The organism is Litoreibacter sp. GN1-5 (genome assembly GCF_055693805.1).
Genome location: NZ_JBVFUP010000002.1, coordinates 115,344 through 168,463, shown reverse-complemented (window position 1 = coordinate 168,463; position 53,120 = coordinate 115,344). Strand labels below are relative to the sequence as shown.

Sequence of the window (53,120 nt, the reverse complement as noted above, 5' to 3'; positions counted from 1 at the left end):
GCGCCAGAAGACCTCGCCCTCCTGGCCACCGCCGGTCGTCAGATCCTCGGCTTCGACATGGGCCATGATGACAATGTGCTGCGCTACGATCAGGACTACTACACGCTCAAGGGGACCGACAGGCCAATGGCCTTGTTGCCATCCTCGGAAGGCGCCCTCTTCCACAATCTCAACACCGGTGGCGACGGTGTGTTGTCGTCACTGGCCTACATCGCCCCGTATGAAGTGGCCGCGCTCTACAGCGCGTCTCGTGATGGCCGGTTCCATGAGGCACAGGCCATCCACAATCAGCTTGCACCCTTGATCGCGATCATGAACGGCCATGATATCAACACCCGTGAGATGCTCTGCCGCCAGGCGGCCCATCTCCGCGGTCTGCTGGCCTCGCCCGATGCCCGTGGTCTGGACACACCGCTCTGTCCTCACCTTACCGCCAGTCTACAGAGCACCCTCGATGACATCGCACTCAAGCCGATCAGCTGGGTCTGATCGCCGAATACGCGACCCACAGCATGTTCCGTCTTATCGTTCGATCCCGCGATATTGGCCCTTGCCGCGATCCGGTGTGCGATCCAGCCTTTGTATCTGCTCGCGCATTTGGCTCATAACCGGGATTGCATGAGCGACCCCATCAGCCCGCTCCTGTATGAGCTTGCGCTCTGACGCTGATCGGGACTTCAGGGCCGGGTCCTGCTCGATCCCTTTCCGGATGGCCTCGTCCCCCTTGCCGTATCGTTCGGCAAGGCCTTGACGGAACCGCACGACTTCCTGCGCCGATGCTTTATCCGTCATCAAGAGCCGCGTCTGATCATCCTTCTCCTGTCCGGACGGCATCTGATGCACCTGCGCCATCCGCGCCATGTAAGCGTGCGCTTCTGGTGACAAATCAGGGATCGGTTTACGCATCGCAACGCGCTTTATCTCATGTCGGTCGACGATTTTGAGTTTGATCCTGTCGAGCTCAGTCAGATGCTCCTCCACCTTGCGGGCCATTGTGGGCGTCAGCTCTAAGGCTGTGCGGCGCTCTCCATTGGCGATCCCAAGCCGTGTCTTGCCCTGCATCTCACCGAAGGTTTCCGGGGACCGTTCGATCTCGGAGACCAAGGCTTTGCGGTCTCCCTGCTCGGTGTACTGCGCGACCATCCGGTCCACGGCCTGGTCGGGTTCAACGTAAATCCGGTAGGCCGCATCCTGCGCCAGGGCCAGGCTCGGCCGCGCGGTGATATCTTCGGCAGCGCGTGTGCGGATTTCGCGGTCTTCCAAAACCGGCAGGTCCGGAACAGCATCGATCAGTGGTTTTTCTGGCGGCATGTTGGACCTCACTTTGTCTGGTGTTTGGTCGGCAGAACGGTCAGGGGTTTGGGTCGGCGTGCGATCCGGTCCTTCCGTGAAGGCCGTTGCCCGCGCGAGATCCCACGGCCGCAACCGGTCGGTCAGCGGCTGTAGGGTCGCCTGGGTCTCAGCCCATTGCGCGGCAAAGACCTGCTCCCAATTCTCGCGGGCGAAAGATTTCCAATCATCGGGCAAATCACCCAACACCGGTGCATCCTCGTTCGGTTGATGGGATCCATGGGTCAGGATTGCGTCTCTTGGAAAGACCAACCGAAGATCGGCGTTGAACGATCTCAGCTCGTCCGCCGACAGCGCAAGGTTGAGCTCATAATGCGCCGAGCGTGCGAACCCCCGCGCCTTGCGACCACGCATGGTTTCTGAAGCCAGATTGTGAGACAGGCGGTTGACGGCGTGCTGCAAGTGGACGGACATCTCAGGCGGGCGCAGTGCCGGCGGCACGCGCCGCGCAGGCTCTTTACCCCCTTCCTTTTCCGGCACCAGGATCGGTTCATGATCCGGTGCGGGATGACGCAACCGTCCAAACCGTTCCGCCAACCTGTCGAACCGCTCACGTAGATATTGCACATTGGCTTTGACGAAGTCGGTGATGACGCGCGTCGTCGAGAAGCCGCGCCGTTCGGCAAAGCCACGCACGACATCTTTATAATCGACTCGGTCGCGATAGAGCGCGGTCGAGTCCTGCAGCCGATCACGGCACATCAGCTCGACAAGCTCGCCCTTGCTGCGATAATCCTCGTGGGACGCGTAGAGAGAGACGTCATCGCGGTGTCGAGTCAGTGCTACATAAGAGAGCTGCGCATCCATCGTTGGCGACAGATAGACAAAGGCGCGGTCGACCGTGTTGCCCTGTTCCTTGTGGATCGTGCGCGCATAGCCATAGTCGACATGGTTGTACTCATTGGCCCGGAGGGTAATCGGATCAACCTGGCCCTCCACGAGAACTCTGAGCCGGTTCCGGTCTGCCTCGACCACCTGCCCCGTCGATCCGTTGAACACGCCGAGACTGCGCTCGTTCTTCAGGAACAGGATTTGATCACCGGACGCGAACGGCTTGTCCCCACGCTCGGATGCAAAGATGTTTTCCTCGCCAAGCGCACCCTTTGACTTCAGCATCTCCCGCGCTTCGACGTTCAATGCGATCACATCCTTATTGCGGTGTGCCATGATCGTGACATCCGCTGACGCTTGGTGGTAGGGCATCCAGTCCGCAATTAAAGCAGCCCTGGCGTCCTCGTTGTTCTCAGACCAACCGAGCTTATCGTGATCCAGATAGGCCGAGACACCCTCGCTCGCCCTGCCCGATCCGAACGCGATCGCGGCCTCACGCATCCACGGCTCATGCTGCCGGACGACAGAATCGAGTTCGCTATATCCCGTCACATCGACAAAGGCCCGGAAGGCGGCACCGGCCTGAATGGGCTGCAACTGCCGCGCATCGCCCAGCACGATCATCCGCGCACCGGCCTCGTTCAAGGTGCGTGTGATGCTCTCCATCTGGCGCGACGACACCATCCCGGCCTCGTCCATCACAAAGACGGTTTTAGCGTTCGGGAGCATGTCGCCCTTCGCCCATTGATACTCCCAGGAGGCCAATGTGCGGCTTTCAATGCCCGCTTCCGAGCGCAGATTGTCGGCGGCGATGCCGGCCAGTGCCCCGCCAACGACCGTGTAGGCTTGAGCCTCAAACGCGATCCGTGTGGCCTCAGTTGCGGTGGATTTACCCGCACCCGCATAGCCCACGAGTGCTGCCGCACCTGTCTCCCGTGTTAGATGACGAACAACCATTTTTTGTTGATCCGTCAGATCGAAACCGCGCTTTAATTCAAACGCCGCATAGGCTTTCTCGAGGTCCTTGTCCGCAATGGGTGCCGACTGCCGTCGCGCCAACCCGTCGATGTTCTGCAGCATCTGATGTTCCAGCGCGACCATGGTTCGGGTCGAGAACATCGCCTCGCTTGTGGCATCCCCGGTGAACGGATCGAAGGCGGGTGCGGCGACCGGCACCAGCTCTTCATGCGCCCCCACATGGTAGAAGAGTGCCTGGAACTCGGCAGGTGTACATTCGGTCCGATGGATCTCCCGCGCGATGTCATGACGGGTAAACACAGCCTTCTGTGTCGTGATCTTCTTGAGGATCAGTGCCGGGTCATTTGCATAGCGCAGATAGTTTTCCCGTGCGGCCAGCTTGGCCTTCTCGGCCAGTTCCGACACCTCCCCGCGTGCATCCATATTGTCCGACGCAGGACCCCGATGCTTGCTTGGCACCGCATCAATCCCAAGCTCTTCGAACGAGCGGTGATCGACCCGAATGTCATGCCCGTGTTTGGCCAGATGATGGTTCTGCGTCTCGGCCCAAGCCGCGCGCATTTCGCGCAGCCGCTCCTGACTGCCTGAGAATTGCTCATAGCGGATCTTGCCATCCGAGCCGCGCAGAGCCTCTCCATCGTCGCCCAGAACCGGCACACGCTTGGCCCCAAACCCGTCGTCCATGAGCGGCCGCAGCGACGTCATCAAATGCACATGCGGGTTGTCGGCCATGTCATGATAGGCCCAGTCCGCGACGATCCCATGCGCCGAAAGCTCACGTGAGACGAAGTCCCGGACCAGTTCGATGTTCTGCTCTGTGGTCAGCTCAACCGGTAAGGCGAGAACGATCTCTCGCATCAACTGTGCGTCTCTACGCCCCTCATTGGCTTCCACCGCGTTCCAGAAAAACGCACTTGTCTCCGGCGCAATATGCTCCTCGGCAAATGCGGCGATCCAGTTCGGCGCGTTCTTCGGCAGCGCAAATTCCGAATGCGCATTGCCGCCTTTGCGGGAATAATCGATCTCTTCGGCGGTCTCTTCGCGCTCCATCTTGGCGCAATGCCGATAGGCAGCCGCGGCAACGGCGGACCGTCCGCCCCCTTGCCAATGATCTGCGCAGAAAGATGGTAGATCGCCAAACCCCGTCTCCTTTCCGGCCCGCCTGCGGTTGCTGTTATTCACTTCCAGGCGACTAAGACCGCCTCAGTCGCTCCACCGTCGCCTCACACGTCTCATCGTGCGGCCCTCAGCGGCCGCACCTGTCGCTTGCGACGTATAAGTGCGCCGTTGTCCTCTTTTTTTCTATCGCATATTTACCGTTATGTCTATCGTTATATATAGCGATATTATTTGAAATGCTGTATCGTCGGCTCAAAGTCCCTCAATGCCCAAAGACAGGAGACCAAACCCATGGCCAGAAAACCCAAATCAGTCGTCGACATCGACAAGGAGATCGAAGCCCTCAAGGCGCAACGTGTTGCCGCCCTTGAGGGCCGTGCCGACCAGATCGGGAAGATCGCTGCCAAAGCTGATCTGACCACTTTGGAAATTACTGACGCGGAACTGCTGAAGGAGTTTCAGGCGATTGCGGACCGATTTCGCCGCAAGGCCTCTGCGTCCACTCCTGCGAACACTTGATGCCAAAATTGCCAAGGGAGACCAACAGATGCAACGCGCCAAACACGCAGACCGGAAGCAAGAGACGCGCAGGAAAATCCTTATCGGTGAGGCTGCGATGCGCGCCGGCGCGTCTCACATGCCGGTCGACGAGCTCGAAGCGGTTTTCGCCTACTATGTCAAAACAGGTGGCAGCAAAGAGCTCCAGGCGTTTGTCGCTGGATATAGCACCTTAGCCAAAGGCGGAAGCGAAGCGACCCGCCGAGGCGATGTCGAGCTTGAACCGATGGTGCGTTCTGAAAGCGTGCTGCAATGATCTACAAGCCAGAGGTTGCGCCCTATCGCTGGCTCATTATTGGCACTGTCGTTTGTGCTCTGTGTGCGGGATTGGTGTATTGGATTTTCTTTCAATACACCGCATATCGCACAGCGGACGGTGCATCGATCCCGATCAAGTGGGACTATGTGAAAGCCTGCCTACACCCATTCGACCAAGCCTATTGCGGTCAGATCAAAACGGCGATGTCGCCAGACTCGGAGCGACAGTTCTATCTTGGCACAACCACGTTTGCCGCCTTTGTCGTCATGGCAGTGGGCTGCATCGGATACCTGGTTTGGGAATGGGGGCTGCGAGTCAAACCGCTGATCATCAAAGCCGGACTGACCATCGCCGGTCCCAAAGAACTCGTCGCTGCATCCAACAAGGAGATCAAACGCGACGCAAAAGGTCTGCACTGGTTTGGTGATTTCTTCGTCAGCCGTTTGCGCGAAGTGAATCACTTTCTGGTCTTCGGCGCGATTGGTGGTGGTAAGACACAGACGATCCTGCCGCTGCTCCGATCGGTCATGGAACGCGGCGACAAGGTCGTCGTGTTCGACTTCAAAGGCGATTACACCCGCATGGCGTTCTCAAAGCCCACGGGCGCGAAAGAGCCGCAAGCACCACTGCTGCTCGCACCCCATGATGACCGCTCGGTGATCTGGGACATCGCCAACGATCTCATCGTCGAAGAGGATGCGATCGAGGTGGCGAACCGGATCATCCCAGAAACCAAGGATCGGTTTTTCTCAGACTCCTCGCGGACCGTTTTGGCGCTCTGCATCATCACACTGATGAAGACCAAGCCGCAAAAATGGACATGGTGGGAGTTGATGGAAACCACGCAGCTGCCGCTAGAGCAGTTGCAGACCTTCGCCAAAAAATATCATCGTGACGCGATGATCTATCTCAATGCGGACTACCGTCAGGTGTCCGCGACGATCTCGACCATGGCCGCAGGCCTGGGTGCGGTACGCATGCTCGCCTATGGATGGCGCTCGAGCGAAGGCAAGCGAAAAACCTTCTCTCTGCGCAAATGGTTGCTCGATGAAGAGACGAAGGATCGCACGCTTGTGCTGCAACGTTCGGGTCGATTCCAGGATCAGTCCGAGGGATGGATATCCGCCTTTCTGACAGTGATGTCGTCCAATGTGTCCGACGTCTCGTTCGGAGACAGCACAGACCGCAGGGTGTGGCTGTTCGTCGATGAGTTCGCACAACTGCCCAAGGTGCATCGGTTTGAGGCGATGCTTGAAACCGGACGCTCCAAGGGTCTTGCTGTGGTGCTGGGTATCCAGGGTGTGGAGCAGCTGGTGGCCAAATATTCTCAACAAGTTGCAGACCAGATCGAGTCTTTAATCGGCACGAAAGTGATCGCCAAGATCAATGTGGGCCAGACTGCACGACGGCTCGAGGAGCAGTTCGGCAATACAATCATGATCACCCATAGGCGAGATACGGATGGCGGCGGACGGCTCAAATGGATGCGTGAAGAAAAGCGCGAACCGGTCGTGCATCGTACCGACTTCCAGACCGAGCTTGGACCGCTTCTGCACAAGAGGGGTGTCTATGTGCTGGTCAGCGGGATCGGCAAACACATCTACCGTGTGCTGGTGCCCTACTCGAAATCCATCGACATGCGCGAGGCTGAAAAGCCCGCGTCATGGACGATGAAGCTGCGTGAGATTTTCGAAGACGAAGCGGAGGTCGCTAGGCAGAATGACATCACCGCACAAGAGGAGATGCGGTTTGGTGAGAGAGATCGCGACGATCCAGGATATGATTTGTCACGGGAGTAGCAATGGGATGGCGGACTATGAACATAGAAATCTTTTGCAAACACGAAGACCGTGTCGCAAAGATTTGCGATGACACTAGACCTTTTCACACCAACTGTCGCGCAATCCTCTCTGCATCCAAATTTTGTTCGGCTCATCAAAGAAGAAGACGATGCCCTGCGAAACGTACTCAATGATTGGGCGGCTGGATTCATTGACCGCGACGGAAAGTTTGTTGTTGAGTTCCAGAGGACGTTCAACTCGAGCTGGTGGGAACTCTATCTGTTTGCTGTATTGAAGAGCCTCAATCATGCAGTCGACTTTTCTCATCATGCGCCCGATTTCGTGATGCCCGATTCCGGGTTTGCGGTCGAAGCGACCATCTCTGCCCATGCACAAGATGCAACCCCTGAGTGGATGAAGACGATGGCGGATATCACCAACCATGATGATATCGAGGGTCGCTACATCGAAACCATGGCGAGACTGTCGAACTCTATTAGCTCGAAGTTCAGAAAGTATCAGAAGAGCTATTCCAGCCTGCCGCACATGGCAGAGCAAAGCTATGTGATTGCGATTCAAAATTTTGGAACGCCCGATGCGCATCAGTTGGGTGACGTGGCGATGCAGCGTCTTCTCTATGACGTCAGACATGAGAAGGCGTTCATGAAGGACGGCAAGGTGTCGTTACCAACGGGTCTGTTTGCCAATGAAGAGATGTCAGATGTGAGCGCGATTATCTACAGCACTGTCGCAACATTCGGGAAAGCTCGGGCGCTAAGTGCGAGCAAAGGTGACTTCGTGTTTCAAGCTGTCCGGATCAGGAACAATCACGAGTTGATCCAAGTTGGCGGTACGATTGACACATACAAAGAGAGCCTAAGAGATGGCATGCGGGTGTTTCATAATCCATTTGCGAGACGACCATTGTCGTTTGATCACCTAGCTGCAGAGGATGTCCGGCAGTTTCGCTTCAGAAAAGGGGAACTGGAAACAACCTGCCATCCAAAGGGAGATTTGTGTATGCGGCACGTCATTCATCAGGTGACCAGATCAAAGTGATGAGTGCGATAGGGGCCAATGTCGGCATGGCCCGACAGCCCTAAAATTTGAACACAGCCTTTCGCTCATTGGCCGGTTTGATGATGTCGCCCTTGGCGTCTAACCGGATCGCCACTTTCGGATCGACAGAGTAGAGCCCGTTGCGGTTCTGTCTCTTGAGCAATCCCGCATCAGCAAAGCGGGAGCGCCAGCGTTGGATCGTCACGGTTGTTGTAGAGAGTCGCTCGGCACTGTCATCCATGCGGCCGATAAAGCCTGTTTCCTGAATGTCCTGACAAATGTCTGCCAGCACCCGACAGGCGATGTTCTCTTTGGCCTTGTTGTAGTGCTCTTTGACCTGTCGAAAGAGGTCGATATTCACGCCTAGATGGTCAGGAGTCAGGTCTTTGCTTTGTGGTGGTCCCTCGAAGAACTTCACATTTTTGGCTTCAAATAGTGTCTCTTCGTCACTCACAGTACACCCGTGCATTTGACATGTCCCAACCCCTGTTTCCCCTATGTGTCTCCCTTTTTGCCCATCAAGCGTGGTGACATCGGAGGAATCATTAACGGAATTGAATGTTTTTGTCATCTCCAAGTGCCTGAACCTTTTGTGTGACGTGTACGCCGTCAATCGGCCCCGATGGTGGGAGGTCCACCGGGGCCGATCCTGTCAGGTTAGGCTGCCTGCTGGTTGCTGGTGGCCTGGGGTTCGCGTGCGGACCAGAGCATCAGGTGGGTGACGTTGTCATCACCGATCTCGTCGAGCGCGATGACGTTGGCGTAGATCGCCATGGCGCCGAGCTCGGGGGCGGCCATTTTCACCGACAGGTAGTCATTGCCGGTGGTCTCGGAGGTCTTCTTCCAGGCGGCGCCGATTTCGTAGGTGCCATTGGCGAAGACGCGGTAGTCGGGCTGATCGCTGTGGGCCTTTGCGTTGGGGACGATCGTGATCTTGGAGCGAACGGCCATTGTGGCGAGTGTGCCGGTGAAGATGTCTTTTTCGTTTTTGGTGAGAGATGCGAGTTTGTTGCTCATGGTATTTTCCTCTTAAGTTGTCAGGAACCATTTCCTGATGACACTGGACCAGCATGGGTGAAGCCGAGAAAACGCACCGAGAAAAACCGAGTGGTGCGGCTCGCAGCCGGGCAAGCGCAGCGCAGACCGGCGAGAACTCGGTCGGGCTTTTCGACATTGCGTTTTGGAGCGCCCATGCCCAGTGGCGGTCAATCAGGAACTGGTCCCTGACGGCCGATTTGAGTGAGGAAATTTTTTGAGCAATTTGCACCTTCCCCAAAAACAGAACGAAAACGTCAGGCACCCCCCTCGCCCCTTTGGCCACCCCGCACAACATCCCGGCCCCGGACAAAGGCCCATAGTGATCAGACCTGCATCACATTCGCCCTATGGTATCCAATCGCATTGCCGCTGGAGGCAAACGTTCCGCCGGTCATAATCGATCTTGCGAAAATGGCATCTTCGAGCTGGCACAGGTCATCAACTCAGGTGATTGCGCGTCGCCGTCGGTGACATGCTTTTGTCCACCGCTCTGGCCTGCCCCGAAGTCTGGCTGCGACCGGAAGGCTCTGATGACGAGATCTGCTCCGGATTTCCCCGCCACCGGGGTCGCTTGACGACCTGCTCAGTGGTCGGTCGGGCCGTCGATATGTTTGTGCAAGAGATCGAAACGTGTGATGACGAGATCCACCGCGCGCCGTTTGGCATCGGCATCATCGGTGAACGTGGTGGTGCGCGCATAGCCTTCAAAATGGACCAGGTCGCCCGGTGCAAGCTGATCTGTAAGCTCAGACCGCAGGCGGTCCTTAAAGCAGATGATGGTATTCCATGCGGGCCGCGCCGCCGACCTAGTGTCTGTTCTGTAGCCATCGAGTTCGTGATAGACAGTAATGACGAGCGCTTTTTCATAGGGCTTGATGGTGCCGATGCGCACGATGGCGTCCCATGTGAAAGAACCGCTCAAGCGTCCTGCTCCAGAAATTGCGTTTCAGAACACTCAATCATCATCCGCACCATGGTGGCGGTCTGCGCCGCAGGAAAGGTTCTGCCAGACTGGCGGCCAGCATGGCAGGGCCGACTTCGCCTTCTGTCACCCAGAGCCGCGCAAGCGCGCGACCGTATCGGTCTTCACCGTTGAATTCGATTTTGCGCAGTCCGGTATTGAGCAACGTCGCGAGGTATCGGCTGGCTTGGGCAGCAATCTGTCGCTCGGCGGCGCAGCGTCCTTCGACTTCGGGCGTATCGATTCCAACAAGACGTATCTTGGTGCCTTGATACCAGAGTGTGTCGCCATCAACGACGCATGTGACGCGGCGCTCTTCCGGCTGGCAGACATGCCATGTCAGATCTTGGGCAAACGGCTGACTTGCAGCGGCTGCGCAAAGGACAAGTACAGTTGCGAGCGCTGTATGTTTCAGGCGTCTCTGCGACATTCCGGGCGAAACTCATGCAGGTGTTGGAAATCGAGAAACATACCGTTCAGATGGTAGGCTCCAAACATGTCAGAAGTGTCGCCGTAATAGCTGCTGAGTGAGACGACATATTCCTGAATGCGTGCGCGGTAATCCGGATCTTTGACGGTGTAGGGAAACAGTTCTGCCCCCGCGATCCGGCAGTTCTGGACAGCAATGATGTGCCAGCCATTGTCACGGATGTCGAAATTGTCGATCTCGGTCTGGGTCAACCGGTTGGTGCACAGGGGCTGACAGAGGTCTTTGTTGACGGGGAGCGCGGCACGGGCGTGTTTGCTGATCACAAGCTGCCGGCTGCGCAAACGGTTGGCAATCATCAGGACCAGATCGTCATGGCGATCCTCATCCAGTGCCAGCATCAAGCTCTCCCTGAATGTGTCGTCGAGCTGTTTCAAATCACTGCTCCTTATACAAAAAACCGTCTATATCGTAATATATAACGATAACTATCTATACTATATATTGCGCGATTTGGAAGCCGCCAGTTCCATCACAACGTGTATATCTCCGTTACAAACAAGCAAACTTAAGTGACGACGACTTGGTGTAAAGGTCACAGGTTTGCTGCAGCGCGGCAGAAAAGAAACAGGTTTTTGTCTTCACGTGCGAATTGAGCAAATTCGTGCCGAATGCAATCAAGAGCAGATCACGCACTTAAATGGTGTCAAAGATATGACCCCTGCCCTTAAGGCAGGCAAACAGCTCACGCTCGAGGTAGAGGCGGAACAGCTCATCAGACAGAGTGATCTTGTTACGGGTCAGATAATCGGCCAACAAAGTGAACGCCCCTTGGGCATCGCCGCGATCCAGAGCGCGCGCGATCGCATCGTGTTCGTCGGGATTTGTGAATGTCGATTGCGTCAATAGTTCGCCTCCTCAGTTCGAGGCCACGACCCAAAGCCGGGTGTTAGAAACCTTCTGTAACAAAGGCGCGCCGCTTTTGGGCGCGAGCGCCTTGGACATGGCAGCGCCACCCGGCCCGAAAGCCGTTTGGGGCTGTTACAGAGAGGTTTCTAAGCCTCACCCTCCGTGTGCGGAGCGCGTCTGTGTTATGCTGCGTTCGCGCAATATTTGCAATGAAAACAATAGAAGATGGTGCGTTTGATGATCTGCACGAACAGGTCTTCCGTCACAATCATATCGTTATATATATCGGTGTATATTTCCACATTTGACGATTTTGCGTTAGGAACATGTGATGCGCGAGCGATCGTCACCGGCTGGCGAAGACCGCAAAGCGGGCTTCGGGAACGCAGCGAGTAGAGCGCGGCCGGCCCGGCGCGCCCAAACCAACGACAGACGACATGGATCAAATCTTGGAAGAAGACAGCAAAACGATCTCGATTAACCCTGATGACCTCGTCGCTCGATTGCGACAAGTCGAGAGTATCGCTGAAGGCAATATCGCCCGCGTGATCGAACTGCTTCTTGTCGAAAACCATGTCCTGAAGCGGCGACAATCAACGGGATTGTCTCGTGGGGTGGGTGTTCGCTATGACACCTATCCACGGTTTTTGAGGTTTGAGACCGGTGCCGATGATGATGCCGAACAGGACAAAAGCTCGGCAAAAGGTGTAGAGCGAACCTGAACCGGCGGGTCGCGTTTATGCTGTCGACATTTAGATTCGCTATATGACATGCAATTACTATGAATTTGAATGCCCGCTCCGAGGGACCTCGTTGTCGTTGTGCATTTCTGAGACCGCGGAAAACGCCTGACGCGCCAACGCACTCCCAAGGTTAGAATATTTTATCATCGTGGATGAATGCGAGTGAACTGCGTCCTCAAGTGCGATTGCAACAACCGATGCTGCTTCATCTGGCTTTTGCAGACAGGCCGCCTCACTCTCGAACTCAAGCCTCATTCCTATCGAAGCCCGTGCTCATGCCCTTTATGCTACGCCAAACACCCATCTTCTTGAGTTTCTGGATATGGCAGGTTCCCTGCTTGAAACGCCATACCAAGTAAAGGATGGAACGTTGAAACCCCGTGGTCCAGGTCTTGGTATAAGCTGGAATGTAGACGCGGTAGGAAAAGCCTTGGCGTAAGACCTGGCATTTATTCCAATCTATCTGTTCTGCGTTGAAGACCGACGCCTTTTGCGACTTCGTACTGTTTGCGCGAACTTCTCTTGGGGAAACGATGCCTTTTCAGGTCGGTAACGACGGTTTGTTCTTTCACTTCGCTCACCCTTATGCCAAAAATATGCAAGCTGACAACGATCGATCCATGAGGTATGTTCTCTTTTTGTTCGCTTCAAACTGCGGCGATTTGATTGGGAGTTATACCGCAACATGGCAAAACCTTATGCATCAGAAATGGCCCAGTTGGGCACGACTTTGGACTGGATATGTCAATCTGATATAACTGGTCTGAAGAACTCACTGAGAACGGCATCTAGTCTGCCAATGGTGGCAATCGGATCGGGCGGCTCCCTCTCTGCTGCACACGGCCTAGCAAGCAATCACCGACAGTTTTCACAGAAAATTTCCGTTGTATCTACGCCTTTGGAAATCACTCGGGAGCCGATAGAGAAGCAATCAACCAATTGGTTACTGAGCGCCGGCGGACGAAACGTAGATGTGCTCGCTGCAGTGAGTGCTTTGATCGCGCGTGAACCATCGCATCTTGTGGTCATGACCGGCCGCGATGACACCAAACTGACCGAGATATGCAGAGCACATCCGTTCGTTGACCTTCATATTTTTCCGCCACCCGCTGGAAAAGACGGCTTTCTGGCGACAAATTCGCTTTTTGGTTTCAGCGGATTGATACAGCGTGCCTATACGTTGCTCTTTCAAAACGAAAAGACTTGGAACGATACCGCCGATGCAATTCGGCGCACCATAGGTGCGAGCGTAGATGGCCCGGGTCGTATGAAGGTTATGGCCGAGCCGCTATGGCAGCGTTCGACGACCGTTGTGCTGTATGGACCCACAACGAGCCTTGGTGCGATCGATCTCGAATCCAAGTTTACTGAAGCTGCATTGGGGTCCATTCAACTTGCCGATTTTCGCAACTTCGCTCACGGGCGCCATCATTGGCTTGCGAAACGCGGCAACGATTCAGGTGTGATTGCTCTGGTAGCTCCTGAGGATAGGAAGCTGGCCGAAAAAACTCTAGCGCTTCTTCCCGATGATATTCCCCAAGTCGTGATCGATTTGCCTGGTGGTGGATCGGCAGGTCTGGCTTCGTTGTTGGCAGCATTTGAACTCACTGGTCTTGCTGGAATCGCGCAGGGCATCGATCCTGGTCGACCAGGAGTCCCAATGTTTGGACGCCATTTGTATCGGTTGAAGCCACCTCGGGAAAAAGCGGTAAAGCCGCGCCATGGCCTGTCGCAACGCGATGTGGTGGCAATTGAACGAAAGTCTGCGAACTCAATCGAATGCTTGGAAAAGGCTGGAAAGATAAGTTTTTGGGAACAGAATCTGAACCAGTTTCGTGATGCTATTTTGTCCGAACATTTCGGCGCTATCGTTCTTGATTATGATGGCACCGTAGTCGAGACGCGCGCTCGGAAGGCACCTCCCAACAAACGGCTTACACAGAAACTGGTAGAGTGTCTCAAGGCCGATATCTGGGTCTGTTTCGCGACAGGAAGAGGTAAGTCGGTCAGAACGGCTCTGCAAGACGTGATTCCAGAGCAGTATTGGGAGAAGGTTTTGATTGGCTACTACAATGGCGCTGAAATCGGGTCACTCAAAGACGATCTTATCCCGGATGGTAACCCACAGGCGGGCGACGCTCTTCATAAGGTCGCCGAACTCCTGAGGACCGACGAAGAATTTACCGGAATCTGCGAGCAGGAAGATCGAACCTATCAGATAACGGTGAGCTGTAAGAATAATGTTGATTCCACGTATCTTTTTCATCGCGTGACTGAATTACTAGCCCGGGAGGACTGTAATGACGTATCTGTCGTCCGTTCTGGTCACTCTATCGATGTCTTGTCCCCGATGGTTTCTAAAAACAACGTTGCACAAGCACTGAGAAAAAATAACTCGTCTGTATCCATACTGTCTATTGGCGATAGCGGAGGGTTGAACGGCAACGATCACGATCTTTTGGCTGGGCCGTTTTCACTTAGCGTCGACAAGATCAGCTCCAATCCTGCAACATGTTGGAACCTCGGCTCCAGAGGGCAACGTGGCCCCGAAATTCTTGCCGAATATCTAGACGCGATTGAATGCGACGACGGCACCTTCAGATTTCGCAAAGGGGCTTTGAAGTGAACCAAGACCTCGCGTTGAAAGTCATGGGCGAAATCATGCGTTGGGACGATGATGAAGCTCGCAAGGAGTTTCGTTGGCTGAAGCTGATGGCGCGGCTCAAATATGATGGATACCGAGATTTTCAAGCTGGTATGCGATTCATTGAGAGCTTGGCAACGTGGCTGCAACAGTTCGACCAAGATGAACGCAAAGTAGCTTATACATTTGTTAAAGAGCGAATGGTCTATGTTGGTCCTGGTGAAGTCCGCCGGCTGGTCGAGCAGTTTTTTCCGAACACTATTCGACAACGAATTGTTCGGACCGTCGCAGCTGACCTCGGGATCAAGCCCTATACTGTTTTGATTGATCCCCAGGCAATAGCAGCGATTGAACGCTTACGGCGCCAAACACTTGTTTTGGGTCTCAGTGATGGCGCGAGAATGGACATTGTCCGGCATTCAAATGTCGGCCGTCTGAGCAATGAGCAGCTCGTTCTTGCACCACAGATCGATACTGAAAAATGGAAAGATCTCTTGGAGAGTTTGCGCGAGGATTTGAAAGATAAAGATGCGCTTTTCAGGATTATCTATCTTGTTGATGACTTTGCCGGTACCGGTACGTCGTTTTTGAGATTCAATGTCGATAAGAATAAATGGTCGGGTAAGCTAACACGGTTTCGCACATCGCTATTCAACGCAATCAAGGACGAAGATGTTGGTAACATCGTAGCCCCTGACTGGCAGTTGTGCGCTCATCATTACATGGCGACATCTGACGCAAAGACCAAGATGACAGATAGCGAACTGGCTGCAAGAAAAACTCTGAACAGTGACGGATGGCCCAAAGAGGTTCATCTGTCATTTGCGACCGTGTTTGATGAACAATTGCCCATTGTGTCCGGGAAGGATGATGCATTTATTGCTTTGGCAAATAAATACTATGATCCCATTATCGAGACCAAGCATACAGCGGTAGGAGGAGTTAAGCATCTTGGGCTTGGATATGGAGGATGCGCTCTGCCGGTGGTACTCGAACATAACACACCTAATAACTCCGCAGCCCTGCTTTGGGCTGAGACTTCCGGTGGTGATAGAGAGGGTGTTGACGCGCCAGCTATGCGTCCACTTTTTCGTCGTCGACAAAGGCATGTGTGAGGCTAGAAATTGGCAAATCCGTTTGAAAAAAGAGCATCTGAGTACCGCCGAGACGATGAAGCATTCTTGCCTTTGGTAACGCCGGATCCCTTGATCACTTTCTTTAAGAAACATGCTGACGACGGCAAATTGTATGATCAATTGTCGGTCATTATCGGAGCCCCAGGTAGTGGTAAGACGACAATTGCGCGGCTCTATCAATACGCCACTCTGAAAACTCTTCTGCAACACGAAAGCCAGACAAACTTCAAACCACTGGTTGACACGCTCACACAGTGTGGAGCGATCAAGAACAGAGAGCCTGTGTTACTTGGTGGACGTGTCCCCTTGGAGTCAGAGTATCGCGATTTTTGGGAATTTCCTTACCCCGAAGATCTGAAATGCAAGCTGATGTTTGCGTTGATTCAAAGCAGGACCGTCCTTTCGTGGATCAGCAATCTGGTAAGTACGGGGGTCGCGCTTGAACAAATTTCGATAATTCCTCGCGGCGACGCGATCGCCGCACTGGCTGCGATTGGTGGAAAAGACGGAACATCGCTGTTCAATAAAGCTCGCGCCATTGAAGAACAGATATATAGAATCTCAGCGGCGCTGCTACCTCCATCGATTGATGACATCGATGATGAGGCTGCAGCCGCCTATCATCCTTTTGACGTCATTGAGCGCTTCGAAATCAAGATAGGCGAACAGAAGACAGTCCTCCGTCCGCTGGTAATTTTCGATGACGCGCATAGCCTCCATCCGGAACAGTTCACAGCATTTAGACAATGGCTAGCGCGACGTGAATTGAAGATTTCGAGATGGGTTCTAACCCGTATGGACGCGCTTTCACCGGCCGACGTTTTATTGGCCCAAGGTGAGAGCAATACCAAACGTCCGGGCCTAAAGAACGCGCGCGAACTCACCGTGATCTGGATGCAGAGCCAAGATGATCGCTTCAGCAAACGCAAAGCCTTTCGGAAGATGGCGAAGGGCATGGCAACCCGATATTTGAGACAGATGGATGTGTTTTCACGAAGGGGTATCCAAGATCTTACCGATTTCATCTCAACGCGTCCGGATACGATTGCACCGAGCAGGCTTGAGGCTCTGGCAAGCTCAGTGGACAGCATCCAACAGAAGAACGGGATATCGGACGCGCGCCGTAAATCACTGGAGGAACTTGTTGCCGACTACTTGTCCAGTACAGGACTAGAAGGCGAGGATGTCGCGCTAGCGATGCTTTCGATCCTGTTTCATAGATATTTGAAACGAATCCCACAGAAGGGCCTTTTCGACCATCAAGACCAGGATGTTGAACCAAACAGGCCTATCAAGGTCGATGGCGGCATTGCAGATGGAGCAAAGGTTCGATTGCTTCATGATTTTGGACGACCTTATTACTACGATATTGATGCCTTGTGCGACGCAAGCTCAGAGAACGCGGAGCAGTTTCTTCACTTGGCATCGACGCTTGTGACGCAGGCTGAGACCCAGCTAATCCGCGAAAAACCCGCCTCACTCTCGAGCAGAGTGCAAAACCGCCTCCTGCGGGAAAAAGCGGGGCAAATTTACCGAGAGTGGGATTTCCCGCATAGTCAGCAGGTCGCGGTGCTTGCTGAGGGAATTGCTCAACAGTGCGTGGCAAAGACACTCGAGGGCAATGCTTCGTTGGGCGGTGGGGCTGGAGCTGGGGCTTTTGGAATACCTCAAGAAGAATTTGATGAGATTCCAAAGAAATACGAAGAACTTGCTCGTATTCTGAAGTTTGGTGCGGCCTACAATGCGTTTGTTTTGGTTCAAAACCACAGCACAAAAAATCGCATGTGGTGCCAGATCGAGTTGAGTGGCGTCTTAAGGGTGCATTTTGGACTTTCACAAACCAGAGGCGGGTTTTTGGAACGGACAACAGATGATCTTCTGTCAATGCTGAAATCGAATTGATGGAGGTGAGCTTTTGAGATGGGACCAGTGCATTGCAAACTTTGGGCATGAAGTAGCCGATTTTGCAGAAGACTATTTTGCCGATACGGAGCGCAAAGTGCTGCTCATCGCCGGCGCAGGTTTTGATCCAAGATCGAAAATTGTAGCGACGTGTCTGGTTGATGCAGGGACGAATATCGAAGCTGTACTTATCAAGGAGATTCGCCCGGAACCAAGTCAAGATTTGGTCGATTTGGCTGAAGACAACAAGTCGGATCTGGAAAACCTCTTACCGGATCATGATCTCGTCGAAATTGATATTTTTGGTTCCGACAACGCTGTGGTTGGTGGACGCAACGTTGTCAAAGCACTCAATGCCCTCAATTACGCAGGCTATACGGATGTCATTGTCGACATTAGTGCATTGTCAATTGGGACAAGTTTTCCAGCCATTCGCTATTTCATCGAACGCATTGAAGCGAATATGCCGCCAGCAAACCTTCATGTCTTTGTTACTCACAACCCGTCGCTTGACACCGGTATCACACTCATTCCAAGCGACTCTCCAGGTTATATACATGGTTTTCGCGGCGGCACATCGTTGGACAGTTCTTCAGCAGCAGCCAAGCTTTGGTTACCTCAACTCGTGTCAGGACGCCGAGCGGCACTGAATGCGTTACACGGGTATCTTGAGCCCCATGATACCTGTCCGATTGTTCCGTTCCCTGCCGCCAACCCGCGACAAGTAGACATCTTGGCGGAAGAGTACATTGCCGAACTTGAAAACGCTTGGTCGGTCGATACTAGAAATTTGGTGTATGCAGATGAATCTAACCCTTTGGATTTATACAGAACTATTTTAAGACTGCATGATCTGAGAAGGCTCGTGTTTCAGGATATCGGTGGCTCATTGATGATATTGTCGCCACTGGGAAGCAAAATAATGGCAATCGGCGCTCTTCTGGCAGCTATGGAAAGAAACCTTCCCGTCGCATATCTGGAAGCGATCGGCTACAATATGAGAAGTGGCCCTCCACACGGGCCAGCAGATCACAAGCTGGTTCACCTTTGGCTGGAAGGGGATGTTTACCCAAAACCAAGGCCTGCCCTGCAAAAAAACGGAAGCGTCAAATAATGAAAAATTCAAACTCTCCTCAAGCATTTGGCGCTGGTTTGATTGCTCTGGATCTCATTCTTGGGGCAGATCCCGAAGGCCCCGTGAAGTCTTGGACAGGCGGAACATGTGGCAATGTGTTATCAATTCTAGCATTTCTCGGTTGGAAATCGTATCCAATTGCCCGCATGAATGGTGATGCCGCTTCAGAGCGTGTCTTGACGGACATGCAGAAGTGGGGGGTTCAATTGGACTTTGCCAGATGTGAGCCGCAAGGTGACACGCCAATTATTGTTCAGCAAATTAGGCCAGATCGCGACGGTAATCCAAGCCACAGGTTTTTGTGGGCCTGTCCCTCGTGCGGTAAACATCTTCCTCGATTCAAGGCTGTTACGCAGGCTGCTGTCGAAGTTGTGTCACCTCACATGGGTGACGCGGCTGTCTTCTTTATGGATAGGCTCTCGCGCGCCATGTTAACTATGGCGAAGGATGCCGCTGAAAATGGCGCAGTTGTAGTGTTTGAACCATCTGCAAAGTCGGATCCAAAACATTTTGCAGAGGCCATAAAAATTGCTCACGTTCTAAAATATGCGGATCAACGGCTGACCGACGCAGGTGATGTAATCGGTAATGATACGTCGGTCGTTCTCGAAATTCAGACACTTGGTGAGCAAGGCCTTCGTTACCGATCAAAGTCAGGCAGTCAGCCGCTTCCATGGAGCCAGATGAAGGCATTCAAAACGCCACGCCTCAAAGATACATGTGGTTCAGGAGATTGGTGTACTGCCGGCATTATCCACAAACTTGCTTCTCATGGGTTGGAAGGCTTTTCCCAGCATGGACCCGACGACTTTTCCGATGCCCTAACTTACGGACAAAGCCTGGCAGCTTGGAATTGTGGTTTTGAAGGTGCTCGAGGTGGAATGTACTCAATGTCGTTCGAAGAGTTTCAGAAGCAGGTTGATGACATCTTGAATGGCGAAGTCTATATCGCTCCTAACAATCCGATATCTAAGGATGTTGAAGAGTCGGTACGGTGTCCGGCGTGTACCTCGCAAGCGGCGTAGGTGCGGTCTATTCGTTAAAGAGCCGTTCGTCCCACCAAATTGGGGTTTCCAAGCCAGTTGTTATTAACTTGAAATCAGGATGTAGTGCGTTGAACACCACGTTATTCTCCATGCGCGCAACCACTGAAGGCACGATCAGGATTGCGGAGCGTTTTTCTGCATACCAGCTTCGCCCAAATTTTCGGGCCGCTTCTCCATCAGGAGTGGACCATCCCTCAATTAAGTCACTGTTGACGACTTCATAGCTTGTGCCGACTGGTATCGATATCTTGATGAAATGTTGGCCAGACGGGATTTCGCCCTGATAGTGAACCAGCTTTTCAAGCATTGCGGTCGAGTAATTTTGTGACGCATAGATCACAGCAGCGCCGGCTTCATGCCAGCGACCTGAACTCAGCCTTGCTCCACCATCATCCCAAATCGGAAACTCGCCTTTTGGGTCGCCGATACGATAGGCGGTCAGAGAGTTTTCTAACTTCCGATCCCGCGTCATACGGCGAAGCTGGACTCCGCACGTCTGAGCATGTTGATCACTGCCTCAGCCCCTGCCGAGTTTGACTGTGCCATCTCGATCGGAGTACGCCCACCGAGCAATTTGTGCGGTCTGTTTAAGAAGCGCGATATCGCGTCTTCGTCTCCATGATACACACGGCTGACCGCATCGACCACACGACTAACTTCATACAGGCGCTCACTCATCTCGCGAGACAAAACCTTGCGACTTTTCTTGGCCCTTCGCAGAGTCGCTTCTGGAATGAGAGGGCCAACAACCGCGGCACGACCGAGAGCCAAACTCAAAGTCTCTGCTGCCGATACCGCCAGACCTTGCGCGATGCGATCTGCCAAACCAATGTCATCAAGCGGGTGTTTTGCTTTGAGTCCTAGAAGCATGCCAATTCGTCCCGACTCGGTTCCGGGTAACGCCTCTGGCGTCATATAAGCTTGTAGCGGCGCCATATTCATCTCCTATTGCAATCGTCACATGACGTTTATGTAGTCGTCATTTGACGAATTGTCAAGGTGTGGCCCTGTTATGTCATCAGCTGCGCATCGTACTTTGCGCGCACATTTAGAGTTTTTGCTTCAGTTACGAAAGCTCGGACAACAGGCCTCTGCGTCCGAGACTTTGTAACGCCAAGGAAACCGAGTTTCTTCAGATGCAGGGCCAACGCACCAGAAAGAACTAAACCGGTCTACTGACTTTTCATCTGTTGGCCTCAAAATGTCCGCTGTCCGTGGACACGGGACGCACAGTGTCAAGTTCTGCGACGTACCGAGAGGGAGGCTAGGCAGTCACATCGTCGCAGTGTCATCGGCAATATCAGGCAAGTCTCGCAAACTCTGCAGATCGAACGTCGCCAAAAACTCATCTGTCGTCACAAACGTATGCGGCGCACCGGGCCGCGGACTTTTGGGCCCGTTACCAATCAGGTTCTTGTAGCGCAGACGGCTGAGCAGATCGCGGTTGATCTCCTTGCCGAAGATGTCGGCGAGCCCGGCTCTGTCGATCGGTTGGTGATAGGCGACGGCGCAAAGCACGGCCATTTCTTCCTCGGAAAAGTTGTGCGCTTGGTCGCCAATATCAGCTGCCGTCCGGATTGCCATCGCATAGTGAGGCCTTGTCCGAAACATCCAGCCGCCAGAAACGGGGACGATCTCATAGGGCTTGGCTTTCATATCGGCCTGAATATCTTCGATCAGCAAATCGATGTTCGCACCTTTCCCGACCACCAATGACAGGGCGTCCCGCTCAACCGGTTTGCTACTAGCGAAGATGACCGCCTCGATGCGGTTCATCCATTCCCGCCATCTTAACTCGGCGGGCAAGTCTTCGAGCTCAATATCGAGCATCTCGGTTTCGGCATGTTCTTGTCTGCGTGCGCCTACCATTAAGCCACCCCGTAAAGCCGGAAAGAAGCGCGGCCGGTCAGCTCTTTGGCGACGCCCAATTCGACCAGGCGTTCGCAGAGCCGCCGCGCCGATCGGGGTGTCATGGCCGTGGTCGATCCACGGATGGTGGGTGACAACATCGTTGAGGGCAGCACCGCGTCTTCCGACAGAAACAGACGCACTGCGTCCTGCGACCCCTTCGTACGCAGCTTTGGTTCGACCGCGCGGAGGTGCGCTGCACGACGGGCCAGATCATGGGCCATTCGCACCACATCTTGCGCAGCGCGTGCGACCGCGTCGTGGCACGCGATCTGAATGTCTGCACCGTCCGCGATATTTCGAAACACTCTGCGGTTTAGATGAAGACCCAAAAGGGGAAGCGGTCGTTCCCATCCCAAACCGCGTGCCAGGACCGTGTCGGCGCAGAGGATGGCTGCCGCCTCCTGACGCGGAAAATCTCGAACAATGGCTGACAGAACCGAACGGGCATGGGCAACGGGATTGCCCGAACGCTCAGTCAGCAGGTTGATCCAGTCGGGCCACAGCTCCTGCATGTCGCCCGGTAGCAGGTTTCGCAGCCGATCTTGCCAATTGACCTGTTTCAACGGAATCGCTGATCCTGCTCTCCATAGCGCCAACATATCGCCGGCAGGTCCCATGGCATCGCCCGGGGCTGCCAACAAATACGCATCGCGAACGTCTGCCTCGCTTTGACCCCTACCCTCTAGTTTCAGACAATGAACGGCAGCACGCAGCGCCAGCCGGTTTCGTAACAGTTCGGTAGGGACATTGATGTTAGGATCCGCGAGGGCGACATGCAGCAGAGCGAGCGCTGAACCGCTGGCAAAGCCAGCAGTTTCTGGGGTTTCAGCACTGGAACCATCCATGATCCACTTCGGTAATAAGGGTGGCAAAATGGCGTCAGGTGCTTTTCGTTCTGCTGCATGGGTCGCCTGAATCATGCAAACAGTGTAAATGATAGCGGCGCTTTATGCTATTGATTAGATGTAAAACCGCCCCGCCTTAAACATCTTTTTTATGTCCAATAATCTTGCATTATCGGACATAGAAAGAGTATGCTCGGAAACATGCAGGAATCCGACAATAAAGGGCACAAAACGCCCGTTCCAGAACTCCCCCAGCCCGAGAAATCGCGCTCAGCGTCCTTGGGGACGAGAAACCCTGCTCAGCGCGACGAGAGCGACGCCCTTCCGGACATTGATCTGGATGATCTCCTATCGGATGAGGCCGAAGAGGAAGAAAGCGGATCACAGGGCATCGCGTTACCCGATCACGTCGCAAGCTCCGGTTCGCTCGAAAAGCTCATCGACACGGCCCGCGACTACGCCAGCAAGGCCACATCCGAGAACACCAACAAGGCCTACAAGAAAGACTGGGCACACTTTGCCAGCTGGTGCCGGCGTCGCGGGGCGGATCCTCTGCCCCCTCCCCTGCCCTGGTGGGGCTGTACATCACCGAATGTGCTTCCCCACAGGACGGCAGCCGCGGGCTTGCCGTATCGACGATCGAACGGCGCCTGTCCGGTCTGTCGTCAAATTTCCGGCAACGAGGATTGTCGCTTGATCTGCGGGACCGCCATATCGCTTCCGTGCTGGCCGGGATCAAGAACAAGCACGGCAAGCCACCGGTCCAAAAAGAGGCTGTTTTGGCCGAGGATATCTTGGAGATGATTGCCAGTTTGACGTTCGGCCTGCGCGATATGCGCGACCGGGCCATCCTGCTCATTGGCTACGCCGGGGGTCTGCGTCGCTCTGAAATCGTCTCCCTCGATGTGGGAAAAGACGAAACCGAAGACGGCAATGGCTGGATCGAAATCGAAAAGGACGGTGCTGTCATCCATTTGCGCGGCAAGACCGGCTGGCGTGAGGTCGAGATCGGCCGCGGGGCATCGGACGCCACCTGCCCCGTCAAAGCCCTCGAGCAATGGCTGCACTATGCCAAAATTGGCCACGGTCCGGTGTTCCGACGTGTCTATCGCGACAATTCAGATGTCGGGCCGGAACGCCTGTCGGACAAACACGTCGCCCGTTTGATCAAGCGGTGCGTGTTGGAATCCGGGGTTGGCCTTGACCGACCGACACTCTCTAAACTATCCGATGAAGAGCGTGTGAAGCACTTTTCGGGTCATTCCCTGCGTGCTGGCCTTGCCTCTGGGGCCGAAGTTGATGAGCGCTACGTTCAAAAGCAACTCGGTCACGCCTCGGCTGAAATGACCCGCCGCTATCAACGGCGCAGGGACCGGTTCCGAGTCAATCTGACAAAAGCCGCCGGGCTTTAATGAAACTGGAGAGGCACCCAAGCGGGCGACGGTACACAATACAAATCCGAAAGGTGTTTCCCAGGAGATGTTCAACACCTTCGCCTCTCCGAGCCTGCATTTGGCCCATCAAATCTTTCAGAAGTGTTGAGCCACCTTTTTATTTGCATCGAAGGCCCCTGCCCTACTGCTTGATGATCGAAATCGCGCCGCTGTCCGACAGCAGCTTACCAGTCTTGTCCTCGAATACGATGACGCCATTGAGGCTGTAGCTCGGCCCTTGATCTTTGAACGTGTCCTGCTGATCATAAGCCACGACACGGCTCGACACCTGATAGAAACCGGCAGACCCATCCTCGCGCGCAACGCTGACAGTCACAGGACCTTTGACGACATGGCCTTTGGAAAAGTCCACATTTGTTGACGCGCCATAAGCTGCGCCGATGGCCTGACCAAACTCCGACGCGGTCTGGAGCGCTGCACCCGAGACGGCACCGACATCGCTCATGTTTGCATCGACCGTGTAGCTACCATCCGCATTTTGGGTGATATTGACCCCATCAGCAGCAGCGGGTCCCACCATCAAACCAAACGAAAGAGCTGCAGCAAGTGTTGATCCGAATAAGTCAGATTTAGTAATCATGTGTTCGTTCCGTTCTCTATAACATATTGATAATATTGGTCTAACGCGCCCGAACCAACTTATACCACCACTCCGTTGCTATGGCCAGTTTGCCGATCCGCACCTCTGAACTGCACCCAAAGGTGGGCAAAAGATTGCCCATCAAACCGTTCTCACCTCGCTTAGACGCCCATAAATGCTGCGATCCAGGTGCAATTGCCCCGCCTGCGCCCGTTCGACCATGGCGCGAAGATATCCGCCGGCCGATTTGACTTCGCCAGACGAATGTTTGTCGAAGATCAGCGCGATTGCCGCCGCTGCCGGCCCTGGCCCCAGAACTTTGTTGGCCACATTCCAAGCGTCTTCTGAAATTCCGGCAATACCCCGTATTTGCGCAGCTGCACGATGCAGATCGTTCCAGTTTCGGACAAATCCGTTCTCGAGCATACGCGCCATTTCCGCAAATTGCGGACAAGCCACCATCAGCATCGGGATATCAACTTCGGATCCCCGCCGCTTGCCGTGTGTGCTCCAGTTGATCTCCAAATCCACTTCTTCTGGCTTCTCCACCCGCTCAGGTGTTTCAGGTTTGGGCTCAACATTTGCCGCGTGCTTTTTTTCAAAGCCATTACTTTTTACAGGATTAGGTTGTTTTGTAGTTAGTATGTGGGTCTCATCTGTGAGACTCGTGGGTGTCATTTTATTGGAAATAGACACAACATTAGAGGCTTTTGAAGGCTCCTGGGTTGGCTGTTCGGCATCGGTTTCGCTTGGCCAGTCGAATGCATCCTCAAAGGCCTTCTCAACGCGTTCCTTGAAGGCTCTGAACCAGTCTACGATGTCGAGCAGCTTGTTGGGCGTTGTAGAGCGCTTGGGAAGCCCTTGTAGCAGGACAGCGAACTCTTCCTCCAGCTGACGCCACGGGCCCTTCAGGCGGCTCTCCAGCGCTTTGTCGATCTTAGCGCGGATCACACGGCGCGTCACAGTGATCGTGTTCTTCAGGGAGGCACAGAAGCGCCGTTCTTCCTGTAACTGGGCGTAGAGAGCCTCAAACTCTTCTGCACGGGCTGCCAGGGGCGCCAGATCAAAGCCGTAGGCTTCGAGAATCACGCCCTCTTCGCTGCGTTTGCCCCAACGTTTTCCGTTCGGGCTATCTTTCATCCAGATAAGGCCCAGCTCACACAGCCGGCGCACGTGGCGTCGCAGTGTTGGAAGGGAGAATCCCGTCTGCTCCATGAGGAAATTGTTGGAAGCCCAGACAATCGGCCGCCTGCCCTGCTCCCAGTCTTGTGGCTGCGTGACAGCCCCGAACGTATCGAGCAGCAAGAGGTCTTGAGACTTCAAGCCGATTGCGGCCGCCACTTTCTTGGTTGCGACGATTGCCTGTGATTTGGGTATAGAAAGCTGTTCACCGGCTTGTGCGTGCTTTTCAGCGACCACAAGGCCCGGCGTTGGCTTGCGCCATCCGTTATGTTTCATGAGTGTATTTCCACCTCCATCAGTTGAATGAAGGCAAAAGAAATCCGTTCACCAAATCGGTGTTGTGTCGTTGACATCGATTCGCGGGAGAGTTATCTAAGAGTTGCTATACACATTAGATGAGCTCTCATGCCGCGAGGTTTGGGGGCTTTTCTTTTGCCGTTAGATCACGTGATGTTCCTCTCTGCTCATTGCCTCAATGCGGGTCGCGCCCTTCCCTGTCGTTGCAGGTGAGCGTTTCATTCCTTCGACCCTTGTTCCTGTAGATAAGTGGCGATGACATCGCTCAAGCCTTCAAGGCATTGCTTATCCAAATTCAATCCGGCTGCACTAACGGACAATTTCCCGCCTTGCGCCGACACCGACAATTTCCGAGATCCGATCTTCCGAAAGACCGAAATTTTCTTGGCTTTTGCGGCGGGCGTGGCTTTAGTCTTCTTAGTCCCAGCCAGGCTCGCAACTGCCTTTTGGAGATCGTGAAAACTCATTTCGTACGCATTCTTGAACGCGTTCAAGATTTCATCTTTAGAGCCGCAAACCGCTCGAGCTCGAGACACGACACTCTCGTGCACGCCTATCCGTTTAGCAAAAGAAACAGCCGTTATTTTGCTGCCGTCAGTCTCGCTATTGAGGGTTTCGAACATCTCGCCAATGGACAACAACCGCTCTAATGCACTGAGGGCTTCTCGTTCTTCATTCTCTCTGAAGCGCAGCACCAACATTTGAAAATTGGCGCTTTCGTCGCTTCTTTCACTACGCGGTGCCAAGACGGCACGAACGGGTATACCAAGACGCTGAGCTGCGGCATGACGACGACGACCAGCAAGAAGATGGAATGCGACACCGTCAATGTTACTCGGATCAATTTCATCTGGACGCCAGTTTGGATCGGCTGGCCAAAGTGTAATCGGTGTATCCTGCCCATTCTCCTCTATGCTTTGAAGCAAGGATCGGAAGTCTTCCTGATCCATCCAGTCTGAGCGTCTATCCGATCCAATCGGATCAGATATCAACGCTGGATCTACCGACAGCACATGATTGCCTGACAGAATGTCATTTGAAAGCTTGTCACGGGCATCGTCCAAGTCTGCCTGTGCTTTTGCCACAGCTCCGGATTTCCATGCGCTGCCAGCGCCACCCGTAGCGCGCTTGAATGCAGTAGGCGTAGCGGAGGAAAGATCGTCTTCAGGCGAGCCATCGGCTGCGCCAGATACCGTACCTTCAGGTGTGCTTGGTCTAACGAGAGAACGCTTTATGCCTCTTTTCATCCTTGGTTCTCCTCATCATCTTGATAGAAATCATCGATCCACTTGTCAGCATATCCACGCTCCCTACCCGGCCAAAGACGCGAAACGATCGCGTCATTCACCGCATCCGCGTTGGCAATAAAACGTTCGATGCCCTTACGCTTGCCTGGGGTGTCAGCTTGATACTCGTAAACTGATTGATAGACGTCCGAAGCGTTTGAAATGGCATCAGAGCGCAGGTAAAACACCGGTAGGATTTCAGAGGGGCAATGCTCTAACAGGTTTGCTATTTGATCTAAGTCTTGATTGTTCGAACGCTGAACGATTGTTGGCAGCAACATGCTTGCACCCGTACCAATATCAATCCGCTCGTTGCGCAATATGTGCTGCAGCATTCCAAGCAGACCCGACACGAAGGTCGACAACGTTGCGATGTCGAAGCCTTTCATAGTTTGAGGTATGACCAAAGAAGTAGACGCAACAACATTGTTAAGCTGAAAGAGCGTCAAGGCAGGCTGATAGTCAATAATGATGCAATCGAGTGTCTCGTTTAGCGCTTCATCAAGTTTGTCGCGATCTACAACCCCGTCTTCGACCAATTCATCCGGCGCGGTCTTCGGAGTATTTCCATCCCGCCAGCGCTCAATGGAATCGCGTAGGAACCGATAAAAGTTCTTTCCTTTCGGCCTTTCACTCACAAGCCGAGCGATTTGTATTTCGCCCTCTGATGTTTCGCCATGCGCAGGCACCAACCGAAGGCCCGGCCAAGAAGTTCGCAGAAAGAAACTATCGAGCTCCTCCGCTGAGTAATCTGTGTAAGAAGAATCTTCAGTTGCGAAGAGGCCCGCAAAATCGACCATGGACGCAGTCTCTTCGGTCGGCATAGCGGGCAAACCCTCTCCACCAACGAAGTAGAGTGTGATCGTGCTTTGCGGATCAGCGTCCATCACTCCCACACGCATACCGTAGTGGAGGCTCAAGTACTGAGCAAAGTGCGCAGCGGTGAGCGACTTTGCAGTGCCGCCTTTTTGGCTGGCAAATGATATTACCGGCAACGGCTCATCAGGCTTGCGCCATGCTAAGTAGTCATATGGACGCTTCGCAGTACCCGCAAAAAGGGCACGCATGTGCATAAGTTCTGCGATTGTGAAAACGCGCTCTCGACCCACATATTCGCCCTTTGGGAAGTCGGGGTTCGATTTTGCGAACTTGTTTAGATATGGAATGCCGACATTCAAAAAGCGCGCGCACTGTCTCATTGACCACGTTCGCTGAATGCGTGTGCGTAGCGTCAATTCCTTGTTGACCGAGACCATCGTCCGATCGAGACCACGTGACAGTTCTATCAAAAACTGTTCTAGATTACCGCTCATATGTTTTCGCCCTGTACCGGTTGATCCGGCTTAGAATCGATTCTGTGGCTGTAGTATAACGTTTCTTGCCATTTAGCCAATAGAACGTTTGCCTACCAGAAAACAAGACAACGATCAGGCCCTACTTGAATGAAAAAGCGCACCAGAATGTGGAATCTTGAACGCGTTCAAGATTTGCACATTGGTGAATATTTGCTGGGAATTTTTGTGGATATTCGGTCAGTTTTGGTTTTGCTTGCGCGCTTCAATCAAAGCATCCGACCCAAAATCTGCCATCGGCCTCAGCCGCGTGTATGAGACAGCTGGACGGAACGCACCCACGAGTTTTGAGCGGACTAACCGCATGAGGTTCTCGACCGAGTAGTTGAAATAGCTGGCACCCGTGAACCCTGCGATCGCGAACACCAGTACGGCAAAGGTCCACCATCTGATGTGGAAGATGAACAGGATGATGAAGAAGATCAGCCGTGCATCGAAAAACATGAGATGCGGCCGCGCCATGGCGTAGCGCCAATGCACCGTTGAGCGATAGATGTTGTATCTGTCTTCAGCCAAAGTCTCGCACCGTATTTCTCATTCGTCCGGTCGCACAACATTGCTGGTGAACAAGACGCCGATGATCTGACGCGAGCGCAGCGAGATTAGCGGGCCTTTCGGAGCGCTTTGCACAAACTCTCCGGCTAGATCGTTCCCGACCTCTGCGAGACCTTTGTACAGTCCTTGTTCAATGGTGGCCGCCGGGCGCGTGACGCCTGTGACGCCGCCAAGATCAATCAGCGACGTGCTAGGATCGGAGAGCGCTTCTCCGACGCCTGAGACAAAAGCTGCCGCCACGCGTGGCGCATAGCGCGCAAAAAGCCGTCGATCCAGATCGGTACGCACAGCAAGTGACTTTTGCCGTGCATCCACGGCGTAGGCCGATACTGGCACCTGCGTTCCATCGGGCAAAGCGGCCGAATTGAACTGCACGACCAGATGGGTGTTGTTCTGGTTTGCTTCAAAGCCACCCAGCAAGCGGGCACCCTTGAGAGGACCCCTGCGGATTTCAGCGACGACAGGGCCGGGCGTGTCACTGTCATTCGTGATGATGGTCGAGGCCAGAACGACATCACCGGCGCGGATCAGCGGCTGAGAGAGGGCAGGGGAGCTGCGTTGGACTGCATTGCCATTGGCTGCTGTGCCTTCAATGGCGGGCTCTTCCTTCGGCAACAGGTCTTCTTCGACCACAACTGTGCCTGCCGAGGGTTGGACCTGCCAGGAACTCAGCAATCCTTGCTGCTGCGTGGCCATCAGCTGCGCAAGTTGATTGATCCGTGCATAGTCAGGTGGTGCGGGCAGGTTCGGGGTCGGCTGGGCCTGCTGCCTCACAGGCTGCTGTCGGTCGATCACGACCGTCCGCGGTTGCTGCGTCTCGACAGGCACGTTGGCCGGGGGCAGGGGCCTGTTGGGATTGGGTGCGATGGCCGGTGGTTTCTCATCGATCTGGCGCAGCGGTTCGTCCGGTGTCGCAATGAAAGAGGTGTCATTGTCTTGCGCCTCACGTGCGCCGTCCTGGTTTTGCTGACGCAGATTGTCCTGATAGCGCTCCGAGGTGCGCAATTGATCGCCCGCGGGCGTATCATCGACGTTCGGTGTGCCTGCGACCTTACTTGGCCCAATAAGTTCGGGGTTCTTCCAGACTTCATAGCCAACCGCACCGCCAACAACGAGAATGGTGAGAACGGCGATGTTCTTGAACGAGAGTAATCCGCCCTTGCGTTCACGATTGATATGGCGTGTGCGATCCCGGCTTGCGGTGTCCGTCGGATCGACCGCTGGTCCGTTATCCGCTTCATCGTTGTTCTTGTTTGGTTCTTTTGACTCACTCATTGAGAAATCCTCACTTTCGAGACGCGGCCGTTCGATGAAATCAGGGCCACCGATGTCGGTCTGATCCGATAGGCTTTGACCTGCCCGGGGCCGGTCAGGATCCTTGAGGCGGGCGGCGAGATAATCGCGTCTGCGGACTGCAAATAGATCGCGCCGTCATAGCTCCAGGCCCGCACGGCCGGGTTGTCGGTCGACAGGCGCACGGCGTTACCCGGAATGTCCGCCCCTGTTGCAAAGGCCATCATCACATCGTTCAAGGCGCGGGCGACGGGTTCGCTCTGGCGGGTCTGAAGCGGCTTTGAGGCCGCATTGGGCCCAAGCCCATGCACCGTGAAGTCGCGACGATAATGGGTGTTGAGTGAGTTCGTCCGAACCTCGAACACCAAGGGTCGGCTTTCTCCCACGAGAGAGACAACGATGTTGGAGAAGCCGTGGGGCACAAGCGGCGTGACTGCGAGCTGGTTCGAGCCTTCCTGCATCGCGTAGACCTGGAAGCTCTTGGGCTTGCCGATCACATAGGATGCGACCGGCCAGGCCGCCCCGGTACGATCATAGAAGGCCATGACGCTGACAGTGTCGGGTCCGGTCAGCAGAACCTCGGGCTCCTGCGCCGATTCCAGTGTCAGCCGCTTGGCATCTGTGATCGCGTTCGGAAACTGGCCCGACGGCGGCGTCGCGGCGGCCTTCTGGCTCTCATCGACGCGGCGGCGGTAGTCCCGGATCATCTCGGGTGTCATCGGGAATTGGCTTTGGATCGCCGCGCCATAGGCGGTGATTTCTTCGGGCGTCAGCGGACGGTCGAGATCATCAAGGCTTTGAAGCAGCTCTTGCGCGCCAACAATTGGAAAGTCGCCGGTTGGTGTCTGCGGCTGCTGAGGTTGGTCCGACTGCAGGCGCTGATTGATTTCGTTCTGCGTGAGCGGTTCGGACCCTGTCGGTAGGTTCTGTTGTGCCGGTGCCTGCTGGCCACCGTTCTCTATGGTGACAACTGTCGTGCCGTCACCTTGACCGGGGAGTGTCGCCGTCGGACGGTTCGTGGGCCGGGGCAGGGGGGTCTGAACTTCCGTGCCCGGTGGAACTGTTTCGTCGCCGCTGGCATCAAGCTGGACTTGCTGTGCCTGCGCTTGTTGTATGTGGGTGGGCACAATCAACATAGCGAGGATCAAGAAGCTGCAGGAAAGGCGTAATCGCCCAGGAAATGGTGTGAAGTCTCGCATTAGGCACCTCCGGGAGCCGCGATGAAGCGGGAGATGGCCATCGCATAGGGGGATTCATAGGTTTGCAGCCGCTCGATATTGACGGTGATCATGAAGTTCTGACCCGTCACTTCGGAGGCTGATTGGTAGGTGACGCGCAGCGGGATCTGCACGATCCACTCATAGACGCCGCGATCATTGATGCCCTCGCGGACAATCACCGCATTGTTGGCGACAGCCGTTGTGTTCAGGCGGCGGCTTTGGACCAGATCGAGCATCTGGCTTTTCTGGACGGCCTCAACGAACTGGTTCCAGCCCGTGGGCTTGGTAAAATACTGCAGCGCGTTGTTAAAATCGGCGCGATAATTGGCAAAGTCATAGGTGAGGGATGACGTCACGGCTTTCACCGCGAAATTACTCACCTCGGCGGCGGACTGGTGCGGCTTGTCGAGCGGGACGAGCGGCAGGAGCTGGCCGTCTGTCGTGGTGGCAAAGTAGCGCGGTTCGGGACGGTTCACGGCCAGATAGGCGGTTGAAGCTGCCAGCACAGTTGTCGACAGGCCAAGACCGAGCGCGATCTTGGCCATGACCTTGTAGGATATCTCGAAAGTGCGCGCCGAGCGCAGAATGGATTCGGCTGCGCTCAGGTTCTCATTGTCTGGCAGCATCGGCGCATCCCGTCACTGATTGCTGGTAGTGGCAGAGGCATCCGCCTTGGCAATTGTCAGGATATCCGAAGGCAGTTCGGAGAAAGCGAACTTTGTGCCCTGGTCTGTCTGATAGAGAAAGAACGGCACGCCCGGCATTCTGTTGGCCCGCATCCAGTTGATGTTGTCGACGATGCCCTGGACGACTGCCTTGTCGGCCTGATTGGTGTCCATTTGCACGACAGCCGCTGTTCCGCGTGTTTTCGACGTCATATGCGCCATGAAGGTTTGGGGGATGTTCTCGGAATGCAGGATCGACAGGGACGTGTTAAAGCCTTGCACGCCGGTGATGGGGGCAGGGATGATCCGAAGATCGATCGCGCCGCTCGCAATCTCATTGTGCATGGAATCGATGGTCCATTGGCAATGGGGGCATTCCGGATCGGCCAGCATGTAAACGACAGGCGCGCCGGGCTTCGGTGTGGCTGCGGAGAACCAGATGCGTTCCTCGCCGGCCTGTTTGAAGATGGTGTCCATCCCCGCCTGGACGCCGGCCGAAGGTTGTTCGACAGCGGTGATCGGCGCGCTGGCGACAGTGCCGGTGCTTGTCGATTGCTCTACGGGGGCTGCAGGTGTTGGTGTGGCGGGTGCTGGTGTCGCGGCGGGTGTGCTGGCTTGTGGCTGCAAAACAGTGCGGAGCTGGCTGAGCGCAGGCGACTGGGCGCTTGAAACACGCGACGCGGTTTGCGCGGCCTCGGGTATCGGCGTCATACGCGGTGAAGAATTTGCTTCATTCTGCACAGGTGCGGCGTGCGCGGTGGGTTGGTTTGTCACCGCTTGCGGCGATGATGGGATCAACCGTTGGGTGGGTGTTGCAATCGGTTTGGCGTTCGGATCCGGGACCGTCGCGAGCAAGGCGGCGGTGATATCCTCGCCCTGTGGTCCAATAATACGACCGACAATCGTCAATCCGTCCTGTGTTGTGAGCGCGGTTGCCGGATTGCCCTCCTGATCCTTGATTGCCCAGGCCTGCATCTCGCCGATCTTCATCAGCGGGCGCACGTCAGGATCTGTCTTGGAGATCAACGTCTCGATAAAAGGAGATGTGCCCGTGCAACCGGCAAAGCCTTCCTTCCAACTATAGTCCTGCGCGTTGCTGACTGAGGCGGAGCCCATCAGCAAGATCAGCGCCAAAGCGGTCACCGATCGACTTCCCGAGCCGGTGGAGACTGCTTTCTGCAAGCTACCAAATGGGCGGTTTGTTCTCTGTTCTACATGGGGCATGGGGGAAATCCTTTTGCTGGGGGTGCGTTTCTCAAAGTGCTTTACTACATGGTTTATATCGTTATATATAACGATATGTTTTTGATAGCCATAGCGTAGTTGCGAGAACCCACAACGCATCCGGTCTCGCCCGAACGCTTCATGCGGAAGGATTGATGATGTTTGGGTCGGACAGGGCAGTGGAAGTGACACCTCTTTCACACGCAGACGCTTTCGCCGACCGGTTTCAGTCGGCCCGCAGAACGCAAGACGGCAGCACGATCTTTCTGGAGACTCGTCGTCCTGTTGCGGACTTCATCAATAGTCTGTGCAAGATACTCTTCGCACTTGCCGTCCTTGGCCTTGTCGCCATCGGCGGGGTGATCACCTTCAACTCACTCGATCTGCAGGCTGAAGCGGGACCGGCGGTCATGGGGTCAGTCGTCGAAGATCGGCAAGCACGTGAATTGGACGAACTGCGATCCGAAGTCGCGTTGCTGACGGAACAGAGCATGGCGATGCGCGCCGAGCTCGTGCTCCTGACCGGCCGTGACGGTGTACTGCCCAAACTCGTCGGCCGTCTGCAGGAACAACGCAAAGTGAATGGCGCGCATTCAAACGCGATCCGGCAACTCTATTCGACCACAGGATTGCTTGGCGCTTCGCTTCCCGGTCTTGAAGAGACTGCCGCGCCGGAAAGCGTTGGTTCACGTCCGGTTCAAGTGACACCCGTTGCAGCTAGCGAAGAAGACACGCCCAAGCGTGTGGTGCTCATCCCCGAAGGCGACGCCGAGGCCGACAAGGATGGTGAGTGATGGAGACGCTATCTGATGGACGAGCTGACCGCCTTCTTCACACGCGTGACGAACATCTTGCCTCCGGCGCAAGCCTTCGTGGCCGCACTCTGTTTTGTGCTGGGCATAGTCCTGGTTCTGATCGGCAGCCGTATGATGTTGATCACCGCCGAAGAACGATCACATGCCCATCACAGACGTCACGGCTACTGGCAGGCGCTCACATACATCGTGTTCGGCCTGCTGATCATCTCCCTCGACCTGACGCTCTCCGCCTGGATCGCATCCCTCTATGGTGCGGACAACACGACCGCCAGTGCTGCCAGCGAGATCATGGCCTATGCGCCGGAAATGCTCTCACCCGTGGCGGGTGCGCCCGGCGAAGCCATTTTGATCGCGCTCGTGCGGGTCGCACAGTTCATCGGCCTTCTGGCCGTCGTGCGCGGTCTCTTTCTCTGCGTCAAATCGGCGGACATGCCCGCCCAGGGACTGATGGGCAAGGGCTTCATCCACATGATCGCCGGGATCATGGCGGTCGATCTGCCCCGCACCGTCGGTCTCTTCGAAAATCTCTTCTTCGGCTAAAATAAGGAACCCCATCATGATCAGAAAAAAGCCCCCCACCCAAACCCGCCGTTCGTGGCGACCTGTCATTGTGCGTTCAGCGCTCTCGCTCGGTTTCGGAACGCTTTGGGCCACACAGGCCTTTGCACAGACCTTCGGCGACATTTTTACCGAGATGCGCTCCAGCCAGCTGGGACCCGCTGCTGACATTCTCGGCACGATCTCCTTCGTGCTCGGCGTGGTCTTCGCGATCATGGCCGTGATGGCGATGATCAAACGCTCGCGCAACACCAATGACAACTCGGTTGAATCCGGCCGCATCCTGATGCTCTCGATCGCCGCCGCCTGTATGGTCGCCATCCCGACCTTCTTGAATGTCGGCGTCGCCTCAATCTTCGGCACCGGTGCCAACCAATCCTCCGTGGACGGCCAGCTCCGCTCGCTGAACTAGAAGGGGGCGTATGGATCGATGGTCGCATTCTGGCACCAGGCCGCCGCCCATTTGGGCCGGGGATCGTTGAAAGCGTCTCTGGACGGCTATTGCCGTCTGGAGACCGCCCATGGCGACACCGCGATTGTGGCCGATGACGGATCGATGGTGTCACTCTTCCGGCTCGACGGGTTCCGCTCGCTGCCGGGAGAAGAAGATGTGACCGAGGCCTGCGACCGGCTGCGGGTCGGTCTCTCGCCGTTTTCTCCAAACCGGGACTGGCGCTGCAGTTCTGGTTCGGTCACTCACCGGAACTTGGCACCCGCGAGGTCGAGACCATCATTGACGACAGTGCGCGGGTGGCCCGCGATAATGCGCTTGACCTGCATGATTTGCTGGATGAACGGCGCAAACTGCTTCCCTCCAAGCTTTATGGCGAACGCTGTTATCTCGCGCTTTGGTCGCGTCCGTCTTTGCTGACCGCAGAAGATCGCAGCGCCAGTCAGAAGCAACGTAGCAAGGTGTTGAATGCCGCGCCGCCGATCTCGCTCGGTCAGATTCCTGATACGGCGCTCGAAGGTCTTGCCATCCGCCATGACAGTTTTGTCACGGCCCTGGGACGCGAGTTCAGTGCGGCCGGGATCGCACTTGATCTCTTGGACAATTACGAGGCCTTAAACGCGATCCGCAAGATCGTGGCTCCGGACACTCTGGGCCTGAACCATCCCTGGCGGGCGACCCTGCCCGGAGACTATCTCAAGGCACGACTGCCGAGCCTTGGGCGCAGCCTTAAGCGCAAGGATATCTCCAACCTTGTCTGGCCCAAACTCTCCGAACAGATTTTTACCGACCACGCCGACGTGATCGACGGCAAGATCGTGCGGATCGGCAATAATGTATTTTCAGGTTTTGACATCGTATTGCCACCAGAGATCGTCGTGCAGTTCAACGAGCTGATCCGCCGTGTGATCGCCAATGGCACCAAGATCTCATGGCGCTGTTCGATCCTGATGGAAAGCGGCGGCTTTGCGGGGCAGGTGTTTCGTGAGCAGTTGGCACGTCTTCTGGCGTGGACAGCGCCCACGCACAATGGCCGCATCAAAGAGAGTTTCGAGCGGCTGCGTCAGACGGATGGCGACGGCAACACAGTCATCCGCTGGCGTGCGTCCTTCGCCGCCTGGGCACCCGCCGACGAAGTCGGGCAGCTGCGCGCCCATGTCTCCTCGCTGCAAGAGATGGTCAAGTCCTGGGGCAATTGCCACACCAACGCGGTTGTTGGCGATCCACTCGACTGTGTGATGTCCTCCGCGCTTGGACTCTCCACATCCTCCACTGCTGAAAGCTGTGCGGCCGATCTATTGGACGTGCTCGCCATGGCCCCCATCGTGCGGCCCGCCTGTCCGTGGGAGCGCGGGTCGATCATTTTTCGGACCGCCGATGGCAAGCCGTTTCCGTATCAACCGGGCTCCTCCAAACAGAATGCCAGCGTCGATATCATGGTCGGCACACCGGGATCCGGCAAATCGGTTCTGATGAACGCGATCAATCTCGGCGTCGCCTTGTCGCCGCAATCGGGCAGGGGCGGGGACAATCAGGCCATTCTGCCGCGCATCGCGATCATCGACATTGGGCCGTCATCGTCCGGCTTGATCAGCCTGATCCGCGACGCCTTGCCACCGAACCGCCGCCATGAGGCGATGTTCCATCGGCTCAAAATGGTTGAGCGTGATGCGGTCAATCCGTTTGATACGCAGCTTTGCTGCCGCAAACCCTTCGCCCATGAACGCTCTTTTCTAGTCAACCTGATCGCATTGATTTGCACGCCGGAAGATGCAGATGCGCCTTATGATGGTGTCTCACAACTCGCCGAAGCCTGTGTCGATGAGGCCTATCGCTACTACTCAGACGAAGTCAGTCCCAAGCGCTATTCGCCGACCATGGATCTGAAGGTCGATGACGCGCTGACAAAACATCACTTTGAGGTCGATGAGGAAACCAGCTGGTGGGAGATCGTCGATTTCCTGTTTGCGAAGAACGAGCATCATGCGGCGGCACTCGCACAGAGATTGGCCGTGCCGATCCTTGGCGATCTCATCCCGATCTCCAATGCCGAGACCGTGCGCGAGCCCTTCATCGAAATGCGGGTGCAATCGACACAGGAACCGATGGTCGGCGCGTTCCAGCGTCAGATCACGGCGGCGATCAAGCAATATGTGATCCTGTCGAACCCGACCCGGTTCGATGTCTCCAACGCCCGTGTCGTCGCTTTCGATCTGGCCGGTGTAACCGAGGCCACCGGCAAACGTGGCCGCAAGCAGACGGCCGTCATGTATATGATGGCCCGCCAGACACTCACCTCGGACTTCTGGCTCGATGAGGATGAGATCAAAGCCTCAGATCTGCCCGAAGCGGTCCGTTCGCACCATCTGCTGCGCTTCCAGAACAACCGCCAGATGCCCAAACGCATCTGTATCGACGAATATCACCTGACCGGGGGCTTGGGCATTCGCGACCAGGTCGTCGCGGACGTCCGCGTGGGCCGGAAGGCGGGGGTCCAGATCTCACTCGCAAGTCAGTTGATCGGCGACTTTGATCATTCGATCCGTGAACTCGCGACCAACATCTTCCTCTGCAACGTGCCGACCGCCGAAAGCGTGCGCACGGTGATGGACACCTATGATCTGCCCGCGAGCCTGAAGCCGGTGATCAGCCGGTTGACGGGACCCGAACCGGGCGAGGGTGCGCCGATCGTCGCGATCTTCAAGCTCAAATCCCAGACCTATGTGCAGCATTTCTACAACCAGCTCGGACCGATTGAGCTCTGGGCGCTGTCGACCACTGCCGAAGACACGGCGCTCCGCGCGATCCTCTATGACCGGCTCGGCAGTCCCGAGGCCCGGCGCATCCTGGCCCGGCGCTTCTCCGGCCGGCTCAGCCAAATCAGAAATCGAAGCGGAACTCGAAGGCCTGATGTCATCCGGCCAGATGATCGACGATTCCGTGCGCTCCAAACGTCATCGCCCGCATGGCCGATGATCTTGTGAAAGGGGCTTTTCAATGATTTTTCTGCTGCAACCGCCGCATAAACGCACCCGATCGGCGTCTCTTATTTTTCTTGGCCGATCTACACAGTCTTACTGCTGGCTGTAATGTGGGCTGTCGCGGCGTTTGCGCAGGATACCGAGGAGAACAACAATCCCGGCGGCGACATCCCGGTTCAGCAACTCTCCTTCGCACGCAACGATCAGCAGGCGCTCAGCATCGCACGGCGCATGTATGGCCGCGACTTTCCTTATGTGAAAGCGGTACGGGTCTGGTTGGAAGCCCCCAACGATGATCCCGAGCAGCTGTTCCTCAAGATCGGTAAGAGCCGGAACTGCGAGACCGAGTGTTTCAACGTCGCGCTGTTCCACAACGAAAAATGGCTGGAGATTTACCGCAGGCCCGCCACCGACGCGCTTGGGCTGTCCGCTGTCACACCGACCGGCATGCGCTCGATCATCGAAGATGGCCGTGTCTGGACCTGGAACACGCAAAGCTACACCCCGCAGCCCGATCAAAAGGACATGGTGGAACGCGCGGCCACGGAAGATGAGCTGGCACTCGTCAGCAAGGAACTTGGCGCGAACATTGATGGGACCACCGCGACGTCCTTCGGGCCACCCGAGGTCAGCGTCTATGATGTGGACATATTGGAAGGCGGCGAGAAGATCATCGTCGTGCGCTCACCGTATTTTTGCGGGCAATCCACATGTCCCGTCTTCCTGATCAACAATATCGGTCAATCCTACCGGATGATCCGGGCGCTTGAAGGCGTGGTTGGTCTGTCGCGGACCTTGCGCGACGAGAACGGGTTTCGCGGGATCGAGACGCTCTCCCGCAACGGCGTGACCGTGATCTCGCCCTCGACCGGCAAGCCGATGGAAACGATCCCGATCCAGCAGGTTGCTGTCGCGGGGACGGTGAAATGATCCTGCGCCGAACCCTGCATACTCTGGCGCTCGCGCTCGCCCTTTGGGCCACGGCAGCACTTGCCGACGAATATGCCGATCTGATCCGGACGCAGGAGTCCGGCGGCAATTATGGCGCGCTCAACACCCAAGGCGGAACGGCGGCAGGAGCCTATCAGATCACAGCAGGCACGCTCGCGAGCCTCGGCTATGTGCGGCACACGGGCGGATCGCGCGGCAGTTGGAGCAATTATGAATGGACGTCCCAGGCGACAAGCCAAGGAGTGTCGTCGCTGAGCGGGTTCCTGAATTCGCCTTCCGGACACGCCCTGCAAGACCAGGCCTTCAACACGCTGACCACCCGCAATCTTTCCGCCCTCTCATCGCAAACACGCGGGCTTGCCGGCCAAACCATCAACGGCGTGACCTTTACTGAAAGCGGACTTCTCACAGCGGCGCATTTTCTTGGAGCGGGCGCGCTCAATGACTGGGTCGAAAGCGGCTTCGATCCCACAGTCTTTCCGCCCGAATATCTGACCGCCAACGGGTTCAGCTCTTACGACGAGCTGCAGTCTCATCTGATGAACCGGATCGGCGGTGCGTCCGGGACGACCTATGCGGGCGGTGCCGGCACAGGCGGCACCTTTGAACAGACCGAAGGCTTTCCGGGCCTTGGTGCCAAACGCCCCATTCTCATTCGCGAAACACCCCCGTTTCAGGGGGAAAGAACCAACCTTGGAGGCAATCAATGACCAGACCACAAAAGAAAGGCGCGCCACACATCCTGAGCGCGGCACTCGTCGCAGGCTTGGCGTTGGCCAGTGTGCCGAAGGCGCATGCGCAAGCCAATGATCAGATCCTGCAACTCTTCCCGTCCGGCGGGCAGGGCTGCGTCGATCACGTCAAGCTGAATCTCACCAATGCGATCCGGTCCGGCATTGAAGCCGAGGTTCTGCGCGGCGAGGAAGCGCTCAAGAAGCCACATTCGATCGCGGCTTTGGGGTGTCTCGACAATCTGCTCGATGTAAATCTCGATATCGCGATCCAGGTGCCAAACCTACAGGGGATTTTCCAAGCCGCGGTCAGTCAGGCGCAAGGCCAGGTTTGTTCCTTCGCCCAGGACAAAATGAACGAGCTGACATCGCAGATCACCAACCTGTTGCAGCTGCCGAACTTCAACTTCCTGCCCATCGGCGGCCTGACGGGCAATTCAACGACATCCATTGGCGGTGTCGATCTCAACACCGGCGGCGGTCAGACGGGGCAGGGGGTCACGGTCAACGGCACCACGGTAAGCCCCAACAACCTCGATGCGGTCTATGAGCTGATTTATGGAGGCGGCAGCGGTGGGTGATCTCATGTCAAAAATGACCTTGGGCAAATGGATCGCCTTAGCCGTCGTGCTCGCCGTCATCGCCTTTGTGCTGTTGACGCAGTTCACGTCGTTTCAGGTGCCTAAATCGTTGACTGGAGGCAAGCCAGAGCCAGCGGTCCATCAAGGCATCCAGCCGCAGGGTCCGACAACGACCAGAAACAACCTCGATGAGGTCAACGACATCATCCGGGGCAAGAACAGCAATGATCAGAGCGAGGGCACCGCAAATGACAATGAGTAAACCGACATCACCGCGTCGCAGCGCAGCCTCAAGACCACGGGTCTGAGCGGGGCTCTTTCCGTCTGCGCAACCGCCTGGCTCTTTACGCTCGCAACGCCCAGCTATGCGTTTGGCGGTTGTTCCTGTGGCGGGGTACAGAACATCGTTCGGACAGCCCGGATCAACGTCAACAACCACACCACGGATGTCGGCAATTACATCGTCGACAACATTCTGAAGGGCGTCGCACAGCTTTCCGCCTATTCAAAACGGGAGACCGAGGCCGCGAAGCGCATCGCTGAGGGGCGGGACCAGAACGCTGTCCTGCTTGAGCGGCAAAAAATCAGGGCGGCGGCAGAAGGCGGACGCTACGATCCGGCCACATCGGCCTGTATCGATCTTTCGGGTGTTCTCAACTTCGGGGGAGGACAGACCAGCCAAGGCGTTGGCGGCATCGATATTGCGAACCTGTCGCGCAACCGGTCCTACGGGAACGGAACAGCGGGCGCGCCGGTTCGCTCCGGCGGTCTGGCGCTCGCACAGGAAATCAAGGTGGATCGCGACAACTTGCGAAACGTCGGAGGGTTCGCTGATCCCACATCCGATGTGCGGCTCCTGACTGAAGCGATCACACTCGATACGTCCGACCAGCAAGTGGCCCAGGCCTATGCGCGGATGATCAACAACATGGTCGATCCTCTGCCGCCAAAACCCGTCACGACCGAAGAGGCCCAGACGCCAACAGGCTTGGCCCGCATAGCCTCGCGACAAGTCGATGCAACGCGCCGGTCAGCCTCTCATGCGGTCTTCACCTATCTCGGCGATATCGCGACGCCAACGGGTGGGACGGAACTGGCGAGTTGGGCGCGCAACGCGGCCGGGCCTGCCTATCCGAATGCCGTGGGAGACAAGGTCTCATCCCTTCAGGCCGTCGACATCTTCGTGCATTCGCGGTTTGCCAATCCTGATTGGCACCAATCCATCGCCAAGATGTCACCCGATGCGGTGATGCGCGAGCTTCTCCTGACACAGGCCCTCGATCTGCACGTCAACTGGATGCGCTTTGGTCTCGAACGCCGGGTGGCGGCGGTGGAAGCCGCAAGCCTGGCCTCGACCATTGACGGGACCGAAGGTGCGGGCGGCGGTGCGCCGCTCGGCAACTAGCGGTCGAAGGCACAAACATGGCGCGTGAGAACGATGATGAACCCAAGAAGAGCCGCACACGCCGCGCGGCCGGGTTCTTCGCGCGCCGTGGCCGCGTAGACAAAGCCTTTGAGGCGAGCAAGCTGGGGGCAGACTTTATCGGCGATCTTGCCGATCGGGTCAGGCCCAAACCGCTCGATCCGAAAGGTCTGACCGGACGGTATGAGGATGGTGGCATCCAGCGGTTCCAGGAGATGGCAGGGTCCATGAGTGAGACCGAGCTGGATCGTCAATATGAAGGCTGGCGGACGCAGCGCGCCTGTTTTCAATATGCCGGTCTCGTCGCCGTATTGGCGATCCCGTTGGGTCTACTCTTCTTCGATATCAGCCGGATTTTTGTGATCAGCCTGATCGCGCTGTTCCTGTTCTCGATTTTCCGCGCAGTGCGTGCCGACTTCTTTGCCTGGATCATCGAACAGGGCCGGTTTGGCGGGTTCTACGATTACATGACTTCGCGCTTACCCCGGAACATGCAGATCATCGTGCCAACCAGAAGGCGCGATCAAATCCAGAAACGAGAGCGGGACCGATGAAAACTGCAGCCAGTCTCGGTGTCGCGACCCTTCTCCTTCTGGCATCGGCCGATGTTGGATTGGCGCAAGAAATCAACGTACCGGATATCTTTAACGGGACGGGCGATGATCGCTCGAACACCTTCTTCAATCTGATCTTCGGTGATCTGTTTCCGGGACCGGCCGCGAACAACCGGACAGTGATCTCGCTGCTGATGCTGTCCTTCAACATCCTGTTTCTCGCGGTCGGCGCGCTCTTTTTGCTGTACAACATCTTTCAAGGAACGTTGGATTCCGCCCATGAAGGGGTCGTGCTCGGCCAAAAGTCCACGATCTGGGTGCCGATCCGGATCCTCACGGCCTTCGCCCTGCTCATCCCGCTCGACAATGGCTACAACGGCATCCAGCATGGCGTCTCTTATGTGGTGCGCGCGGGCACGGCTGCGGGGTCGTTCTTCTGGAACCAGACGGCGGACCTGATCGTCTCGGACGAAGTTCCGATCGTCGGCACGGACTATGTCGGCTCCGATGCCCGTTTCCTGCAGCAGCTCTGGCGGATGGAATTCTGTCGTGCCGCTTATAATTTTGAGGTTTCCAAAGGCGGCGATCTCCAGCTTGTCAGCGGCGGCATCTGGTCCAACTTGCAACCCGCCCCTGCTACCGATCTAATCGATGGCTACACGCCGCAAATCCTGACCTATTCGACACCGACCATCACAAGCGCTTGTGGCTCGGTGACATTGCCGCCAGCGACCGCGGCCTTGAAACGGATCAGCCCGTCTACCAACATGGATACGATCAACGCCAGCATGCGGAACCTGATCGATATCCTGCGCACCGAGATGCGCGGCTCAGCCGAAACGGTCGTCGCAAAAATATCAGCGCGCGAGACGATTGCGCCAGGGGATTTCCCGAACCTTGCTCAGATGATGCAGGTGCTGCGGCAGCAGCATTCGGCCATCGTCAATCCGATTGTGAACCCGAACGCTCTGTCCGGTCTGGTTCAGTCGGAAAGTGGCACACCGATCAGTCAGCAGATCCAATCCATCGGCTCGGATGGGTCTGGGGCCTTGTCCGCGCCGACCGCGATTGCGGGTGATCTCAGAACCGGCGGCTGGATGATGGCCGGGTCCTACTACATGCTGATCAGCAAGATATCGGGGGACGCCAATGCCGTTGCAGGTATGTTCCCGACGGCAACACCCGGCACCTTGATCTCGACGACGCTGAACGGCGGCGTGCAGAACACCCTCGCGACCGAGCTGGGCAAATCCTACTGGTTCCAGAGCAACGCGGATCGCGATGCCCAGAAAATTCTGGCGGGGATCGGGGCCAGCTATAATGCCAGCGTCTCGGCCTGGAACGAGGCAGCCGCAAATGCGGGTCTGCGGGAATTCATCACAGAGCGCGCCTATGCGGGCGATGATGCGTCTTCACCAGAGAATTTCCTGCCGCCGCCCACGAACCTATTGAAAGGCATTCAGCTGCTCGCCCCCGATACGATCACGGTCGATCCGATGATCGGTCTGATGGCCTATGCCTCGACCTTCCTGACATATGCGGTGGTCGCGATCGGTGTTTTGGCAACGGCTTCGGCCGTGCCCCTGTTCGGATCGATCCCAGCGACGCTCGCCTCGCTCACAAGCGGGCTCTTCCAGATCGGCATCTTCGCAGCGATATTTGTCGGCTTTGTCCTGCCTTACCTCCCGGCTGTGATCTGGCTGATCGCAATCCTGGCCTTCATGCTTCTGGTGATCGAGGCAGTGTTTGCGGCACCCCTTTGGGCTGTCGCCATGCTTTCCATGGATGGTCACGGGATTTCGTCCAACATATCCCGAAAGGGTTGGTCGCTGCTCTTGATGTTATTCCTCACACCGCTCCTGATGATCTTCGGGTTTCTGCTCGGGATGGTCCTGTTCCGCATCGCAGCCTTCTCGCTGAACGGGATGCTGTTTGCGGCTTTGAGTTCCCAGATGGCCGCGGATCCTGGCGCGTTCGGTGTCCTGTCGCAGTTCCTGACCATGGCCGTACTGACTGTCTTCGTCGGCCTGCTTTACGTCGTTATCATCGATTGGTCATTTAGCCTGATCAATGTGTTCCCCGCCCGCGTGTTCAAATGGATCGATGGGATTGGCGACGATCTGGGGGCAGGGACTGCAATGACGGCGCGAGCAGTTGGAGCAGGGGGGTCTTATCAGACGGGTGCAGCTGTCGGTGGGACTTTGAGTCAGGCTGGGAATATCGGACTAGCAAACAGCCGCATGCGACCGAAGAGAATCGCGAACAAGGCCTCAAAGGAAAAGTAACTAGCGGCGAAAGACCGACATGACAGCTAAAACGCCGAGTCCACCGCTATTGTACTTGTGCTGAATGTGCGAAGGGAGGCGATAGCCCTCGCGGTTGACTGTCAGATGCAGGACAAAGATGATCGAGGCGAGTTGCAGGAAATAGATCGGTTCCGAGACAAGATGCACCGTGATCGCGATCAACCCATCGACAAAACCGAAATGTTCTGACTGGCTTTTTTGCCAGGCTCCAGCAAAGGCTTCAACCGTGTCGAGCATATGGATCATGGCCCGCCAGAAATAGATCATCAGGCCAACAGCCAGCCATTGGCCACCGAGATGCACCCAGTAGCCAGTCTTGCTATGCGTTTGCCGCGTCTTTTTGAACCATTTGAACATACCGCATTATGGCATGAAGCACGGATTTTGGCCAGAGGATGGGTTTATATGTATCGCGTCACATAACGATATATGCGACTTACTCTCCGAGTTTCACATTGCGCCATTTCTGAATACGAATGATTTTTCCCGGCCTGCGCACCGGCAGCTGACCGTAGTCGCCGGGATTGGGATGGTGGATCTTCACATTGACATATTCACGCGTTTTGCAACGACCGCACGGAAAGGGTGGGATGTGAACCGGGTGCTTTGGATCAATGATGGTCAAAAGGTCGATCGCGAGAAAATAGGTGGTGCGCCGGCACAGATTGCATTTGAGAACAAGCAATTGCCCATCATCCGCCGCATCCGTGATCGTGCGGAACGGCTTGGCCGGATGGGCCTTTATGGGCAGATAGCTCTCGGGCATTTGGTCTCCTCGACGCGAGGAAAATAGACGAGAACAAAATAAGAACAAGCGGCAGATTGAGAAAAACTCCTCGAACCCTTAGTCTGGCGTGATGTGTAATCTCTACTCAATGACCTCAAGCCGGCAGGCAATCCTTGATCTGACGCGAGCGATGACCTCGTCAAAAGACGTCGGCAATCTTCAGCCATTGCCGGGGATTTTTCCTGATTACAGCGCCCCGATCGTGCGCAATGGCAGCGAGGGACGCGAGCTGGTCATGGCCCGGTGGGGCCTGCCCAAACCCTCCTTTGCGGTCAAAGGCAAGGTGAATTCAGGGGTCACGAACGTGCGCAATACGTCGTCGGGTCACTGGCGGCGTTGGTTCAAGAAAGAGAACAGGTGTCTGGTGCCGTTTAACAGTTTTGCCGAACCCGAACGACTGCCGGACAAATCATCGCAGAACGTCTGGTTCGCATTTGGGGAAGAACGCCCCTTGGCATGTTTCGCGGGGCTATGGACGACATGGACTGGCACACGCAAACTCAAAGAGGGCGAAGTCAAGATAGACCTGTTCGCGTTTCTGACGACGGATGCGAACGTAGAAGTCGGAGCAGTTCACCCCAAAGCCATGCCAGTCATTCTGACCGAACAGGATGAGTTTGATAGCTGGATGAATGAGCCTTGGGAGACTTCCAAGGCACTGCAGCGGCCATTACCTGATGGCGCGTTGGAAATTGTCAAGCGAGGCGACAAATTCGACGGTGAAATGAGCTAGGGCAAGCTCGGATGGGCGGCCGAAGCAGGCATCAAAATTTAGCCAGCCACCGTGTGGAAGCCTCTACCAATTCATCTATAACCTGTTGCTTTGGTAAGCTACGGTTCATCATATGGTCAATCATAGCTGCTTCCACCATTCCGTGTGCCAGAATAGCAGAGCGCTTTGAATCAAGTTCTGCCCGCAGTTGCCCCTTGTCGATACCATCTTGCAGATGGGCAGAGATCTTTGCGCGAACCTTATCGCCGGATCTGCCTGAATCGAAGACGCCGTACGGTGCCATCGCCATCAGCGGACCCAGTGATTCTTCTTCGTCCGCAAACTCGATCACGCGAGACATTATGATTTCGAAACGTTGTGGGAATGGCGTTGACCATATTAAGGGGTCGTCCATTGCGCCGCAAAATCCACTTTCCATTTCTGAAAGAACTGCACCAAGTAGTTCGGCCTTACCGGCGTATCGCAGATAGATTGTACCAACGGCCACACCAGCTTCTCTTGCGATTTCAGATAGCTTTGCAGCGTCGAAGCCTCGCTTGGCAAATTGGTGCTTTGCGGCTTCGAGAATCTTCGCTGTTTTGATCTGTTCGTTCGGTTTTGGAGCGGGCGCGTTCATGGCAATATGAATATCATTCATTTTTGCCCTTGCCCAGTTTGAATTACTCTCTATATTTATGAATGAGATTCATTCATTATACAAAGGGGCCTGATATGAAGCTGACTTACACGATCGCTACACTCTGCGTTCTTTGCAGCCAGGTAGCCTTTGCGGCTGAGTCCGTTTCAGAAAGGCAGCCCATCAGCATGACATCCAAACTTATCGCCGAAGGCACCAATCGCGCTTTCACCTTTACCGTAAACACATCATCTCCAGATGAGGTTTGGCGTCTCTGGACCAGTCCAGCCACATGGGGAGATTGGGACAAGGGATTGAAATCTGCATCTCTTAATGGCCCGATGCAGCTGGGTTCAAAAGGAACCATTGTTCCGTTGAAGGGGGCAGCAACCTCCTTCGAGGTGGTCGAATTCAAACCACCACAGTCCTACGTTTTTGAAACCAAGTTGCCGATGGCTCGATTGCGTGTTGAGCGTTCGTTCAATGTGGACCGAACCGCATTCACACACACCGTTAGTTTTACTGGCGCATCCGCAGCAGTCTTTGCGGGTATGTTTGGACCAGGTTTCCGCAAAGCTCTTCCGCCGACCATGCAGTTGCTCAACCAACTCGCACAGGGAGAATAAGCCTTTGACCATGTCTCGTCGAAAACTATTGGGCCTCAGCGCAGCCGGGTTAACAACGCTGTCTATTGGAGGCTGCGCTTATTCAATGATGCGCCCGATATCGAAACTTGCTGCTGCGCCCGCAAGCTTGCCGCCTGTCTCTGCAAAAGTCTCGCAGCGTATTACGGTTCATATGTTCCAAACAGGGTGGGTCGCAGTCAAAGAACAGCACCGCACTTATAGTGGAATAGAAGCATTACGCATTCCCGCGATCATGGGCAGTCGCTCATGGACCGAGTGGATGCCTGTGACAGCATTTGCAATCGAGCACCCACAAGGCCTGTTCATGGTCGATACCGGCGAAACGTCGAAGATCGCTGACCCTGTGTACACAAAGTGCGATGCAGTCACCGGCATGTTTTATCAACGAAACCTGCAATTCGCAGTTCCAGAAAAGGAGCAAATTGGTGCGCAGATGCGTTTAGCTGGACTTGAACCGGACCGGGTTTCGAAGGTCGTGATGACGCATCTCCATTCTGACCATATGGGCGGCATGGGTACATTCGAAAAGGCACAGTTCTTCGTATCGGAAACGGCTCGCTTGGGTCACGCAGGCGCATTGATGTGCCGCATTCCCCAATCGCTGAATATACAATCAACGCCATATGGTGAGAGACAGGCTGGCGTGTTCAATCAGTCCTCAGCGCTCACTTCTGATGGAACTATTTCAATTGTACCAACGCCGGGCCACGCAAGCGGTCACCAGTCAGTTTTAATCGAAGATGAGGGGCGTTCGATTTGTATCGCAGGCGACGCCGCATTTTCGCTGGCCCAAATCGAAAGCGGTGAAATTGGCGGTATTGTTGAAAGCACGACGGATGCTCGAGAAAGTTCAAGCAAACTGCGCGACCAACACAAAAAACTGGGCACTACAATGCTACCGACCCATGATATGGGTAACGCCAAGCGTCTTCAAAACATCATAGTGTAGGTGCCGCATCGACACGTGGTTACCGAGCTTCAAGAATGACGTTGGGCTCTAATTCCACCGCTTGCCGGTAACACAACGCTACCAACGCTGAGACTTTATCAACCAGGGTAATAGTGTCTCGAGGTGGCGAGCAGCAGTATCAGGATCACATTGATCACGTTGAATGTCCAAGAATCGCCATGGGCGGTATGGGCCACGATTGATGTCACTAAGAACAGGGCAACACCGGCATAGGCCCACTCCCTGACTACAAACGGAATCTGCGGCGCCAGAAGCACAATGACTGCCAGCAGCTTCAGGATCGCCAGTTCAATGCGGAAGTGGTCCGGGAAGCCCAGATCACGCACACCGTCAATCGTCGCCTGATGAAACAGGTAACTTGCAGCGCTGAGCAGAAGAAATCCGCACAGCACCGCCGTTGAGAGCCAATAGATCATGATCATTCCTGTCCGGCAGTGATAAATCTTCGCCGAGCTATAAGAAGCGCTGCCAATTACTCCAGACCAAACACGGCCACTGCATTGTCATGCATCAGCTTTCGAAGTTCTTCTTCTGTGAAATCGTAGCTCTCGGTCGCTTCACGTGAGGACTGAAGATCGTAAATCGGAAAGTCAGATCCGAACAAAAACTGGTCGATGCCGATTTCCCGTATGGTCCAAAGCAACTCCTCCTTTCGCGGCGATGTCCTTTTAAGCAAGCTTGAGCCGCCACCGGAGTAAATTTGGGCAATCGCGGACAGATCGAAATAGACGTTGTTCTTGTAAAATGGACCTTTGGCGAAAACGGAAAACAAGATCATTTCGTCAAATCTGTAACCGGCCATATGGGCGAGGACGATTTTGGTGTCCGGATTGGCAATGGCGAGATCAACAAATTTGCCCGTCGCGCCGCCATCCTTGGCGTTTATGGAATCGAAGATGACTGCAAGGCCGTTTTCACCGGCTGCTTTCACCACGGCTCCAACACCTGGATCATCGATCTCAAAACCCTGAAAGAATGGATGCAGCTTCAACGCTTTTGCACCTTTTTCTGCCACGCGCGCGACCTCCTCGAGCGCTACATCTCCATCGAGCGGATGCACAGAGGCGACTGCGAAGAAGTCCTCAGCCCCTGCTGCGAGATCAAGGATGTAGTCATTGTAGGCGCGCATGGAATCTGGCTGCCCCTTTTGGACCATGGCATAGATCGCCGCTTTGGAAACACCGGCCTCTTTCATCTGGCGGCGCAGTTCATCTGGGGATGCCTCAACCCGTGGGTTCAGGCCACGTTCCAAACCCGGTGGCATGATGTGGGTGTGCGAGTCGATGATGGCGTCTTGCGCGAAGGCTGCAGGTGCAACGAAAAAAATGATGCGGCGATGAGCGTATTGAGGACGGGATTCATGGGGCGATTCCTTTGACTTTGTTATTGATACCTGGACTTGGATAAGTGTGATGCAGACAGATCATTCCTCAACGACGGTGAAAGGCTCGATCTGCTCAACTCGTATCGTTTCAACTCGCGCAAACCGCTCTGAGGGATCGTCTGTGACTGTCCACGTATGGCGGGTCTTGGCCCGCATCGTCTTGTCATCTGGGCGCAGGCCTGCCCAATCGAGATTGACGGTCAGCTCGTACCGTTTGTCTGCCAAAGCTTTGAACGAGAAGTCAGACAAGATGTGGCGGCTGGCTGCGACTGACGAGGCTGGGCCCGCAATCCACTCAGCGAGACCCTCATAATTTGTGATAGCCGGCGCTGTGGCTGCGAACTTCAGATCGAGATTGTCTGCAAGTATTTCCTGAAAAGGCTCGGCCTTGCGATTGGGATCTTCAACCAGTGCCATCCAGTAGTGCAGCAGGCTGAGAAGCCGATTGTGTGCATAGGTATCTTCAAACGCATCAACACTGACCGCCTCAACCGGCTTGATGGTCATTTGGCTAAACTTGGGTAGCAGGCCAGCATCATATGTCAGCTTGGCCGTATAGTTGAGCCTTTGTGCGCTGATGGCTTTGTCGGGCGCGATGCCGATATTGGAGTAGATGATCTCAGCGGTCAGATTCAGCGATCCATCCTCGGCGACTGTGATATTCGAGCGCAATACGTCATGGGCGTTTTGCCAATCAGCCGGGAATTGTTTGACCGCAGCTGAGTATTCCGCATGGCCGTTGGCGGTACCGCTGGGCGATTCAACGGAAAAATCCTCTGTCAAAATCCCAAGCTGATTGTCGAGGCCAACATCGGCATTTTCATAAAACTGATACCATCGGTAGAGCTGTGTTCTGGCGTGATGTTGTTTGTAGCTCTGGCGAATTTCGGAAGCAGATGGAATGGGGTCGGCCATGGCGGGGGCTCCTGTGACAATACTAGCGGCCAGCGACATGGTCGCGATGACAGCAAAACGGTTGATCAGGCGGGGGCGGGTCATATGATTGCTCCGGAAAGTGGTGGGGGTGGGCTATTGGAAATCGATGCCCAAACCCGGTCGAACGTGAGTTCTATTTGGGCTTTTGAGAACCTCTCGAAACCTAACGCCTTGGTCCGCGCCATTTGCATGGCTGGCGCCACGAGTAAGGTGGTGACAACTGAGACCGGCAGGTCAGCCACGGTGCCATCATCAATGGCGCGCTGTATCATGGCTGTGATTTCAGTCTGGGTGTAGGCGATGTCCTTGGCTTGTTTCGTCGTTAGCACCTGGGCGGCCCCGGCATACTCGATGAACATGAAATCGAGGGGATGCGCATCGACAAAGGCAAACATCTCGAACCACATCTTGCGGATCATCTCTTTCGATGACGGCTCATCTGCGGCGGCAACGATAAGTCCATGAAACTCGGTTTTGATCTGCAAGTAGATCTTCTGCAGCATGTCTTCTTTGCTGTCGAACTGCAGATAGATCGTGCCTGTTGCTACACCCGCGCGTTTGGCCACCGCGCCAACCGAGGTCGCGCCAATGCCTTTTTCGGCCACTTCCGCTACGAGAGCGGCGCGGATTTTTTGAAGTGTTTGGTCGGGTGTGGGTCTAGGCATGGCTCAAAACAGAAATGAATATTCATTTCTCAATGCGCCGAATTGCTGAAACTGTCAATCCCGACTGCGGCACCAACGCCGATCACAGTTTAATCTGCCCCAGAAACCCTATCCCGGTCCGCAGAATGCCGGAGAGGTCTTCGGCCCGCACGATTTTGCGTTGAACCAGGTCTTCGGCTGATTGCGTCATCGTGCGGGCGATCAGGTTCGGGTTCGAGCAGCTATCGGAAAATATCTGTTTGACGACATTGACCCAATCGAGAGGCGGCACGCTCAGAAACCGGTCCCGCACGTGTTGGTCAAAGACAAGATATTCGCGCAGGGCGACGCGGCCCTTGCCATCGGCCGTTTTGACCAGGCGCTGCCAGATGATCAGATTGAGCGATGTCATCAGATCGAACGAACGTGCCTCTTGTTCCTCCGGTGGGAACAGAAAGGCCATCCTGCGCAGCGCCTCGGCAATTGATCCCGCATGGGTGGTGGTGTTGACGAGGTGTCCGGTCAAACAAGCTTCGATACAGGCTTCCATGCTTTCGCGGTCGCGGCTTTCTCCGACATTGATCACAGCAGGGGCCCGGCGCATAGCAGCGCGGACGCCTTCGGCGAAGGTCGGGATGTTGCGCCCCACACCGATTTCCGACTGGCTGATGAAAGAGGCGACATCTGCCGCATCCGTGTTGATATCCCGAAACGTATATTCAATCGGGGCTTGGAGATCGACGATCTTGCGGGATCGTGTTTTGTTTTCTAGATGGCATCTGGTCATCGCCGCCATGGTGGTCGACTTGCCATGCCCAGTTGCACCCGCAACAACGATGATGCCGCTGGCAGGTTCCAAGCGATCCCGCAGCGCGTCTTCCAGCCCGACGTCATCAAGGGTCGGCGTCGTGTCGGGCAGGGCGCGCAAAGTGATCTGCACCCCGTTGGTCCCGAAGCGCTGCTCGCCGGTGGCATTGACCCGGAACCGCTGGCTGCGTTTGCGGTCGATCTTCTTCTCATAAGAGAAATCCAACGGGCGTCCCGCGCTAACAAGGCTCATCGCATCATTGGCCGACCAGAGATGGGCCAGCATTGCCTGGACCTCTGTGATCAGAAGCCGGCGCTTGGTGGCGAGTTTCTGATCACCGTGCATCTGCACGCGCATCCGGAGATCCGCACTGATGTTGATATCCGATGCGCCTTTCATCGCGGCACCGACAAGGAAGTGATCAAAGGCGGACAGATCGCTGTCGAAGCGATTGGGTTCATCCTTCAGGATCGTGACATCTGCTGCGCTCGGGTCTGCCGG

53 protein-coding genes and 1 pseudogene (1 of these 54 only partly in view) are annotated in these 53,120 nt (G+C 55.5%); 26 read left to right on the top strand and 28 right to left on the bottom strand.

The genetic code is table 11. The features are described from left to right. On the top strand, nt 1-489 hold a 489-nt coding region (locus ACZ1HF_RS19595), incomplete at its 5' end, for a dihydrodipicolinate synthase family protein (protein WP_472659243.1). Between the two features lie 33 nt (nt 490-522). On the opposite strand, the gene traA is transcribed toward ACZ1HF_RS19595, so the two are convergent. Then, the gene (traA, locus tag ACZ1HF_RS19590; RefSeq protein WP_472659242.1) at nt 523-4,341 is read right to left on the bottom strand and encodes a Ti-type conjugative transfer relaxase TraA; all 3,819 of its coding nucleotides are present in this window, start codon (nt 4,339-4,341) and stop codon (nt 523-525) included. 228 nt (nt 4,342-4,569) lie between these two features. On the opposite strand from traA, the gene ACZ1HF_RS19585 reads away from it, so the two are divergent. The 4 genes from ACZ1HF_RS19585 (at nt 4,570) to ACZ1HF_RS19570 (ending at nt 7,935) form a co-directional block, all read left to right on the top strand. Next, nucleotides 4,570-4,797 (top strand): TraC family protein, encoded by a 228-nt coding sequence (locus tag ACZ1HF_RS19585; RefSeq protein ID WP_472659241.1) that lies wholly within the window; start codon nt 4,570-4,572, stop codon nt 4,795-4,797. Between the two features lie 28 nt (nt 4,798-4,825). Then, entirely contained in the window at nt 4,826-5,092 is a 267-nt protein-coding gene (locus tag ACZ1HF_RS19580; protein ID WP_472659240.1) for a hypothetical protein, read from the top strand. Beyond that, entirely contained in the window at nt 5,089-6,894 is a 1,806-nt protein-coding gene (locus ACZ1HF_RS19575) for a type IV secretion system DNA-binding domain-containing protein (RefSeq protein WP_472659239.1), read from the top strand. Before ACZ1HF_RS19580 ends, ACZ1HF_RS19575 begins: the two co-directional genes overlap by 4 nt. A 69-nt stretch (nt 6,895-6,963) precedes the next feature. Further along, nucleotides 6,964-7,935, top strand: a complete 972-nt coding sequence (locus ACZ1HF_RS19570) for a hypothetical protein (RefSeq protein ID WP_472659238.1) — start codon at nt 6,964-6,966, stop codon at nt 7,933-7,935. A 40-nt stretch (nt 7,936-7,975) separates the two neighbouring features. Here the strand turns inward: ACZ1HF_RS19570 and ACZ1HF_RS19565 are convergent, their stop codons facing one another. The 6 genes from ACZ1HF_RS19565 to ACZ1HF_RS19540 all read right to left on the bottom strand — a co-directional run bounded on the left by ACZ1HF_RS19565 (nt 7,976) and on the right by ACZ1HF_RS19540 (nt 11,267). Next, complete coding sequence (locus ACZ1HF_RS19565; protein WP_472659237.1) at nt 7,976-8,506, bottom strand: hypothetical protein; 531 nt, start codon at nt 8,504-8,506, stop codon at nt 7,976-7,978. 86 nt (nt 8,507-8,592) lie between these two features. Beyond that, nucleotides 8,593-8,952, bottom strand: a complete 360-nt coding sequence (locus ACZ1HF_RS19560) for a DUF736 domain-containing protein (RefSeq protein ID WP_472659236.1) — start codon at nt 8,950-8,952, stop codon at nt 8,593-8,595. A gap of 604 nt (nt 8,953-9,556) precedes the next feature. Then, nucleotides 9,557-9,895 carry a single stranded DNA-binding domain-containing protein gene (locus ACZ1HF_RS19555; RefSeq protein ID WP_472659235.1) on the bottom strand — a complete coding sequence of 113 codons (339 nt, stop codon included), beginning with the start codon at nt 9,893-9,895 and terminating at the stop codon, nt 9,557-9,559. 40 nt (nt 9,896-9,935) lie between these two features. Next, nucleotides 9,936-10,364, bottom strand: coding sequence for a thermonuclease family protein (locus ACZ1HF_RS19550; RefSeq protein WP_472659234.1), 429 nt, complete (start codon nt 10,362-10,364; stop codon nt 9,936-9,938). Next, nucleotides 10,346-10,798 carry a hypothetical protein gene (locus tag ACZ1HF_RS19545; protein ID WP_472659233.1) on the bottom strand — a complete coding sequence of 151 codons (453 nt, stop codon included), beginning with the start codon at nt 10,796-10,798 and terminating at the stop codon, nt 10,346-10,348. Before ACZ1HF_RS19545 ends, ACZ1HF_RS19550 begins: the two co-directional genes overlap by 19 nt. A 259-nt stretch (nt 10,799-11,057) precedes the next feature. After that, complete coding sequence (locus ACZ1HF_RS19540) at nt 11,058-11,267, bottom strand: hypothetical protein (protein WP_472659232.1); 210 nt, start codon at nt 11,265-11,267, stop codon at nt 11,058-11,060. A 440-nt stretch (nt 11,268-11,707) separates the two neighbouring features. Here ACZ1HF_RS19540 and ACZ1HF_RS19535 point away from each other — a divergent pair, with 440 nt between their 5' ends. The 6 genes from ACZ1HF_RS19535 (at nt 11,708) to ACZ1HF_RS19510 (ending at nt 19,855) form a co-directional block, all read left to right on the top strand. After that, nucleotides 11,708-11,992 carry a hypothetical protein gene (locus ACZ1HF_RS19535; RefSeq protein ID WP_472659231.1) on the top strand — a complete coding sequence of 95 codons (285 nt, stop codon included), beginning with the start codon at nt 11,708-11,710 and terminating at the stop codon, nt 11,990-11,992. A gap of 706 nt (nt 11,993-12,698) precedes the next feature. Then, nucleotides 12,699-14,639: an HAD hydrolase family protein gene (locus ACZ1HF_RS19530; protein ID WP_472659230.1), complete on the top strand. Its 1,941-nt coding sequence runs from the start codon at nt 12,699-12,701 to the stop codon at nt 14,637-14,639. Continuing rightward, nucleotides 14,636-15,772, top strand: a complete 1,137-nt coding sequence (locus ACZ1HF_RS19525; protein WP_299592631.1) for a phosphoribosyltransferase-like protein — start codon at nt 14,636-14,638, stop codon at nt 15,770-15,772. Before ACZ1HF_RS19530 ends, ACZ1HF_RS19525 begins: the two co-directional genes overlap by 4 nt. A gap of 9 nt (nt 15,773-15,781) precedes the next feature. Beyond that, the gene (locus ACZ1HF_RS19520; protein WP_472659229.1) at nt 15,782-17,695 is read left to right on the top strand and encodes an ORC-CDC6 family AAA ATPase; all 1,914 of its coding nucleotides are present in this window, start codon (nt 15,782-15,784) and stop codon (nt 17,693-17,695) included. A 13-nt stretch (nt 17,696-17,708) separates the two neighbouring features. Beyond that, complete coding sequence (locus ACZ1HF_RS19515) at nt 17,709-18,809, top strand: hypothetical protein (RefSeq protein ID WP_299592627.1); 1,101 nt, start codon at nt 17,709-17,711, stop codon at nt 18,807-18,809. Then, the gene (locus ACZ1HF_RS19510; RefSeq protein ID WP_472659228.1) at nt 18,809-19,855 is read left to right on the top strand and encodes a PfkB family carbohydrate kinase; all 1,047 of its coding nucleotides are present in this window, start codon (nt 18,809-18,811) and stop codon (nt 19,853-19,855) included. The genes ACZ1HF_RS19515 and ACZ1HF_RS19510 overlap by 1 nt, the downstream gene beginning before the upstream one ends. Before the next feature lie 7 nt (nt 19,856-19,862). Here the strand turns inward: ACZ1HF_RS19510 and ACZ1HF_RS19505 are convergent, their stop codons facing one another. The 4 genes from ACZ1HF_RS19505 to ACZ1HF_RS19490 form a co-directional block, all read right to left on the bottom strand. Further along, on the bottom strand, nt 19,863-20,348 hold the full coding sequence (locus ACZ1HF_RS19505) for an RES family NAD+ phosphorylase (RefSeq protein WP_472659227.1): 486 nt from the start codon (nt 20,346-20,348) through the stop codon (nt 19,863-19,865). After that, on the bottom strand, nt 20,345-20,812 hold the full coding sequence (locus ACZ1HF_RS19500) for an antitoxin Xre/MbcA/ParS toxin-binding domain-containing protein (RefSeq protein ID WP_472659226.1): 468 nt from the start codon (nt 20,810-20,812) through the stop codon (nt 20,345-20,347). The genes ACZ1HF_RS19505 and ACZ1HF_RS19500 overlap by 4 nt, the downstream gene beginning before the upstream one ends. Before the next feature lie 336 nt (nt 20,813-21,148). Continuing rightward, nucleotides 21,149-21,745: an SMC-Scp complex subunit ScpB gene (scpB, locus tag ACZ1HF_RS19495; RefSeq protein WP_472659225.1), complete on the bottom strand. Its 597-nt coding sequence runs from the start codon at nt 21,743-21,745 to the stop codon at nt 21,149-21,151. Continuing rightward, a complete protein-coding gene (locus tag ACZ1HF_RS19490) occupies nt 21,745-22,707 on the bottom strand; it encodes a DUF1403 family protein (RefSeq protein ID WP_472659224.1) in 963 nt (320 codons plus the stop codon). The genes scpB and ACZ1HF_RS19490 overlap by 1 nt, the downstream gene beginning before the upstream one ends. Nucleotides 22,708-22,833: 126 nt before the next feature. On the opposite strand from ACZ1HF_RS19490, the pseudogene ACZ1HF_RS19485 reads away from it, so the two are divergent. After that, nucleotides 22,834-24,044, top strand: a pseudogene (locus tag ACZ1HF_RS19485) (tyrosine-type recombinase/integrase). Between the two features lie 163 nt (nt 24,045-24,207). Here ACZ1HF_RS19485 and ACZ1HF_RS19480 read toward each other — a convergent pair. From ACZ1HF_RS19480 to ACZ1HF_RS19440, 9 genes are all read right to left on the bottom strand, one after another. Next, complete coding sequence (locus ACZ1HF_RS19480; RefSeq protein WP_472659223.1) at nt 24,208-24,666, bottom strand: hypothetical protein; 459 nt, start codon at nt 24,664-24,666, stop codon at nt 24,208-24,210. A 141-nt stretch (nt 24,667-24,807) separates the two neighbouring features. Further along, the gene (repC, locus tag ACZ1HF_RS19475; protein WP_472659222.1) at nt 24,808-26,124 is read right to left on the bottom strand and encodes a plasmid replication protein RepC; all 1,317 of its coding nucleotides are present in this window, start codon (nt 26,122-26,124) and stop codon (nt 24,808-24,810) included. Between the two features lie 239 nt (nt 26,125-26,363). Beyond that, nucleotides 26,364-27,392, bottom strand: coding sequence for a ParB N-terminal domain-containing protein (locus ACZ1HF_RS19470; RefSeq protein WP_472659221.1), 1,029 nt, complete (start codon nt 27,390-27,392; stop codon nt 26,364-26,366). Further along, nucleotides 27,389-28,744, bottom strand: coding sequence for a ParA family protein (locus ACZ1HF_RS19465; RefSeq protein ID WP_472659220.1), 1,356 nt, complete (start codon nt 28,742-28,744; stop codon nt 27,389-27,391). The genes ACZ1HF_RS19470 and ACZ1HF_RS19465 overlap by 4 nt, the downstream gene beginning before the upstream one ends. Before the next feature lie 219 nt (nt 28,745-28,963). Beyond that, the gene (icmT, locus tag ACZ1HF_RS19460) at nt 28,964-29,299 is read right to left on the bottom strand and encodes an IcmT/TraK family protein (RefSeq protein ID WP_472659219.1); all 336 of its coding nucleotides are present in this window, start codon (nt 29,297-29,299) and stop codon (nt 28,964-28,966) included. A gap of 18 nt (nt 29,300-29,317) precedes the next feature. Further along, nucleotides 29,318-30,613, bottom strand: a complete 1,296-nt coding sequence (locus ACZ1HF_RS19455) for a DotG/IcmE/VirB10 family type IV secretion system protein (RefSeq protein WP_472659218.1) — start codon at nt 30,611-30,613, stop codon at nt 29,318-29,320. Continuing rightward, nucleotides 30,610-31,830 (bottom strand): DotH/IcmK family type IV secretion protein, encoded by a 1,221-nt coding sequence (locus ACZ1HF_RS19450; RefSeq protein ID WP_472659217.1) that lies wholly within the window; start codon nt 31,828-31,830, stop codon nt 30,610-30,612. Before ACZ1HF_RS19450 ends, ACZ1HF_RS19455 begins: the two co-directional genes overlap by 4 nt. Then, nucleotides 31,830-32,477: a type IVB secretion system apparatus protein IcmL/DotI gene (locus tag ACZ1HF_RS19445; protein WP_299211167.1), complete on the bottom strand. Its 648-nt coding sequence runs from the start codon at nt 32,475-32,477 to the stop codon at nt 31,830-31,832. Before ACZ1HF_RS19445 ends, ACZ1HF_RS19450 begins: the two co-directional genes overlap by 1 nt. A gap of 12 nt (nt 32,478-32,489) precedes the next feature. Next, nucleotides 32,490-33,659: a thioredoxin domain-containing protein gene (locus ACZ1HF_RS19440; RefSeq protein WP_472659216.1), complete on the bottom strand. Its 1,170-nt coding sequence runs from the start codon at nt 33,657-33,659 to the stop codon at nt 32,490-32,492. Between the two features lie 236 nt (nt 33,660-33,895). Between ACZ1HF_RS19440 and ACZ1HF_RS19435 the strand changes: the two genes are divergently transcribed. From ACZ1HF_RS19435 to ACZ1HF_RS19385, 11 genes are all read left to right on the top strand, one after another. Next, on the top strand, nt 33,896-34,534 hold the full coding sequence (locus ACZ1HF_RS19435; protein WP_472659215.1) for a hypothetical protein: 639 nt from the start codon (nt 33,896-33,898) through the stop codon (nt 34,532-34,534). Nucleotides 34,535-34,549: 15 nt separating this feature from the next. Beyond that, entirely contained in the window at nt 34,550-35,098 is a 549-nt protein-coding gene (locus ACZ1HF_RS19430; RefSeq protein WP_472659214.1) for a hypothetical protein, read from the top strand. A gap of 16 nt (nt 35,099-35,114) precedes the next feature. Then, nucleotides 35,115-35,528: a hypothetical protein gene (locus ACZ1HF_RS19425; RefSeq protein WP_472659213.1), complete on the top strand. Its 414-nt coding sequence runs from the start codon at nt 35,115-35,117 to the stop codon at nt 35,526-35,528. Nucleotides 35,529-35,866: 338 nt separating this feature from the next. Beyond that, on the top strand, nt 35,867-38,551 hold the full coding sequence (locus tag ACZ1HF_RS19420) for an ATP-binding protein (RefSeq protein ID WP_472659212.1): 2,685 nt from the start codon (nt 35,867-35,869) through the stop codon (nt 38,549-38,551). A 105-nt stretch (nt 38,552-38,656) separates the two neighbouring features. Next, entirely contained in the window at nt 38,657-39,478 is an 822-nt protein-coding gene (locus ACZ1HF_RS19415) for a hypothetical protein (RefSeq protein WP_472659211.1), read from the top strand. Beyond that, on the top strand, nt 39,475-40,209 hold the full coding sequence (locus ACZ1HF_RS19410) for a lysozyme family protein (protein WP_472659210.1): 735 nt from the start codon (nt 39,475-39,477) through the stop codon (nt 40,207-40,209). The genes ACZ1HF_RS19415 and ACZ1HF_RS19410 overlap by 4 nt, the downstream gene beginning before the upstream one ends. Beyond that, entirely contained in the window at nt 40,206-40,811 is a 606-nt protein-coding gene (locus ACZ1HF_RS19405) for a hypothetical protein (RefSeq protein ID WP_472659209.1), read from the top strand. The genes ACZ1HF_RS19410 and ACZ1HF_RS19405 overlap by 4 nt, the downstream gene beginning before the upstream one ends. Then, nucleotides 40,789-41,073 carry a hypothetical protein gene (locus ACZ1HF_RS19400; RefSeq protein WP_472659208.1) on the top strand — a complete coding sequence of 95 codons (285 nt, stop codon included), beginning with the start codon at nt 40,789-40,791 and terminating at the stop codon, nt 41,071-41,073. The genes ACZ1HF_RS19405 and ACZ1HF_RS19400 overlap by 23 nt, the downstream gene beginning before the upstream one ends. Nucleotides 41,074-41,604: 531 nt before the next feature. After that, nucleotides 41,605-42,216, top strand: coding sequence for a hypothetical protein (locus tag ACZ1HF_RS19395; protein WP_472659207.1), 612 nt, complete (start codon nt 41,605-41,607; stop codon nt 42,214-42,216). Between the two features lie 17 nt (nt 42,217-42,233). Beyond that, the gene (locus ACZ1HF_RS19390) at nt 42,234-42,788 is read left to right on the top strand and encodes a hypothetical protein (RefSeq protein WP_472659206.1); all 555 of its coding nucleotides are present in this window, start codon (nt 42,234-42,236) and stop codon (nt 42,786-42,788) included. Beyond that, nucleotides 42,785-45,073 carry a DotA/TraY family protein gene (locus tag ACZ1HF_RS19385; RefSeq protein WP_472659205.1) on the top strand — a complete coding sequence of 763 codons (2,289 nt, stop codon included), beginning with the start codon at nt 42,785-42,787 and terminating at the stop codon, nt 45,071-45,073. The genes ACZ1HF_RS19390 and ACZ1HF_RS19385 overlap by 4 nt, the downstream gene beginning before the upstream one ends. Here ACZ1HF_RS19385 and ACZ1HF_RS19380 read toward each other — a convergent pair whose 3' ends face one another. Both ACZ1HF_RS19380 and ACZ1HF_RS19375 read right to left on the bottom strand, forming a co-directional pair. After that, nucleotides 45,074-45,451 (bottom strand): hypothetical protein, encoded by a 378-nt coding sequence (locus tag ACZ1HF_RS19380; RefSeq protein WP_472659204.1) that lies wholly within the window; start codon nt 45,449-45,451, stop codon nt 45,074-45,076. It lies immediately after the preceding gene. 79 nt (nt 45,452-45,530) lie between these two features. Then, entirely contained in the window at nt 45,531-45,860 is a 330-nt protein-coding gene (locus ACZ1HF_RS19375; protein WP_472659203.1) for a hypothetical protein, read from the bottom strand. A 91-nt stretch (nt 45,861-45,951) separates the two neighbouring features. On the opposite strand from ACZ1HF_RS19375, the gene ACZ1HF_RS19370 reads away from it, so the two are divergent. After that, a complete protein-coding gene (locus ACZ1HF_RS19370) occupies nt 45,952-46,614 on the top strand; it encodes an SOS response-associated peptidase (protein WP_472659202.1) in 663 nt (220 codons plus the stop codon). 31 nt (nt 46,615-46,645) lie between these two features. Here the strand turns inward: ACZ1HF_RS19370 and ACZ1HF_RS19365 are convergent, their stop codons facing one another. Next, nucleotides 46,646-47,251: a TetR/AcrR family transcriptional regulator gene (locus tag ACZ1HF_RS19365; RefSeq protein ID WP_472659201.1), complete on the bottom strand. Its 606-nt coding sequence runs from the start codon at nt 47,249-47,251 to the stop codon at nt 46,646-46,648. Between the two features lie 74 nt (nt 47,252-47,325). On the opposite strand from ACZ1HF_RS19365, the gene ACZ1HF_RS19360 reads away from it, so the two are divergent. Then, nucleotides 47,326-47,856, top strand: a complete 531-nt coding sequence (locus ACZ1HF_RS19360) for an SRPBCC family protein (protein WP_472659200.1) — start codon at nt 47,326-47,328, stop codon at nt 47,854-47,856. Between the two features lie 10 nt (nt 47,857-47,866). Then, the gene (locus ACZ1HF_RS19355) at nt 47,867-48,826 is read left to right on the top strand and encodes an N-acyl homoserine lactonase family protein (protein WP_472659199.1); all 960 of its coding nucleotides are present in this window, start codon (nt 47,867-47,869) and stop codon (nt 48,824-48,826) included. Nucleotides 48,827-48,924: 98 nt separating this feature from the next. On the opposite strand, the gene ACZ1HF_RS19350 is transcribed toward ACZ1HF_RS19355, so the two are convergent. The 5 genes from ACZ1HF_RS19350 to ACZ1HF_RS19330 all read right to left on the bottom strand — a co-directional run. Next, nucleotides 48,925-49,263 carry a DoxX family protein gene (locus ACZ1HF_RS19350; protein WP_472659198.1) on the bottom strand — a complete coding sequence of 113 codons (339 nt, stop codon included), beginning with the start codon at nt 49,261-49,263 and terminating at the stop codon, nt 48,925-48,927. Nucleotides 49,264-49,319: 56 nt separating this feature from the next. Further along, nucleotides 49,320-50,132, bottom strand: a complete 813-nt coding sequence (locus ACZ1HF_RS19345) for an amidohydrolase family protein (protein WP_472659249.1) — start codon at nt 50,130-50,132, stop codon at nt 49,320-49,322. A gap of 138 nt (nt 50,133-50,270) precedes the next feature. Beyond that, entirely contained in the window at nt 50,271-51,230 is a 960-nt protein-coding gene (locus ACZ1HF_RS19340) for a hypothetical protein (protein WP_472659197.1), read from the bottom strand. Continuing rightward, nucleotides 51,227-51,832 (bottom strand): TetR/AcrR family transcriptional regulator, encoded by a 606-nt coding sequence (locus ACZ1HF_RS19335; RefSeq protein ID WP_472659196.1) that lies wholly within the window; start codon nt 51,830-51,832, stop codon nt 51,227-51,229. Before ACZ1HF_RS19335 ends, ACZ1HF_RS19340 begins: the two co-directional genes overlap by 4 nt. Before the next feature lie 82 nt (nt 51,833-51,914). After that, nucleotides 51,915-53,120, bottom strand: the 3' portion of a protein-coding gene (locus ACZ1HF_RS19330; protein ID WP_472659195.1) for a type IV pilus twitching motility protein PilT. It continues 30 nt past the right edge of the window; the window shows 1,206 of its 1,236 coding nt (coding positions 31-1,236); the start codon falls outside the window, past its right edge — the gene reads right to left on this strand; it ends in the stop codon at nt 51,915-51,917.

Coding starts and splice junctions, on each gene's coding strand:
- ACZ1HF_RS19450 (WP_472659217.1), bottom strand. CDS start 31,830: ATGCGAGACTTCACACCATTTCCTGGGCGATTACGCCTTTCCTGCAGC.
- ACZ1HF_RS19465 (WP_472659220.1), bottom strand. CDS start 28,744: ATGAGCGGTAATCTAGAACAGTTTTTGATAGAACTGTCACGTGGTCTC.
- scpB (WP_472659225.1), bottom strand. CDS start 21,745: ATGGTAGGCGCACGCAGACAAGAACATGCCGAAACCGAGATGCTCGAT.
- ACZ1HF_RS19350 (WP_472659198.1), bottom strand. CDS start 49,263: ATGATCTATTGGCTCTCAACGGCGGTGCTGTGCGGATTTCTTCTGCTC.
- ACZ1HF_RS19400 (WP_472659208.1), top strand. CDS start 40,789: ATGGAGGCGGCAGCGGTGGGTGATCTCATGTCAAAAATGACCTTGGGC.
- ACZ1HF_RS19490 (WP_472659224.1), bottom strand. CDS start 22,707: ATGATTCAGGCGACCCATGCAGCAGAACGAAAAGCACCTGACGCCATT.
- ACZ1HF_RS19510 (WP_472659228.1), top strand. CDS start 18,809: ATGAAAAATTCAAACTCTCCTCAAGCATTTGGCGCTGGTTTGATTGCT.
- ACZ1HF_RS19430 (WP_472659214.1), top strand. CDS start 34,550: ATGGACGAGCTGACCGCCTTCTTCACACGCGTGACGAACATCTTGCCT.
- ACZ1HF_RS19445 (WP_299211167.1), bottom strand. CDS start 32,477: ATGCTGCCAGACAATGAGAACCTGAGCGCAGCCGAATCCATTCTGCGC.
- ACZ1HF_RS19580 (WP_472659240.1), top strand. CDS start 4,826: ATGCAACGCGCCAAACACGCAGACCGGAAGCAAGAGACGCGCAGGAAA.
- ACZ1HF_RS19565 (WP_472659237.1), bottom strand. CDS start 8,506: ATGACAAAAACATTCAATTCCGTTAATGATTCCTCCGATGTCACCACG.
- ACZ1HF_RS19470 (WP_472659221.1), bottom strand. CDS start 27,392: ATGAAAAGAGGCATAAAGCGTTCTCTCGTTAGACCAAGCACACCTGAA.
- ACZ1HF_RS19500 (WP_472659226.1), bottom strand. CDS start 20,812: ATGGCGCCGCTACAAGCTTATATGACGCCAGAGGCGTTACCCGGAACC.
- ACZ1HF_RS19405 (WP_472659209.1), top strand. CDS start 40,206: ATGACCAGACCACAAAAGAAAGGCGCGCCACACATCCTGAGCGCGGCA.
- ACZ1HF_RS19355 (WP_472659199.1), top strand. CDS start 47,867: ATGTCTCGTCGAAAACTATTGGGCCTCAGCGCAGCCGGGTTAACAACG.
- ACZ1HF_RS19585 (WP_472659241.1), top strand. CDS start 4,570: ATGGCCAGAAAACCCAAATCAGTCGTCGACATCGACAAGGAGATCGAA.
- ACZ1HF_RS19390 (WP_472659206.1), top strand. CDS start 42,234: ATGGCGCGTGAGAACGATGATGAACCCAAGAAGAGCCGCACACGCCGC.
- ACZ1HF_RS19575 (WP_472659239.1), top strand. CDS start 5,089: ATGATCTACAAGCCAGAGGTTGCGCCCTATCGCTGGCTCATTATTGGC.
- ACZ1HF_RS19480 (WP_472659223.1), bottom strand. CDS start 24,666: ATGATTACTAAATCTGACTTATTCGGATCAACACTTGCTGCAGCTCTT.
- ACZ1HF_RS19455 (WP_472659218.1), bottom strand. CDS start 30,613: ATGAGTGAGTCAAAAGAACCAAACAAGAACAACGATGAAGCGGATAAC.
- ACZ1HF_RS19375 (WP_472659203.1), bottom strand. CDS start 45,860: ATGCCCGAGAGCTATCTGCCCATAAAGGCCCATCCGGCCAAGCCGTTC.
- repC (WP_472659222.1), bottom strand. CDS start 26,124: ATGAAACATAACGGATGGCGCAAGCCAACGCCGGGCCTTGTGGTCGCT.
- ACZ1HF_RS19435 (WP_472659215.1), top strand. CDS start 33,896: ATGATGTTTGGGTCGGACAGGGCAGTGGAAGTGACACCTCTTTCACAC.
- ACZ1HF_RS19570 (WP_472659238.1), top strand. CDS start 6,964: ATGACACTAGACCTTTTCACACCAACTGTCGCGCAATCCTCTCTGCAT.
- ACZ1HF_RS19385 (WP_472659205.1), top strand. CDS start 42,785: ATGAAAACTGCAGCCAGTCTCGGTGTCGCGACCCTTCTCCTTCTGGCA.
- ACZ1HF_RS19340 (WP_472659197.1), bottom strand. CDS start 51,230: ATGACCCGCCCCCGCCTGATCAACCGTTTTGCTGTCATCGCGACCATG.
- ACZ1HF_RS19370 (WP_472659202.1), top strand. CDS start 45,952: ATGTGTAATCTCTACTCAATGACCTCAAGCCGGCAGGCAATCCTTGAT.
- ACZ1HF_RS19415 (WP_472659211.1), top strand. CDS start 38,657: ATGTGGGCTGTCGCGGCGTTTGCGCAGGATACCGAGGAGAACAACAAT.
- ACZ1HF_RS19360 (WP_472659200.1), top strand. CDS start 47,326: ATGAAGCTGACTTACACGATCGCTACACTCTGCGTTCTTTGCAGCCAG.
- ACZ1HF_RS19425 (WP_472659213.1), top strand. CDS start 35,115: ATGATCAGAAAAAAGCCCCCCACCCAAACCCGCCGTTCGTGGCGACCT.
- ACZ1HF_RS19530 (WP_472659230.1), top strand. CDS start 12,699: ATGGCAAAACCTTATGCATCAGAAATGGCCCAGTTGGGCACGACTTTG.
- ACZ1HF_RS19560 (WP_472659236.1), bottom strand. CDS start 8,952: ATGAGCAACAAACTCGCATCTCTCACCAAAAACGAAAAAGACATCTTC.
- ACZ1HF_RS19535 (WP_472659231.1), top strand. CDS start 11,708: ATGGATCAAATCTTGGAAGAAGACAGCAAAACGATCTCGATTAACCCT.
- ACZ1HF_RS19335 (WP_472659196.1), bottom strand. CDS start 51,832: ATGCCTAGACCCACACCCGACCAAACACTTCAAAAAATCCGCGCCGCT.
- ACZ1HF_RS19550 (WP_472659234.1), bottom strand. CDS start 10,364: ATGTCGCAGAGACGCCTGAAACATACAGCGCTCGCAACTGTACTTGTC.
- ACZ1HF_RS19410 (WP_472659210.1), top strand. CDS start 39,475: ATGATCCTGCGCCGAACCCTGCATACTCTGGCGCTCGCGCTCGCCCTT.
- ACZ1HF_RS19505 (WP_472659227.1), bottom strand. CDS start 20,348: ATGACGCGGGATCGGAAGTTAGAAAACTCTCTGACCGCCTATCGTATC.
- ACZ1HF_RS19380 (WP_472659204.1), bottom strand. CDS start 45,451: ATGTTCAAATGGTTCAAAAAGACGCGGCAAACGCATAGCAAGACTGGC.
- ACZ1HF_RS19365 (WP_472659201.1), bottom strand. CDS start 47,251: ATGAATGATATTCATATTGCCATGAACGCGCCCGCTCCAAAACCGAAC.